Origin of the sequence: Tolypothrix sp. VBCCA 56010 (genome assembly GCF_050875635.1) — a bacterium.
GTDB lineage: Bacteria > Cyanobacteriota > Cyanobacteriia > Cyanobacteriales > Nostocaceae > Hassallia.
Genome location: NZ_JBPAOH010000009.1, coordinates 1 through 57,671, shown reverse-complemented (window position 1 = coordinate 57,671; position 57,671 = coordinate 1). Strand labels below are relative to the sequence as shown.

General features: G+C 42.2%; 54 protein-coding genes, 1 tRNA gene and 2 pseudogenes (1 of these 57 running past the window's edge). 28 read left to right on the top strand and 29 right to left on the bottom strand.

The window, feature by feature from the left end:
- Together AABK37_RS05035 and AABK37_RS05030 are read right to left on the bottom strand one after the other, a co-directional pair.
- On the bottom strand, positions 1–1,188 hold the 5' portion of the coding sequence (locus AABK37_RS05035) for a DHH family phosphoesterase (protein WP_432550501.1). It extends 87 nt beyond the left edge of the window; the window shows 1,188 of its 1,275 coding nt (coding positions 1–1,188); its start codon is at positions 1,186–1,188; its stop codon lies beyond the left edge, outside the window.
- Positions 1,189–1,905: 717 nt separating this feature from the next.
- Positions 1,906–2,403, bottom strand: a complete 498-nt coding sequence (locus AABK37_RS05030; protein ID WP_039742791.1) for an HNH endonuclease — start codon at positions 2,401–2,403, stop codon at positions 1,906–1,908.
- A 127-nt stretch (positions 2,404–2,530) separates the two neighbouring features.
- On the opposite strand from AABK37_RS05030, the gene AABK37_RS05025 reads away from it, so the two are divergent.
- Both AABK37_RS05025 and alr read left to right on the top strand, forming a co-directional pair.
- Positions 2,531–2,719 (top strand): hypothetical protein, encoded by a 189-nt coding sequence (locus AABK37_RS05025; protein ID WP_432550500.1) that lies wholly within the window; start codon positions 2,531–2,533, stop codon positions 2,717–2,719.
- Positions 2,720–2,799: 80 nt separating this feature from the next.
- Positions 2,800–3,987 carry an alanine racemase gene (alr, locus tag AABK37_RS05020; protein WP_432550499.1) on the top strand — a complete coding sequence of 396 codons (1,188 nt, stop codon included), beginning with the start codon at positions 2,800–2,802 and terminating at the stop codon, positions 3,985–3,987.
- On the opposite strand, the gene AABK37_RS05015 is transcribed toward alr, so the two are convergent.
- Positions 3,953–4,204 carry a hypothetical protein gene (locus AABK37_RS05015; protein ID WP_432550498.1) on the bottom strand — a complete coding sequence of 84 codons (252 nt, stop codon included), beginning with the start codon at positions 4,202–4,204 and terminating at the stop codon, positions 3,953–3,955. The two genes, alr and AABK37_RS05015, sit on opposite strands and share 35 nt — an antisense overlap.
- A gap of 46 nt (positions 4,205–4,250) precedes the next feature.
- Between AABK37_RS05015 and AABK37_RS05010 the strand changes: the two genes are divergently transcribed.
- The 7 genes from AABK37_RS05010 to AABK37_RS04980 all read left to right on the top strand — a co-directional run bounded on the left by AABK37_RS05010 (position 4,251) and on the right by AABK37_RS04980 (position 13,570).
- Positions 4,251–4,332 (top strand) — tRNA-Leu (locus AABK37_RS05010).
- Positions 4,333–5,031: 699 nt separating this feature from the next.
- On the top strand, positions 5,032–6,102 hold the full coding sequence (locus AABK37_RS05005) for a response regulator (protein ID WP_432550497.1): 1,071 nt from the start codon (positions 5,032–5,034) through the stop codon (positions 6,100–6,102).
- A gap of 76 nt (positions 6,103–6,178) precedes the next feature.
- Positions 6,179–6,556, top strand: a complete 378-nt coding sequence (locus AABK37_RS05000; RefSeq protein WP_039742853.1) for a response regulator — start codon at positions 6,179–6,181, stop codon at positions 6,554–6,556.
- A 4-nt stretch (positions 6,557–6,560) separates the two neighbouring features.
- Positions 6,561–7,058 (top strand): chemotaxis protein CheW, encoded by a 498-nt coding sequence (locus AABK37_RS04995; RefSeq protein ID WP_039742855.1) that lies wholly within the window; start codon positions 6,561–6,563, stop codon positions 7,056–7,058.
- 62 nt (positions 7,059–7,120) lie between these two features.
- The gene (locus AABK37_RS04990) at positions 7,121–9,958 is read left to right on the top strand and encodes a methyl-accepting chemotaxis protein (RefSeq protein WP_432550496.1); all 2,838 of its coding nucleotides are present in this window, start codon (positions 7,121–7,123) and stop codon (positions 9,956–9,958) included.
- A gap of 80 nt (positions 9,959–10,038) precedes the next feature.
- A complete protein-coding gene (locus tag AABK37_RS04985; RefSeq protein ID WP_432550495.1) occupies positions 10,039–13,428 on the top strand; it encodes a response regulator in 3,390 nt (1,129 codons plus the stop codon).
- Positions 13,429–13,444: 16 nt separating this feature from the next.
- Complete coding sequence (locus AABK37_RS04980; protein WP_432550494.1) at positions 13,445–13,570, top strand: histidine kinase; 126 nt, start codon at positions 13,445–13,447, stop codon at positions 13,568–13,570.
- On the opposite strand, the gene AABK37_RS04975 is transcribed toward AABK37_RS04980, so the two are convergent.
- The 3 genes from AABK37_RS04975 to AABK37_RS04965 form a co-directional block, all read right to left on the bottom strand.
- The gene (locus AABK37_RS04975) at positions 13,567–14,574 is read right to left on the bottom strand and encodes an ABC transporter ATP-binding protein (protein ID WP_432550493.1); all 1,008 of its coding nucleotides are present in this window, start codon (positions 14,572–14,574) and stop codon (positions 13,567–13,569) included. The genes AABK37_RS04980 and AABK37_RS04975 overlap by 4 nt on opposite strands.
- Before the next feature lie 246 nt (positions 14,575–14,820).
- Positions 14,821–16,467, bottom strand: coding sequence for an ABC1 kinase family protein (locus AABK37_RS04970; protein WP_432550492.1), 1,647 nt, complete (start codon positions 16,465–16,467; stop codon positions 14,821–14,823).
- Positions 16,468–16,858: 391 nt separating this feature from the next.
- On the bottom strand, positions 16,859–17,926 hold the full coding sequence (locus AABK37_RS04965) for a mannose-1-phosphate guanylyltransferase (RefSeq protein ID WP_432550491.1): 1,068 nt from the start codon (positions 17,924–17,926) through the stop codon (positions 16,859–16,861).
- Positions 17,927–18,042: 116 nt separating this feature from the next.
- Here AABK37_RS04965 and AABK37_RS04960 point away from each other — a divergent pair, with 116 nt between their 5' ends.
- The 3 genes from AABK37_RS04960 to murJ all read left to right on the top strand — a co-directional run bounded on the left by AABK37_RS04960 (position 18,043) and on the right by murJ (position 21,988).
- Positions 18,043–19,512, top strand: coding sequence for an LCP family protein (locus AABK37_RS04960; RefSeq protein ID WP_432550490.1), 1,470 nt, complete (start codon positions 18,043–18,045; stop codon positions 19,510–19,512).
- Between the two features lie 150 nt (positions 19,513–19,662).
- Positions 19,663–20,169 (top strand): pentapeptide repeat-containing protein, encoded by a 507-nt coding sequence (locus AABK37_RS04955; RefSeq protein WP_432550489.1) that lies wholly within the window; start codon positions 19,663–19,665, stop codon positions 20,167–20,169.
- Positions 20,170–20,371: 202 nt separating this feature from the next.
- Positions 20,372–21,988, top strand: a complete 1,617-nt coding sequence (gene murJ / locus AABK37_RS04950) for a murein biosynthesis integral membrane protein MurJ (protein ID WP_432550488.1) — start codon at positions 20,372–20,374, stop codon at positions 21,986–21,988.
- A 98-nt stretch (positions 21,989–22,086) separates the two neighbouring features.
- On the opposite strand, the gene AABK37_RS04945 is transcribed toward murJ, so the two are convergent.
- Positions 22,087–22,920 (bottom strand): MBL fold metallo-hydrolase, encoded by an 834-nt coding sequence (locus AABK37_RS04945; protein WP_432550487.1) that lies wholly within the window; start codon positions 22,918–22,920, stop codon positions 22,087–22,089.
- Between the two features lie 428 nt (positions 22,921–23,348).
- On the opposite strand from AABK37_RS04945, the gene AABK37_RS04940 reads away from it, so the two are divergent.
- Positions 23,349–23,879 (top strand): hypothetical protein, encoded by a 531-nt coding sequence (locus AABK37_RS04940; RefSeq protein WP_432550486.1) that lies wholly within the window; start codon positions 23,349–23,351, stop codon positions 23,877–23,879.
- Between the two features lie 193 nt (positions 23,880–24,072).
- Here the strand turns inward: AABK37_RS04940 and AABK37_RS04935 are convergent, their stop codons facing one another.
- From AABK37_RS04935 to AABK37_RS04925, 3 genes are all read right to left on the bottom strand, one after another.
- The gene (locus AABK37_RS04935; RefSeq protein ID WP_432550485.1) at positions 24,073–24,432 is read right to left on the bottom strand and encodes a transposase; all 360 of its coding nucleotides are present in this window, start codon (positions 24,430–24,432) and stop codon (positions 24,073–24,075) included.
- A 4-nt stretch (positions 24,433–24,436) separates the two neighbouring features.
- Positions 24,437–25,252, bottom strand: a complete 816-nt coding sequence (locus tag AABK37_RS04930; protein WP_432550484.1) for a class I SAM-dependent methyltransferase — start codon at positions 25,250–25,252, stop codon at positions 24,437–24,439.
- A gap of 196 nt (positions 25,253–25,448) precedes the next feature.
- Positions 25,449–25,850, bottom strand: coding sequence for a DUF4112 domain-containing protein (locus tag AABK37_RS04925; protein ID WP_432550483.1), 402 nt, complete (start codon positions 25,848–25,850; stop codon positions 25,449–25,451).
- Between the two features lie 281 nt (positions 25,851–26,131).
- On the opposite strand from AABK37_RS04925, the gene AABK37_RS04920 reads away from it, so the two are divergent.
- The 3 genes and pseudogenes from AABK37_RS04920 to AABK37_RS04910 all read left to right on the top strand — a co-directional run.
- Positions 26,132–27,352, top strand: coding sequence for a damage-control phosphatase ARMT1 family protein (locus tag AABK37_RS04920; protein ID WP_432550482.1), 1,221 nt, complete (start codon positions 26,132–26,134; stop codon positions 27,350–27,352).
- Between the two features lie 42 nt (positions 27,353–27,394).
- Positions 27,395–27,958: pseudogene (locus tag AABK37_RS04915) on the top strand (Uma2 family endonuclease); the annotation flags it as partial.
- Between the two features lie 159 nt (positions 27,959–28,117).
- Positions 28,118–28,312: pseudogene (locus AABK37_RS04910) on the top strand (Uma2 family endonuclease); the annotation flags it as partial.
- A 73-nt stretch (positions 28,313–28,385) separates the two neighbouring features.
- Here AABK37_RS04910 and AABK37_RS04905 read toward each other — a convergent pair.
- On the bottom strand, positions 28,386–28,964 hold the full coding sequence (locus AABK37_RS04905) for a Uma2 family endonuclease (protein WP_432550481.1): 579 nt from the start codon (positions 28,962–28,964) through the stop codon (positions 28,386–28,388).
- A 260-nt stretch (positions 28,965–29,224) separates the two neighbouring features.
- Here AABK37_RS04905 and AABK37_RS04900 point away from each other — a divergent pair, with 260 nt between their 5' ends.
- From AABK37_RS04900 to AABK37_RS04885, 4 genes are all read left to right on the top strand, one after another.
- The gene (locus AABK37_RS04900) at positions 29,225–30,583 is read left to right on the top strand and encodes an NAD(P)/FAD-dependent oxidoreductase (RefSeq protein WP_432550480.1); all 1,359 of its coding nucleotides are present in this window, start codon (positions 29,225–29,227) and stop codon (positions 30,581–30,583) included.
- 182 nt (positions 30,584–30,765) lie between these two features.
- Entirely contained in the window at positions 30,766–32,049 is a 1,284-nt protein-coding gene (locus AABK37_RS04895) for an FAD-binding oxidoreductase (RefSeq protein ID WP_432550479.1), read from the top strand.
- Between the two features lie 53 nt (positions 32,050–32,102).
- Positions 32,103–33,467 carry a (Fe-S)-binding protein gene (locus AABK37_RS04890; RefSeq protein WP_432550478.1) on the top strand — a complete coding sequence of 455 codons (1,365 nt, stop codon included), beginning with the start codon at positions 32,103–32,105 and terminating at the stop codon, positions 33,465–33,467.
- A gap of 169 nt (positions 33,468–33,636) precedes the next feature.
- On the top strand, positions 33,637–33,867 hold the full coding sequence (locus tag AABK37_RS04885) for a type II toxin-antitoxin system PemK/MazF family toxin (protein ID WP_432550547.1): 231 nt from the start codon (positions 33,637–33,639) through the stop codon (positions 33,865–33,867).
- A gap of 62 nt (positions 33,868–33,929) precedes the next feature.
- On the opposite strand, the gene AABK37_RS04880 is transcribed toward AABK37_RS04885, so the two are convergent.
- A complete protein-coding gene (locus tag AABK37_RS04880) occupies positions 33,930–34,061 on the bottom strand; it encodes a hypothetical protein (RefSeq protein WP_432550477.1) in 132 nt (43 codons plus the stop codon).
- Positions 34,062–34,283: 222 nt separating this feature from the next.
- Here AABK37_RS04880 and AABK37_RS04875 point away from each other — a divergent pair, with 222 nt between their 5' ends.
- Complete coding sequence (locus AABK37_RS04875) at positions 34,284–35,582, top strand: cation:proton antiporter (protein ID WP_432550476.1); 1,299 nt, start codon at positions 34,284–34,286, stop codon at positions 35,580–35,582.
- A gap of 156 nt (positions 35,583–35,738) precedes the next feature.
- On the opposite strand, the gene AABK37_RS04870 is transcribed toward AABK37_RS04875, so the two are convergent.
- From AABK37_RS04870 to AABK37_RS04810, 13 genes are all read right to left on the bottom strand, one after another.
- Positions 35,739–36,104, bottom strand: a complete 366-nt coding sequence (locus AABK37_RS04870; protein ID WP_432550475.1) for a hypothetical protein — start codon at positions 36,102–36,104, stop codon at positions 35,739–35,741.
- 141 nt (positions 36,105–36,245) lie between these two features.
- Complete coding sequence (locus AABK37_RS04865) at positions 36,246–37,337, bottom strand: saccharopine dehydrogenase family protein (RefSeq protein ID WP_432550474.1); 1,092 nt, start codon at positions 37,335–37,337, stop codon at positions 36,246–36,248.
- Between the two features lie 166 nt (positions 37,338–37,503).
- Positions 37,504–39,198, bottom strand: a complete 1,695-nt coding sequence (gene crtO, locus AABK37_RS04860) for a beta-carotene ketolase CrtO (RefSeq protein ID WP_432550473.1) — start codon at positions 39,196–39,198, stop codon at positions 37,504–37,506.
- A 120-nt stretch (positions 39,199–39,318) separates the two neighbouring features.
- Positions 39,319–39,744, bottom strand: coding sequence for an HNH endonuclease (locus tag AABK37_RS04855; protein WP_432550472.1), 426 nt, complete (start codon positions 39,742–39,744; stop codon positions 39,319–39,321).
- Between the two features lie 6 nt (positions 39,745–39,750).
- The gene (locus tag AABK37_RS04850; protein WP_432550471.1) at positions 39,751–40,152 is read right to left on the bottom strand and encodes a hypothetical protein; all 402 of its coding nucleotides are present in this window, start codon (positions 40,150–40,152) and stop codon (positions 39,751–39,753) included.
- A 275-nt stretch (positions 40,153–40,427) separates the two neighbouring features.
- Positions 40,428–42,359: an Hsp70 family protein gene (locus AABK37_RS04845; protein ID WP_432550470.1), complete on the bottom strand. Its 1,932-nt coding sequence runs from the start codon at positions 42,357–42,359 to the stop codon at positions 40,428–40,430.
- A 7-nt stretch (positions 42,360–42,366) separates the two neighbouring features.
- Positions 42,367–43,278, bottom strand: coding sequence for a hypothetical protein (locus tag AABK37_RS04840; protein WP_432550469.1), 912 nt, complete (start codon positions 43,276–43,278; stop codon positions 42,367–42,369).
- A 393-nt stretch (positions 43,279–43,671) separates the two neighbouring features.
- Positions 43,672–43,890 (bottom strand): element excision factor XisH family protein, encoded by a 219-nt coding sequence (locus tag AABK37_RS04835; RefSeq protein WP_432550468.1) that lies wholly within the window; start codon positions 43,888–43,890, stop codon positions 43,672–43,674.
- Between the two features lie 51 nt (positions 43,891–43,941).
- Complete coding sequence (locus AABK37_RS04830; RefSeq protein ID WP_432550467.1) at positions 43,942–44,139, bottom strand: hypothetical protein; 198 nt, start codon at positions 44,137–44,139, stop codon at positions 43,942–43,944.
- Positions 44,140–44,294: 155 nt separating this feature from the next.
- On the bottom strand, positions 44,295–45,209 hold the full coding sequence (locus tag AABK37_RS04825) for a DMT family transporter (RefSeq protein WP_432550466.1): 915 nt from the start codon (positions 45,207–45,209) through the stop codon (positions 44,295–44,297).
- Between the two features lie 246 nt (positions 45,210–45,455).
- Positions 45,456–45,587: a hypothetical protein gene (locus tag AABK37_RS04820; protein ID WP_432550465.1), complete on the bottom strand. Its 132-nt coding sequence runs from the start codon at positions 45,585–45,587 to the stop codon at positions 45,456–45,458.
- Positions 45,588–45,661: 74 nt separating this feature from the next.
- The gene (locus AABK37_RS04815) at positions 45,662–45,997 is read right to left on the bottom strand and encodes a XisI protein (RefSeq protein ID WP_432550464.1); all 336 of its coding nucleotides are present in this window, start codon (positions 45,995–45,997) and stop codon (positions 45,662–45,664) included.
- Between the two features lie 161 nt (positions 45,998–46,158).
- Entirely contained in the window at positions 46,159–46,275 is a 117-nt protein-coding gene (locus tag AABK37_RS04810) for an element excision factor XisH family protein (protein ID WP_432550463.1), read from the bottom strand.
- A 399-nt stretch (positions 46,276–46,674) separates the two neighbouring features.
- On the opposite strand from AABK37_RS04810, the gene AABK37_RS04805 reads away from it, so the two are divergent.
- Positions 46,675–46,869, top strand: coding sequence for a plasmid partition protein ParG (locus AABK37_RS04805; RefSeq protein WP_432550462.1), 195 nt, complete (start codon positions 46,675–46,677; stop codon positions 46,867–46,869).
- Between the two features lie 201 nt (positions 46,870–47,070).
- Here the strand turns inward: AABK37_RS04805 and crtO (AABK37_RS04800) are convergent, their stop codons facing one another.
- From crtO (AABK37_RS04800) to AABK37_RS04785, 4 genes are all read right to left on the bottom strand, one after another.
- Complete coding sequence (crtO, locus tag AABK37_RS04800) at positions 47,071–48,750, bottom strand: beta-carotene ketolase CrtO (RefSeq protein ID WP_432550461.1); 1,680 nt, start codon at positions 48,748–48,750, stop codon at positions 47,071–47,073.
- 193 nt (positions 48,751–48,943) lie between these two features.
- Positions 48,944–49,837, bottom strand: coding sequence for an LmeA family phospholipid-binding protein (locus tag AABK37_RS04795; RefSeq protein WP_432550460.1), 894 nt, complete (start codon positions 49,835–49,837; stop codon positions 48,944–48,946).
- Between the two features lie 66 nt (positions 49,838–49,903).
- Positions 49,904–51,217 carry a cytochrome P450 gene (locus AABK37_RS04790; RefSeq protein ID WP_432550459.1) on the bottom strand — a complete coding sequence of 438 codons (1,314 nt, stop codon included), beginning with the start codon at positions 51,215–51,217 and terminating at the stop codon, positions 49,904–49,906.
- Between the two features lie 320 nt (positions 51,218–51,537).
- Positions 51,538–52,911, bottom strand: a complete 1,374-nt coding sequence (locus AABK37_RS04785; protein ID WP_432550458.1) for a cytochrome P450 — start codon at positions 52,909–52,911, stop codon at positions 51,538–51,540.
- A gap of 197 nt (positions 52,912–53,108) precedes the next feature.
- On the opposite strand from AABK37_RS04785, the gene AABK37_RS04780 reads away from it, so the two are divergent.
- The 6 genes from AABK37_RS04780 to AABK37_RS04755 form a co-directional block, all read left to right on the top strand.
- Positions 53,109–55,334: a phosphoketolase gene (locus tag AABK37_RS04780; RefSeq protein ID WP_432550457.1), complete on the top strand. Its 2,226-nt coding sequence runs from the start codon at positions 53,109–53,111 to the stop codon at positions 55,332–55,334.
- A gap of 97 nt (positions 55,335–55,431) precedes the next feature.
- On the top strand, positions 55,432–55,827 hold the full coding sequence (locus AABK37_RS04775; protein ID WP_432550456.1) for a hypothetical protein: 396 nt from the start codon (positions 55,432–55,434) through the stop codon (positions 55,825–55,827).
- Positions 55,828–56,325: 498 nt separating this feature from the next.
- On the top strand, positions 56,326–56,634 hold the full coding sequence (locus AABK37_RS04770; protein ID WP_432550546.1) for a PIN domain-containing protein: 309 nt from the start codon (positions 56,326–56,328) through the stop codon (positions 56,632–56,634).
- A 101-nt stretch (positions 56,635–56,735) separates the two neighbouring features.
- Entirely contained in the window at positions 56,736–56,954 is a 219-nt protein-coding gene (locus tag AABK37_RS04765) for a type II toxin-antitoxin system HicB family antitoxin (RefSeq protein WP_432550455.1), read from the top strand.
- Complete coding sequence (locus AABK37_RS04760) at positions 56,955–57,173, top strand: type II toxin-antitoxin system HicA family toxin (protein WP_432550454.1); 219 nt, start codon at positions 56,955–56,957, stop codon at positions 57,171–57,173.
- Between the two features lie 42 nt (positions 57,174–57,215).
- A partial coding sequence (locus AABK37_RS04755) for a Uma2 family endonuclease (protein WP_432550453.1) occupies positions 57,216–57,671 on the top strand: 456 nt, incomplete at its 3' end.

Here is a 57,671-nt window from a genome sequence, read left to right as displayed (position 1 = left end):
CCTCGCATAGGCAGAATTTTCGTTGCCTCCAGATAAGAAACCCATCGGAATCTCAAAACCCCCTGCGCTGGTTCTCCCACCACCAAAAAAGCGTCCTGAGCTATCTTGCCCAAAAGCTTCTTTGATAAACTCGTCGGGGTCTAGAGTAAGTTTGGTAGTTCTCAAAGAACCGACAACTACTTCGAGTTCGTCATCTTCATCGTGAACAATGCCGTAAACTACGGCGGTATGAACGTTTTCTTCTGTCACCAAAAAATCTGCCGCTTGGGGGATGGCATCGCGGTCATCGTAGCGTAGATACCCCACACCCGCAATGGAAAAGTTATTTTGGACGATGCGATTTTTAAGCGATCGCTCAATCACATCCATCACAGGTTTGGAACGATTTGCCTGAAGTACCGCGTTCAGCAATTGTACGTCACAAAATCGACTCAGATACGCAGCTGCCATAAAGTCCTCTTCTTGCGCTTGCATCAGACGATTTGTATCAGATCGCAAGCCATGCATCAAGGCAGTAGCGCATTTTATATGCTGATTTGTGCCATTATCTAAGTTCAGTAACCCTGCTTGTAAGTACTGCGTAAAAATTGTTGCCGTCGCTCGCACAAAAGGACGGATATCAACAAATTCTGACTTCAGTTCTCCTTGTGAACTATGATGATCGATGACCGCTACTAGTGGCATTCCTGCCTGCTGCACTACTGGCAATAGTTGACTGGTCGTTCCTTGGTTATCGATTAATACGAAACCTTGATAATATGACAAATCCTTGCTTCTCAAGGTTTGCACTGACCAACGCTGTGCCGGTAAACCTGTCAGCTTGACTAAGGCAATGTTTTCTTGATGCGAGAGTGTGCCAGCGTAAATGATTTCACATTTTATATCGTATTGCTGGGCAATTAACTGATAAGCCCAAGCAGAAGAAAGAGCATCCGGGTCAGGAAAATCTTGTAGAATTATCAGCTGGCGATCGTGTCGGTGTGCTGTAAGCGTATGACGCAATTGTTCGGACTTCTGATTTCCCTCGCTATTACGTCCAGCAAAAGAATTATTTCCGTCACTTGTCACAAACGACGGCTTTGTGGTTGGAAGCTCAATCGCTTCTTGGGTTATTTCCAAATCATCAGGGTTGACTTCCGAAGTCAATGACAAGCTTTTCAATTGAGTACGGTGAGAATTTAATTGCATAAACAACTTTTTTTGTGAGTGTGAGGCTGGATTTAAATTTATTTGTTAATAAATACAACTGCTCATTTATTGGTTTCGCCACACCAAGTACGATCTTCGCAAAATCTTTGCAGCCTAGCACTGTGTCTGCAAGTTGATTTTTTTCCCAAGGCTAATCGTAAAGATTAATCTTTACAATTAGGCAAAAACTATAACTTATGAGGTTTGAAACTTTTTCCTATCTATGTTGCTATTACTAGTACACTGGATGAAAATGAGCCATAAGCTCAGAATACAGGTTTTTTAATTTGGCGTAAAGTTCTCGCAAAAAAGCCTCAACTGAGAACCTTTCAATCTTCTTGCGCGACTTTTTAATTTTTATATATGTCTACTAGTCTCTACTTCCCGCTAAAAGCGAAATCAACAATTAACAATTATTTCGAGCGCAAAAACGGGCTGTTAATGTTTGCGTCTAAATATTCCGCTTTTGCCAGAGCGTACCTTAGTTACTTGGTAGCACTTTGATGTATAATTAAAAGCCACGTTAGTTCGCACGCTTATTTTCGCTGACAGCTTCGGCAGATGATGTGGCAAAATTTTCACACATAAAGCTAGAATGCGGCGTTATCTCTAGAACAGTTCATAACCTCCAAAGGAAAGTTAAAATGTCTGTCCTGGGAATATGCGACAAAAACGCTTACTTTCTTCCAACTGCTGTGTAGAAAGGAAAAATAATTATCAAAGTCCTATAACATATTTTTGCCACTCTTGGTGTAGTCCACTTTTAAGATGTTTGCTGACCTCAAAGTAGAGGCTGCTATAAGGCTGTCTGGGCGGATGACGCAAAGGCATGTTAGCTTCGTGAGGCGTGCGGTTGCCTTTTTTAACATTGCAGCGGACACAAGCTGTAACAATGTTATCCCAGGTATCGCCACCACGACGCGATCGCGGTAAAACGTGGTCTAGCGTCAACTCGTCTCCTGTGTAACCGCAGTATTGACAAGTGTGACCGTCACGATGCAATATATTTCGGCGAGTAAGAGGTATTTCCTTGTAGGGAACGCGCACGTAATGGCGCAAGCGGATCACAGTTGGTAGCGGAAATTCCGAATACAAAAATTTCCCGTTGTGTTCCACCCGCTCTGCCTTGCCTTTGATCAACAAAACCACCGCGCGACGCCAGCTTGTGATGTTGAGCGGTTCGTAAGAGGCGTTAAGGACTAAAACCTTCCCCATTGATTAACGCTCAATGTATTAGTTTTACATATATTAACACAATTATACTCGGCTTGGAAGATGAGAATAAATTATACTTCCGGCAGAATTTAGATATTTTTGATAAGTCTTTTTGGGGGAGTGGGGAGTGGAGAGTGGGGAGTGGGGAGTGGGGGAGTGGGGGAGTGGGGGAGTGGGGGACAACTTGGGGACAAGGGGGACGACTTGGGGACAAGGGGGACAAGGGAAAGTGAAAAATGATACTTTAGTGAATTTTGGCAGCATCAAATTATCAGCTTGTGCTAATAAAGTGACGAAAGGTAAACTTTCTGATTAAATCTGATGAGTGCTTCTAGCGGTGGAATAACTAGATAGTCACAGATATCTATCAAAATGGTGTGATAGGAGAAAGTCAAAATGTTAAGTCGCAAGCAAACTCATAGTGTGGCGCAAAATCAGCAGTGCGACACCTATGCGTGGTTCTCGCAACGCGCTTGGGTGGAAATTGATTTAGGTGCTTTATCTTTTAATGTACATCAGTTGCGAAGTTTGTTATCGCCACGTACTGAGTTAATGGCAGTGGTGAAAGCTGATGCTTATGGACATGGATCTGTAACAGTCGCTCAGACAGTGTTACAATCCGGGGCAAGTTGGTTAGGAGTCGCTACGGTTCCAGAGGGTATTCAATTACGCGAAGCAGGAATTAAAGCTCCGATTTTGATTTTAGGAGCAACTCATACATTAGAGCAAATTCACGCGATCGCTCACTGGAAACTTCAGCCTACACTGTGCAGCCCAAAGCAAGCACTAATATTTTCCGACACTTTAGAAGCGATTAAATTTACTGACTCCATCCCCGTACACATCAAACTAGACACGGGAATGTCTAGATTAGGTACAAATTGGCAGCAAGCAGGTGAGTTTGTCCAGTTAGTACATTCTTTGCCTCATTTAGAAATAAAAAGCATTTATTCTCACTTGGCAACCGCAGATAGTCCCGATCCGCAAGTGATGATACAACAGCATCAACGATTTGATGAGGCGATCGCCCAAGTTAAAGCTTTGGGAATACAACCAGCAAGTTTACATTTGGCAAATTCAGCCGCTACTCTTGCAGATCCGGCTTTACATTATGATATGGTGCGTGTCGGGCTAGCTATATACGGGCTTTCGCCAGCTGTTCACTTGCGATCGCGTCTCGACTTAAAGCCAGTTTTACAATTAAAAGCGCGAGTCACCCACATCAAAACCATCGCTGCCGGCACTGGTGTCAGCTACGGTCATCAATTTATTGCCCCACACGAAATGCGCCTTGCCGTCGTCGGTATTGGTTACGCTGATGGAGTTCCTCGCAATCTCTCCGGCAAAATGCAAGTATTAATTCAAGGCAGACGAGTCCCACAGATTGGCGCAATTACGATGGATCAATTAATGCTCGATGTCAGCACTTTACCAAATATACAAGAAGGCGAAATAGTCACCTTACTTGGGGAAGAGGGAAAAGAAAAAATCTCCGCCGACGATTGGGCAGAACAATTAAACACTATTTCTTGGGAAATTCTCTGCGGATTCAAACATCGTCTGCCTCGTGTTGGTGTGATTTGATTGAAAATTGGGCATAGGGCATTGGGCAATGGGCATTGGGGAGGCAGTGCGTTGCGCGGGTTCCCCGCGTTGTAGCACCTGCCGTCATTGGGCATTGGGGAGGCAGTGCGTTGCGCGGGTTCCCCGCGTTGTAGCACCTGCCGTCATTGGGCATTGCTAATTTTAACTCCCCCTGCCCCCATGCCCCATGCCCCATGCCCCATGCCCAATTCCCCATTCCCTATTGCCACAGATGATTTGTTATGCTAATATAGAAAACTGATGCGGATATGGCGGAATTGGCAGACGCGCTAGATTTAGGTTCTAGTTCCGAGAGGAGTGAAGGTTCAAGTCCTTTTATCCGCACTATGAAAAATTTGTAGTTTACTGACCACAATTTATACTTAAATAATCGTTTCAGCGGCGACTGTCAGCTTCTACTGCATCTTGTTTAGGCAAGAATGCAGTTTAAAGGTTGATTCATTCCTAAGTGTGAAAGCTGGAGGCAGCAGTTCTCCTATATCACATTCTCAGGCAAAGCGCTTGAAAACGAGTCAAACAGCGTGAAAATATACTTTGTCGAAAAAATATATTACATATATTACGAGCGATCGCATTTTAAATCTCAAGTAACGGTGAGAACATCATTCTTGTTAACAATAAGTAAAGTTACTTTTTATTAATTTTACTTTATATTTTCTGATAGCAAAAAAATCTTTAAGTATTAATACTACAAGTTACCTGTTGGAACTTGTGACCGAAGACATTATTATTGCGGTTAGGACTATAGGACATTTACCTATAGGTGACTGCCTTTATTTAGTCTTTACATTTTTTGTGATTATTCTCAAAGAATGTTTGTTAATCTCAGGTAAGTAAATTAACACTCTTACTAAAATTTAATAGATAGAAAACCTTCCTACCATTAAGCTTTGCCACAAAATAGCGCTAGAATGTTTGTCTTTTAAGCTACAGCAGTTATGATATCAATATTTGATTAAAATTGTCAAAACCTCTGTACAATTTTAGATTAAATGTATCGAAATTATCCCTAGTAAAAGTAAAATGAGCACAACTCCTATAGGTAGCTACAAGTTTTCCCAGAAACTACACCCGCTATCTCTGTTAGCACAACTAACCAGTCGCCGTGCTACAGGTTGCTTACGGATATTTACCGGGAGTGTTTCTTGGTCAATCTATCTAGAGGACGGTAAACTTACTTACGCCTCTTATTCAGATAAGTTATTTGAGCGGCTGGATAACCATTTACAACAGTTGAGTCAGCAAATTCCCGCTCTCAACAGTGCGACTCGCGTGCAGATGCGGCTGATGTTTGAACCGAAGGGAGAAAATCAGCGGACATCAGATGCAGATTATCAAGCTATTTGCTGGTTAGTTAATCAAGATCGTATCACTTCTTCGCAAGCAGGAACGCTGATAGAGAACTTGGCTAAAGAAGTACTCGAGTTATTTCTTACCTTAAAAGAAGGAAGCTATGAGTTTATTGCTGAGAATAGCTTAAATCAACTGCCAAAATTCTCTAGCTTGGATTTGCGGTTGTTAGTCGAACACTGTCAAAAGCGATTAAGAAGTCAGCAAAATAGCCAGTCACCACTTCCTTCCCCTGGACAAACAAGTGGGGAAAAAGCAACCAACCTGCCGCAATCTCAACCCCAACTAATGCAGCTTGGGCAACCATTGCCAAAGCAAAGCAATTTTGATAATCAAGATAGTAACAATAATAAAATGCCAGCGCAAACTGCTAGCAAAAAACTGTATACAGTTGCCTGCATTGATGATAGCCAAACAGTCTTAAATTCCATCAAGAACTTTTTGGAGGAGAACACATTTTCAGTTGTCATGATTAACGATCCGGTGAAAGCGTTGATGCAAATTCTTCGCAGCAAGCCCGATCTGATCTTATTAGACGTGGAAATGCCGAATTTAGACGGCTACGAGTTATGTTCTTTGTTGCGGAGGCATTCAGCGTTCAAAAATACACCTATCATTATGGTAACGGGCAGAACAGGATTTATAGATAGAGCCAAGGCAAAGATGGTTAGGGCATCAGGCTATTTAACTAAGCCTTTCACTCAACCCGAATTGCTGAAAATGGTGTTTAAACACATTGGTTAACTGATAACTTATAAGGAGTAAAAATTATAAAAAGTAACTTTAATAGTCCAAAATTACTTTTTTAGGAGATTTAGGAGTGAGTCTAACTTTGCTTGGCACAATTCTGATTGTTGAAGATTCCCCCAGTGAATTGGAACTAATGAGCCATTATCTGAACGAGAGTGGTTACAACGTGATAAAAGCAAGCGGTGCAAAAGAAGCTTTAGAAAAAGCTGTGTCAGAACAGCCAGACGTAATTGTTACCGACGTAGTAATGCCGGGAATGAGCGGGTTTGAGTTGTGTCGTTCTCTCAAAAGAAATCCCATTACTCAAAAAGTACCGATAGTGATTTGCAGTTCTAAAAATCAGGAAATTGATCGATTGTGGGCAATGAGACAAGGTGCTGATGCCTATGTAACTAAGCCGTATACTCGCGAACAACTTCTGCGGGCAATTAAATCAGTAGCGATTTGAATAAATGAATAGTTCAAAGACTATACTCTCTGGCAAAGAAGCTCAAAATAACTTAGGAGATGGCTATCTTAGGTTTCAATTAAATCGCCAGACGGCTGCTGTATTATCAATGAAGCACACGCAAGAAGCGATTGTTGTTTCTGTTGAGTCTGTAGCTGCAATTCCCAGTATGCCAGCTTGCGTACTGGGATTGATGAATTGGCGCAGTCGGATAGTTTGGGCAGTTGATCTGTCAAAAATGCTGAATCTAGAAAGCCTAGATTATAGACAGCGGCAATACAATGTGATAATTATTCGAGTGGAATCAGTGCTTTTGGGTTTAGTGGTGCAAGAAATCACAGGTACTACCAAGTTTACGCCGGATGAAATCCACTCTCCTATAGGACAAGTTGCATCTAGTTTAGTTCCCTATTTACGTGGATGCTTTGTGCAACACAAAGAAATCTTGCTGGTATTAGATGCACAGGCAATTGTCCAGTCTTCGATTCTTCGTAATGATTAGGGTGTACTACTAAAAGAACGGATTTTTGGTTTTTAGATAAACCTATTCAAGCAAATTACTTTATGTTTAATAAAACTGATTCGGCTAAGAGTAGTGATGCTGATAAAAACGCATCGTTTATTTCGTCTGAAGTATCATCGGAAATCACGGATAGTAATATACCACGATTGAGAAGCAATGCGCGATCGCCAAAAAATGCCAATTCTCCCTTGAATCGTGCCTTAACTGCTTTCAAACGCCTCAATTTGCGTAGCAAAGCTACAGTTTTGGCGATCGCTATCAGCACGCTGCCTGTATTAGGTATTGGTAGTTTAGCTTATCACATTGCAAGCCTTTCGATTAGTAACAAAATTTCCGAGCTACAACAAGCTGAAGCCGAAGGCTTGGCAGACAAAGTAAACCGTTTCATGATTGAACGGTATAACGATATTCAAGTGCTGGCTAATCTGCCAATTTTGACAAATTCCAGCGTCAAGACAGTTACAACTCAACAAGATAAACAAGCACTACTAAACAAGATTAGAGAAAGTTATAAAGTCTATGACAGCATTGCTGTGTTTGACTTAAATGGTGAGCCGATTTTGCAATCCCAAGGAGAACCACTCACCAACCATAGCGATCGCGATTACTTTCAAGCAGCGCTAAAAAGCGATCGCCCATTAATTAGCCAACCACAAGTATCTAAAACGACAAATAAAAGTAGTATTTTCACTGTTGCACCAGTTAAGGATGTCGTCACCGGGCAAACCATCGCCATAGTCAGAGCGCAGATGTCGGTAAAAAATTTAGAAGAGGTAATTAAAAATTACGCTCTTGCGGGGCAAAAATATCATTTGATTGATGCTTCCGGGAAATTTTTTATGTCTTCGGAATCGAAGCAAATAGGTAGAGAAGCAAGAAGAAATTTTCCTGGCTTGACGAACCTACAAGCCACAAAAAAAGAAGCCACATTCAAAACAATTAACCAAATTGACAATAAAGAACAGCTCGTTAGCTACGCAGGCGAAAAGCTCAACGGTTTGCCAGATTTAAAATGGCAAGTAATTTTGGCTACAGATACAGCAACGGCATTTGCGCCGCAAAGAGACTTACTTCTGGCTATATTAGGTGGGACGGCATTAACAACATTGTTGGTGTCTGTGCTTGCAGCTTGGTTAGCTAAACGTGCCACACAACCAATTTTGAATGCGACTCAGACAGTAGCAAGGCTGGGACAAGGTGAACTGACTGCGCGTTTAGATATAGACTCAGAAGACGAATTCGGCGAATTGGGTGAAAATATTAATTTGATGGCAGAGCAATTACAGTTGTTGTTAAAAGAACAAGAACTGGATGCAGAACGAGCAAAAATAATCACAGAAATTACTTTGCGGATTCGCCGAAATCTCAAAAGCGAAGATATTTTTAAAACAGCGGTGAGAGAAGTTCGCTCTTGCTTGAGAAGCGATCGCGTAGTTATCTATAACTTCGATCGTAGCACTTGGGATGGAATGGTCGTTGCCGAATCAGTTGCGCCCGGTTATGCGAAAATGATCGGAGTGCAAATCGACGATCCATGTTTTCGAGAACGCCATGTAGAAACTTATAAAGATGGAAGAGTGCGAGCGATCGCCAACATTTATCAAGAGCCAAGCTTGCGAAATGCAAATTGTTACATTAAAATGTTGGAAAAATTTTCCGTCAAGGCAAATTTAATCGCACCGATGATTACAGACGGGCAATTGGTGGGTTTAATGATTACCCATCAATGCGATAGCCCCCGTTTTTGGCAACAAGCAGAAATTGATTTATTTAAGCAGGTAGCCACTCAAGTTGGCTATGCCCTAGAACAAGCTAAACTTTTAGAAGAAGTAGAACAAGGTAGACACAAGGCAGAACAAGGTTCTGAAGATGAACGCCAACAAAAAGAAGCTTTGCAAATGCAACTTCTTGAACTACTAGGGGAAGTAGAAGGTGCAGCCAGCGGAGATTTGACAGTGCGGGCTGATGTCACCACCGGGGAAATTGGCACCGTCGCCGACTTTTTCAACTCCATCGTGGAAAATTTGCGGTTGATTGTTACCCAAGTAAAACTTGCGGCTTATCAAGTAAACTATGCGATCGGTTCTAACCAAGGAGCGATGCGCGAACTGGCAGAAGATGCTATCACCCAAGCCTCAGAAATCAACCGCACCTTAGATGCTGTTGATCAAATGACCTATTCTATACAATATGTAGCCGAAAACGCCCAACAAGCTGCGAAGGTTGCTCAAAATGCTTCGCACACCGCCAAAAAGAGCGGCAAAGCAATGGATATGACAGTACAAAATATCCTGCATTTGCGGGAAACAGTAGGCGAAACAGCGAAAAAAGTCAAGCGTTTGGGAGAATCTACCCAACAAATTTCCCGCGTGGTATCTTTGATTAATCAAATCGCCATGCAAACCAACTTACTCGCCATCAACGCCGGCATAGAAGCAGCGCGTGCGGGGGAAGAAGGTCAAGGTTTTGCTGTAGTTGCGGAAGAAGTAGGTGAATTAGCTGCCCGAAGTGCAGCGGCAACAAAAGAAATTGAACAAATTGTCGAGAACATTCAAAGAGAAACTAGCGAAGTTGTGCAAGCGATGGAAGTGGGAACCGCTCAAGTTGTAGAAGGAACCCGAATTGTTGAAGATGCTAAACACAGCTTGAGTCAAATTTTGGATGTTTCCCGCCAAATTGATTCTTTAGTACAGTCGATTTCCACCGCTACCACATCGCAGGTAGAAACCTCGCAAACTGTCAGCCACTTGATGAGAGAAATTGCTAAGGTATCAGAGCGCACCAGCTATTCTTCGCGGCAAGTTTCTGAATCTTTGCAACAAACTGCGGTGATTTCCCAAGAGTTACAGGAAACTGTTGAAACTTTCAAGGTGGATTAGTCATCAGTCATTAGTCAAAGGGCGATCGCACTTTTGACTCTTGACTGTTGACTGTTTACTGTTGACTATGGACAAAAACTATGTCAAAGGATAAAGAACTTGAAATCCAGATGCAGTTTCTGGAGGAAGCAACAGATTATCTCAATACTTTAGAAGAAGTATTGCTAGAAATCAACGCAACCAACCGCATCGAATTAGATAAAATTAATGCGGCACTGAGAGCTGCTCATTCTATCAAAGGTGGCGCGGGGATGATGGGGTTTCGTGCCCTAAGCGATTTGGCTCACCGTTTAGAAGATTCTTTTAAAGTCTTAAAGACGCGAAAAAACTCTTTAGAAATTGACACGCAATTACAAAGCTTGCTGTTATCTGGCGTAGATTGGCTGCGTCAGATAGTGGAATTGCTGTCAGAAGGTAATGTGGTTGAAGATGATTGGTTAGCAACTTTTTGTTATCCAGTTTTTGATGAACTGCACGATCGCCTGGGCGATCCTACCCCAGAAGATGCCTCAACCATACTTTCCGCAGATGAAGGGCAAGATATTATACCTCTGCTTTTTGAAACAGAAGTAGAAGGATGTTTGCAACGTCTAGAATCTGTATTTGCAGATAGTCAACAACCTTGCTTGCGAGAAGAAGTTGCGATTATGGCAGCTGAATTGGGCGGTTTGGGAGAAATGTTGCAATTACCAGCTTTTACCCAGCTTTGTCAGTCGATCGCGCATCACATAGCAGCTAGCGTTACGGATACACAAGTTGAAGAAATTGCTCGGTTAGCATTGCAAGCGTGGCGGCGATCGCAAGCTTTGGTGCTGACAAATCAACGAGATAGTTTACCTACAGATATCGAAGTTGAGACGATCGCACCTTTGAGTTATGCGAATATGGATCTGCTATCCACAGAAGATGCGATCGCAGAGTTTCTCGCAAGCGATGAGGTAGAATCTCACAATCGAGATGTACAAGAAGCCCTAGCAGAGTTTCTCGCAAGCGATGCGGTAGAATCTCACGATCAAGATGTACAAGAGGCTCTAGCTGAGTTTCTCGCAAGCGATGCGGTAGAATCTCACGATCAAGAGGTACAAGAGGCTCTAGCTGAGTTTCTTGCAAGCGATGCGGTAGAATCTCACGATCAAGATGTACAAGAGGCTCTAGCTGAGTTTCTCGCAAGCAGTGCGGTAGAATCTCACGATCAAGAAGTACAAGAGGCTCTAGCTGAGTTTCTTGCAAGCGATGCGGTAGAATCTCATAATAAAGATGCAGAAATAGTAGAACCACTACTTTTAGAAACAGAAGACAGCGAAGAAGCTTGGCTAAATCCAGAAATAATTGCCGCAAGTTTTGAATCAAAGGAAGTAGAAATTGTCGAGGACAACGCTACTATTGACGAGCCACCAAACGTAGTCGTTTCTAGAGAATTTTCCCCCATAGATTACAAATTTGTTGAACGCAAACCAGAGCCAATTGCAGTTGGCAAAGACCGCGAACATGAAAATACAGTTAGAGTTCCCAGCAAACAACTTGAGCAAATTAACGATTTATTTGGGGAACTAATTATTCAGCGTAATGGACTGAACTTGCAAATGGAAAGATTACGCAAACTCATACGTAATCTTAGCCAGCGAGTGCATGTTTTAGAGCGCGAAAATCAGGAACTACGCACAGCATACGACAAAATTACTACTCATGCTGGAGTGCCATCGAATTCACCATCGTTAACATATCCAGGTAATGGCAATTCAGACAACTTTGCATTTGACGATAGCGACTATTCACCCCAGCTAGAAAGGGGATTTGATACCTTAGAAATGGATCGCTATAACGAATTAAGCCTCTTGTCGCAAGAGGTAATGGAAACCATTGTTCAAGTACAAGAAGTCACAACTGATATTCAACTGAGTGTTGACGATACAGATCAATTTGCCAGAAAGTTAAACAAAACATCAAAGCATTTACAAACAAAGCTTACACAAATACGGATGCGTCCGTTATCAGATTTACTCGATCGCTTTCCCAGAGCTTTGCGCGACATGAATGTAGAATATGGCAAAAATGTTCAGTTGAAAGTTGAAGGTGGCAACACTTTAATTGAACGCAGCATTTTAGAAGCATTAAACGATCCTTTAATGCATCTATTAAGAAATGCTTTCGATCACGGCATCGAAGATCCAGCTACCCGTCGTGCTGCCGGTAAACCAGAACAAGCATTGATTGAAATTAAAGCCACTCACCGCAGTAATCGTACAATCATTACTATGCGTGATGATGGACGTGGCATGGACTTGGATAAAATTCGCGATCGTGCCGCAGCTATGGGTTTAGATGCAACTCTTCTGGCACAAGCAAGTGATGAAGAATTGTTATCGCTCATTTTTGAGCCGGGATTTAGCACCTCCGACCAAGTTACAACATTATCCGGTCGCGGTGTCGGTATGGATGTGGTTCGCAACAACCTCAAACAAATCCGGGGAGATGTCAAAGTTGATACAGTCCTCGGAGTTGGAACCACTATTACCATGTCAGTGCCGTTTACACTTTCTGTAGCACGAGTACTGCTGGTAGAAAGTAATCGAATGCTATTGGCATTTCCCACAGATGTAGTTTTGGAAATATTCTTACTCCAAAACGAGCAAGTTTTGCCAATGGGTGGTAGCGAAGTTATCAATTGGCAAGGAACTATGCTGCCTTTGATTCGCTTAGGACAGCACTTAGAATTTAATTGCCCCCGTTATAATAGCCCAGATTTAGAAACTGCCCCGGCGATTAATGCTGCGAATGTCTTAATCATCAAAGGTAACAACCAGCCAGTAGCAGTGCAAATAGACCGTTGTTGGGGTGAACAAGAAGTTGCCATCCGCCAAGTTGAGGGAAATATACCTTTGCCTAATGGTTTTAGCAACTGTACAATTCTTGGTGATGGTCGAGTAGTGGCTTTAGTTAACGCTAACGAGTTATTGTATTGGATTGCCACTAATCAGCGCACACCTAAAACCAGTAAATTGCCATCAACAAAATTAAAAACTGCCTTCCTCGTACCTAATGATGATAAAGCAATTTTGCCGCAGCCTGATAACCAAAAAGGCACTATTTTGATCGTAGATGACTCAATAAATGTCCGGCGCTTTTTGGCTTTGACTCTCGAAAAAGGAGGATACCAAGTAGAACAAGCGAAAGATGGTCAAGATGCTTTGGATAAACTTAATAGTGGCTTGCAAGTTCAAGCGGTGATTTGTGATATCGAAATGCCGCGCATTGATGGTTACGGCTTTTTAGGTCGTGTTAAATCAAACAATGATATGAAAAATATCCCGATTGCCATGTTAACATCTCGCAGTAGTGATAAACATCGGCAACTCGCATTGCAATTAGGTGCGCGAGCTTACTTTTCTAAACCTTACAATGAGCAAGAATTGTTGCGAACTTTAGAGCAAATCATCTTTCGTATGGCAGAGGCAGCATCATCTAATTAAACTTGGGAATGGGGCAATGGGGAATGGAGACAAGGAGACAAGGAGACAAGGAGACAAGGAGACAAGGAGGAATTACCAATGCCCATTGCCCTATGCCCCATGCGAGCGTGCCCATTGCCCTATGCCCCATGCCCATTATTAAACAACCCCTGCTTGAAACACTCGCCCAATCACTTCTTCCACAGGTGGTTCTGTTACAGTTAAATCAACTACTGCCAAATCCGCCAAAATTCGCGACACAGTACGGGTGAGAGCCTCTTGCGACACCACAAAACACACCGATGTCAGATTTTCATCGGTTTGTTGTGTATGCCCTTCTAAAAGCTTCACATCACCGTAGGACATCAGTTTTTCTGTGGGTAGCGGATGAGCTAACTCTACATGAACTTGTCGGTAAGGAGCGAAACGTTCTAACAGTCCATCCAAGCTACCGTCATACATCAACTTTCCTTGGTGAATTAATAGCACCCGTTGACACAAAGCTGTAATATCAGCCATGTAATGGCTAGTCAATAACACCGTCGCTTGATAGCGCTGATTGTACTCGCGTAAAAAATCCCGCACCCCAACTTGAGCATTCACATCTAGTCCTAGCGTCGGTTCATCGAGAAACAGCACAGAGGGACGGTGCAAAAGTGCGGCTAAAAGTTCCGCTTTCATCCGCTCACCTAAAGATAGCTTCCGCACAGCTTGAGTAAGCTTTCCTTCCAACGATAGCATTTCTGTTAATTCTCCCACGCGCCGCCGGAACTCTTTATCTGAGATATTGTAAACAGCGGCATTAATCTTTAAAGAATCCAGCGCTGGTAAATCCCAAATCAACTGCTGCTTTTGTCCCATCACCAAAGTAATTTTTTGCAAAAAAGCCTCTTGACGCCGAAAGGGAATTTGTCCAGATACTCTGACATTTCCGCTAGAGGGATGAATCAGCCCTGTGAGCATTTTGAGTGTAGTGGTTTTACCAGCACCATTGGGTCCCAAAAACCCGACAACTTCACCGGGAGCGATTTCAAAGGAAACATCTTGAACTGCTTTAATTTGTCGGTAGGTGCGGCGGAAAAAGTGGGTAATTGTCCCTTTTATACCTGGCTCTTTAACTGCCACCGGATAAACTTTGCTCAGGTTTTCAGCAACGATGATTGACATAGATTTTCTTTTAGGTGATGCACGCGATGCGGAAGCCGCCGCCAAGGGCGATCGCTCGAAATTATCTGATGATTAAGAGCGATTTTCAGATAAATAAAAAATCATCAGCCAGGATTAATGATATCTACTAATATCAGGATTTTCGGAAATTGGTATAATGCATGCGCTTTTGGTACAGACGTTCCAATGGAACGTCTCTACTGCGCTTTTGGTACAGACGTTCCAATGGAACGTCTCTACTGCGCCTTAACGTAAACGACCCGATCGCAAGATACTAATAATTAACCACAAACCTAACAAACTCGCAGCGGCAAACAGTACGTTGTTCAAAAACGATAACTGATCCGATCGCGGGTTGCTAGAAATAATTGCGGCTCCCATAATTAGCGAACCAACCAAAATGCTAAAAGAAAGTCGGTTGGCGACATCATCAAGAGTGCGACGCAAACCATCTAAACCGCGTAGCGATAAATTCCACTGTAAGGTTTCTGATGTCACTCGGTCTAGTAGCAACTCAATTTGCCGGGGAGATTGTAACGAAAGACTTTTGAGATCCAGCGCTGTTCTTAAAAGCGATCGCACCGGACTATCACCAAACAACTGCCGTCTAAACAAGTCTGTCAGTAATGGCTTAATTTCATCAATAAAATTAAGTTCTGGGTTGAATCCCCGCGCTACACCCTCTAAATTCGCTAGAGTTTTCGCATATAAACCCATATTGCTCGGCAAACGGATTTTATTGTTGCGGGCAACTTGCAGAACTTCATAAATTATTTTACTGAAGTTGATTTCTGACAAGTTCATGTTGTGATATTTCCGCAACATGCGATCGTAGTCATTTTCCAGACGCGCTAAAATCACTGGTTGACGTGAATCCGCTAGCTGCAAAGTTAACTGAGCGCACCTTTGAGCATCTAAATCAACGATCGCCAACAACATTTCTGTTAATATTTGCTGAGTGCGGGGATCGAGTCTTCCCACCATCCCACAGTCTAAAAGGGCAACCCGACCATCTCGCAAATAAAATAAATTTCCTGGATGCGGATCGGCGTGAAAAAATCCATCTATATATAGTTGTTGAAAGAAAACGCGAAATAACAAAGTTGTAATTGCTTGGCGTTCTGCGGCAAGTTCTTCAGCATTTTCCAGTTTGTTAAATTTCGATGACAGAAGCGGTACTCCGTCGAGCCACTCCATCACCATCAATTTTTCTGTAGTTAAATCCCAGTAAATTTTTGCAACTACTATTTTAGTGGGATCGTACCAACGACTCTGGGATAAATTGCGCCGTAGCTGGTCGGTGTAACCGGCTTCGCGTGTAAAATCTAACTCGGCTTCTAAAGCTTTGGTAAATTCTTCGGCGATCGCTTTAATTTCATAGTTTTGCCCAAATTCAGTTCGAGCAACTAAATCGGCAATTCCTTGAATTAAAGCGATATCTTGAGCAACCGTTAAATCTATTCCCGGACGTTGCACTTTTAGCGCTACTTCTCGACCATCTGCTAGTGTTGCTCGATGGGTTTGAGCAATTGATCCTGCTGCCACCGGTACAGGATTAATGATGGCGAAAGTTTCTTCTAAAGGACGTTTCAATTGCTTGCGAATCAGTACTTCAATATCTGCCCAAGGAACTGCTGGGACTTCATCTTGTAGGGTTGATAATTCATCAATATAGGCTCCGCTAAGTAAGTCTGGACGGGTAGAAAGTAGCTGACCTAGTTTGACATAAACTGGTCCCAAATCCACCAGGATGTTTTTCAATACTGCCGGTGGGGGTAGCTGGGGATCGTCGGCTTTCGCACCGGTGAGTACCCTTCGCATGTAGTCCCAGCCGTTGCGGAATAGGACTTCGATGATATCTCTTTGACGAGGAACTGTTTGAGTGAGGAACATGATTTTAACGAACCGCGAAGACACGAAGGACGCGAAGAAAGAATAAAGTAGAAGTTAAAGAGGTAAGTAGCAGGGGATAATAATGCACCTGAAGTTATTGCTACCCGAGTAAGCTTTGTACATATGATTTTAGAGTTTTTGTCTAAGTTTGATTGATGAGCATTCTTTTGACTTAATCTGAGCAGGAATCCCCACCGTGTAATAGACGATGGGGATGAAAAAATCCTTTGTGAGGATAAGTATAATTTTTGTTAGCAATAATTGAGTTTATTGCTATTGTTTGGGCTAGAGGTTCAAGGCTATAGACTTGCATAACTGTTAGAAAAAATAACAGATATTCAAGTTATAATGGAGATGCTAGCTTTTGCGCCTCTGCCAAGGGTTTTAACTTTTACAAGAGTTCGGTAAATCGGGAATCGCTCTGTAAGGTTTTGAGGATTTGCTTGATTTCTTGGGTACGGTCTTTTTTGACAATGAGGGTGACATTGCGATCGCGCACAATCACTACATCCTCTAAACCGATAGTCACAATTACATCTTCTGGATCGGTAGCGTAAATAACTGCACCTTGGGTATCTAGCCCTACATGGGTAGCTAGTTCCACATTGGGATTCTCTTCTTTTTTAAGTAAACGTTCGATCGCATTCCAATCACCTAAATCATCCCAACCAAATTCAACCGGCAATACATAGGCTATACTTGTTTTTTCCATTAGGGCATAGTCTATACTCTTTTTAGGCAACTGCGGATAAACATCTTCCTCACCCTGTTGTTCTAGCGGCTGAATAATTTCCGGAGCGTGGGTATGCAGTTCTTTGAGAACAACTCCTGCTCGAAAAATAAACATACCGCTATTCCAGCTAAAGCGTTTCGTAGCAAGAAACTTTTCTGCCGTTTCTCGGTCTGGTTTTTCAGTAAAGCGATTAACGTGAAAGAAAGGCAACTCATCAAAGCTACCAATCTTTTCGCCTTCTTCAATGTAGCCGTAGCCAGTTGATGGAAAAGTAGGCTTGATCCCCAGTGTGACGATCGCTTCTGAACTTGCCGCAAGTTGAGTTGCAGCACTTAAAGTAGCTGCAAACGCTTCTAGGTCAGCAATCCAGTGGTCAGCGGGGAAAAAGCCGATAATCGCCTCTTCTCCGTAACGCTTTTTAATTGACAAACTTGCCCAAGCGACAGCTGCGGCAGTGTCCCTTCCCTGTGACTCGACAAGTAAATTTTCAGATGGCAGTAATGGTAGTTGTTCGACGACTCCTTGAGCTAACTGACTAGAAGTTATTACCCATAAATTCTGCCAACCGTCGGCAATTTGTAACAGGCGATCGGCAGTTGCCTGTAGGAGACTTCTAGAGCTACCATCGAGACTTAAAAATTGCTTTGGTCGCAAAACGCGACTCAAAGGCCAAAAACGTTCACCTTTACCACCTGCAAGAATTACGGGGAAAAATGGAGTATTCATTATGTCATACAAATCTAAGCAACGAACATTACAAGTGTACTGTGACGATTTCCACTGGCAAGTTTTGTAGCTTGGATTAACATACGTTTAGGGAGTGGTTGAGTGGGGAGATAATCGTGATAAAACAAGTACAATTTTCAGAAAATCAAGTAACGCCGCATCAAGTAGAACTGCCGGAAAATCAGGTAGAACTGCCAGAAAATCAGCTTAGACCTGATGTACAGGATGAAATCGAGCTAAAACAGCCTTTATCGAACCGTAGCGTTGTCGAATCGGTAAGTTCCATTCCCAACGAGCTTTACGATCGCTTGGGTTTAAGTATGCCTCGCTGGTTGTTGTGGATACTCACAGCAGTTTTAGGCATCGTCTTATCTGGTTTGCTCGTTTCCACATTGGCGCTGTGGACTCCACTATGGAGCGATTTGGATCGAACCGATGAAGAACTTCTCGCCGGTAAAGATCCGCAAAAAATGCCAATGCCGGGAGAGTTGGCAGACAGACTCTCTCAATATCAGCTTTCACGCCCGATGAATATTTTAATCATGGGCATTGAACCAACTCAAGGCACTGTTGATGGTTCACCAGAAAGCTTTGCAGGCAAAAGCGATACGATGCTGCTGGTACGCTTAAACCCCAGCGACAAATCGATTCGGGTACTTTCAATTCCCAGAGATACGATGATCTCAATTCCGGAAAAGGGATTGACCAAAGTATCCGATGCTAACGCTCAAGGTGGTCCAGTCTTGGCAGCACGGGTAGTCAGTCGTACCTTGAATAATGCGCCTATCGATCGCTATATTCGCATCTCCACCAGCGGCTTACGCCAGTTGGTAGATCAATTGGGTGGTGTCGAGGTCTACGTGCCTAGTTCGATGGAATACCAAGACTCCTCTGGACAAACATCTTTAGTTAGAGGCTGGCAAACCCTCAACGGCGAACAAGCAGAGGAATTTGCCCGATACCGCGATCCAGGGATGGGAGATTTGCCGAGAGTGCAGCGTCAGCAAGCATTGTTATCAGGATTAGTCAATCGTCTGAATAACCCCACTGTTGTACCCAGGTTGCCGCAATTAACCCGGATGATGCGGAAATATTTTGATACCAACCTGAAGATGGAAGAAATGATGGCGCTGGTCAACTTCTCTGTCAATGTGGAGCGAGATAATTTCCAAATGACGATGTTGCCAGGTATTTTCAGCCGTTTAAGCCAAGATCCAGATAGCTATTGGCTGGATATGACCGGACAACAAAGGTTATTGAATGATTACGTTGGCGTGAATCTGACTGGTGTTAAGCCAGATGTCCGACCAGTCCAGAACCTCAAAATTACTATTCAAAATGCTTCCAATCAACCTCAGCTAACTGAAAAAGTTATCAAATATCTCAAACAAAAGGGCTTTACAAAAATTAACACAACAGCTGATTGGCCCGATACCCAACGCCAAACTCAGATTGTTGTCCAAAAAGGAAACCACCAAGCAGGAGTTGACCTACAAAATATTTTAGGCTTAGGTAATATCGAAGTCTCCTCTACCGGCGACCTCGAATCTGACCTAACAATTCGTATTGGTAAGGATTGGAAGTAGTCAAGCGCTACGCACGGGGAGTGGTGACGAGCCACCAGCGCCGTGGACGGGTCTCCCGGCTTGAGGCGACTGGCGTTGGGGAGTAGTGAGTGGGGTTTCTTACTCCCTACTCCCTACTCCCTATTCCCCACTCCCTTTTTTAGTAAATTTATGAAAAAGATTTTGCTTCGCTTTTTGAGTTTGATTGTAACTTTGCTACTGGCTGCTTTGTGGATAATACTTAATCCGCATCCGGCTTTTGCTCAAGTAAATACAATCAACTACAGCAATATGAGTTTAGAAAACCGTGATTTTTCTAACCTTGATTTGACTGGTGTAACTTTTGTGGCAGCGGAAATGCGCGGGGCAAATTTCCAAGGGAGCAATTTAACTAATGCAATTCTCACCAAGGGAGTTTTACTAAGAGCGAATTTAGAAGGTGCAAATCTTTCAGATGCTTTAGTTGACCGCGTAACTATGGATGGGGCAAATCTGAAAAATGCGATTTTTACACAAGCGACCTTGACAAGTAGCCGCTTTTATGATGCGGATATAACGGGTGCTGATTTTACCGATGCTTTGATTGACCGCTATCAAGTGTCATTATTGTGCGATCGCGCATCGGGCGTCAATCCAGTTACAGGTGTTTCCACGCGAGAAAGTTTGGGGTGTCGGTAGAGACTGGGGAACGGGGCAGGGGGCAGGGGGAGCAGGGGGAGCTTTCTTGAGCAGGGAGAGCAAGGAAAGTTAAAATTGCCAATGCCCAATGCCCCATGCCCAATGCCCTGTCTTCATTTTCAAAATTTGCCTGACAGACTATCGAATTTGGGGTTAAATATTCAAGAGATACCGCTATCGCTTGAATTGTCAATAATAATTCGTGGCACAACAAAAAACTTCTCGTTCTCTGGTTGGAATAGCTGGCATTGTCGCAGCTGCAACGTTAATTAGTAAAGTCTTTGGTTTAGTACGTCAGCAAGCGATCGCTGCGGCTTTTGGTTTGGGACCGGCTGCTGATGCTTTTAACTACGCTTATACGATTCCTGGGTTTCTGTTGATATTGTTAGGGGGGATTAACGGACCATTTTATAGTGCGGTTGTCAGCGTTTTATCCAAGCGCAGGAAAGAAGAAGCGGCGCCTTTAGTGGAAACGATTACGACGCTGATCGGTGGTATGCTGCTATTGGTGGCGATTTTTGTGGTGATTTTTGCCCCGCAGATGATTGATGCGTTTGCACCTGGTTTGAGACTGGGACACAAAGATTTAGTGAGAGCGATCGCTATCTTACAACTCCAGATAATGGCACCAATCGCAGTCTTAGCCGGACTAATTGGTATTGGCTTTGGAGTTCTTAACGCTGGAAATCAATTCTGGCTGCCTTCTATCAGTCCTTTATTTTCCAGCATTACAGTTATTGTTGGTCTGGGTGTTCTTTATCTAGAACTAGGCGAAAAAATTAGCAGTCTTGAATATGCTAAGTTAGGCGGAATTGTTTTGGCAGGAGGAGTTTTAGCCGGAGCAGTTTTGCAATGGTTGGTGCAGGTAATCGTGCAAGCAAAGTCTGGTTTAGGTACATTGCGGTTGCGATTTGATTTTAATCAGCCTGGGGTAAGAGATGTTCTGAAAATCATGGGACCTGCTACCTTTTCCTCTGGGATGCTGCAAATCAACCTCTACACAGATTTGTTTTTCGCATCTTTGATTCCCACTATCGGGGTTGCTGCTGCTTTAAATAATGCATCTTTACTGGTGCAAACTCCTTTAGGAATCATTTCTAACATGATTTTGGTTCCTTTATTACCGATGTTTGCCCGACTTGCCGATCCGAATAATTGGGATGAGTTAAAATCACGCATTCGGCAAGGTTTACTGCTTTCAGCTTTCACCATGCTGCCTTTGGGTGCATTGATGATAACGCTTTCTGTGCCAATTGTCCGCATAGTATACGAACACGGTGCTTTTGAGGAAAGAGACTCAGCGCTGGTGTCTTCGCTGCTAATTGCCAACGGATTTGGCATGTTTGTTTATTTGGGACGTGATGTTTTGGTGCGGGTGTTTTATGCCTTAGGCGATGGCGATACACCTTTTCGCGTCAGTATGATTAATATCTTCTTTAACGCTGTATTTGATTACCTTTTAATTAAACCTTTTGGCGCTTCCGGCTTGGTATTGGCAACTGTGACTGTAAATTGCAGTTCAGTATTAATGCTGTTATTTTTACTTCATCGTAGGTTAAATGGTTTACCTTGGCGCGAGTGGAGTTTACCGTTTTTAGGTTTAATTGCTGCTAGCATCGCAGGTGGGATAGCCAGCTTTGCGACTCTGGAACTTTCTCAGCACTATTTAGGTAAAGAAGGTTTGCTGATTCTGCTGCTTGAGTTATCTATATCTGGTGTAGTGGGGATTGCCATTTTTGGTGTCATTGCCTCATGGATCAGATTACCAGAGGTGAATGTTTTTGTCTCTCGTCTGGGTCAGCGGTTTTTGAAGAGGTAGTAGAGACGCGATTAATCGCGTCTGTACAAAAGGAGTTAGTAGGGTGCGTTACGGCTTCGCCTAACGCACCCTACAAAAGTTTCATGGTCGTGAAAATGTTAAGAATTATTAGGGAGTGCGATCGCTTTAAACTCGATGGCATCATGGCTGCAAAAAAGCCGCACTTCATTACTTTGGTCTAGGGATAACGCACGCAACCGTTGTTGATTATAAAGTCGAGTTTTGCGGTCTACCTCCATCAACCATTGATAGGCACGCAGACCTGGTGTGCAACGCGGTTTGGTGGTTCCCATTTCCTCCCGATAAAAGTAGGCATCGCCGGCATGTAACAACCAACCTTCTGATGTCTGGATGGCGATGCCAGCATGACCCCGCGTGTGACCTGCAAGCGGGATGAGGAGAATTTCTGGTGGCAGTCCGTCGAGGTCGCGCACTGCCTCGAAGCCGAACCAAGGTTCACCAGAGGGCGAATAGTACTTCCAGTATTTTACTTCATCCCATTGACCTGGACGATAGCGTTCAGCTGCGATGAAGCCGCGCCTACTTTTTGCTGCTTCTATCTCAGTCTGCATTACATGCACGGTTGCGTCGGGAAAATCCTCTAAGCCCCCTGCATGATCGAAATCAAGGTGAGTAAGCACGATATGCCGCACATCGCGTGGGTTCAAGCCAAGCTGCTTGATTTGAGCGATCGCCGTGTATTTTTCTTCAAACTGTATGCGATTCAAATTCATGAAGAACGGGCTGAGTCTTGATAATGGCGCTTTGATATCGCGATCGCCAAAGCCCGTATCGATGAGAACCAGTCCCTGATTTGTCTCAACCAGCAGGCAGTGGCAGACGAGACTGGCTGTTAGCCCGCGACTAAAACCGTCGAAGAGTGCCCCGCCAATCGGACACATGCAACCGCAATTAAGATGATGAATACGCATAAATGATTCCCCATCGCATCAATCTCTCTTAAAGACGAAAAAGTATGGACAATCAACATACTTAGGGCTGAAAAAATTGGCGTTGCACCAATCAACATACAGCAGATTGCAACGGGCGTGAGATACAGATTATTGTAAGGGCACAACAATGTTGTGCCCCTACCTGTGTACCTCATTTACCTGAAAAACGCTGTATGAAAAGCTCACGCAAAGACGAGGCAGTGGTTCACCAACAACCAACAACCAACAACTAACAACCAACAACTAATAACTAACAATCAACAACCGACACCTTCGTGTTCACCCAGTCGGGTGAAACATTTTAACCCACTCAGGTTATCCAAAAGTGCGAGGTTACATTTTGTAAAAAAAGAGATTCTAGTAATAGAGAAGATTGATTGAACTTAATTTCTAGTCAGGAAGAATCTATGAAACTCGCAAAATTCGCAACCTCTGCACTCGCTGTTGCTTCTGTTATCTTTAGTGCTGGAATTGCTAGCGCTCAAACACCTCAAACCGCTGAAACACTTGGTCTAAAGGGTAGCTACATCGGTGCTGGTGTTTCTGCTGGTGTCACCAATGGTGGAAGACAAAATGATGCCGCTTTGTTAGGTGGAAATATTCAAGGACGCGCTGCTATTCCTAATGCACCTGTTTCAGTTCGGGGCGCTGTTTTGTTCGGTGGTGATGCTACCGCAGCTATGCCTTTATTAACTTACGATGCACCTATTGCTAAAAATACTAACGTTTACGTTGGTGGTGGTTACTCGTTTGTCACCGATGAAGGTAAAGCCACTCAATTAGGAAACAAGAATACACCTGTAGTAACCCTTGGTGCTGAATCAGAAATTGCGAAAAACACCGTTTTGTATGGTGATGCAAAATGGGGTATTGACGCTTACAAAGACAGCGATGCTGGTGCTTTAAGCTTGCAAACTGGTGTTGGTTTCCGCTTCTAATTTTTATGACTGATACTAAAATGCAGTCATTTCACTTGGCGGAAATAGTTATTAAAGGACGCGGAACACGGATAAACTTATCCGCCTCACCGCGTCCTTTATAATGTGCGTAGTAGATGATATTGTCTAAAAACTATAATTAAATGTATATGAGATAGCTAGTGGTGCTTTATAACAAAGTTTAACGCACCATTCATAAAGTGAGAATTAAAGCGCCATCTCGACCAGTACCAAGTTGAATCAATTTGTCTTTAATAGAATAGTCATAAGTAAACACCTTTAATACTTTAATAGATGCTTTGGCTTTTAATTGAGTAATAAAGTCAACATTTTGATTAATAAGTTGCTCAAAAAATTGGAAATGATAAAAGCCTCTGTCCAATAAAATTAGGGTTTTAGTAGGAAGTAAATTCAGAAGCACTGTCTCAAAATTAGTATCGCTTGTGCATGGGTTTGTATGAAACCAAATTTCGATGGGTAGACCAGTCACCAGACGAAGAGACTTTGCACGTCCGCTCCAACCAAGTTGTTCTGCCGCGTTATCCGACCTCAACAGTTTAGCTGTCTTTGCGGGCAACATGAACAGCAGAAAGAAACGAGAGTTGTACGCTATCTCCAAATTTTTCTAGCTTCTCTCGCAATCCTGCAAATAGTAACTCTTTCGCTTGTGGCTCTAGTCTCCGCAAGGTACTCAAAAGCTTGAGGTAGTCATCAATGCTATAGGTGACTTCACACGCAGTTTGCTCGACAACCAACTGTTTAAAACAATTGGAGTCTAAAATCTCTTGTCCAAACCCCCTCAAAATCTCCGCTTGAATCTGGGCACCTTCATATCGAACAAGGGAGGGCGTATAAGCTTGATACACTTCCTCGATCGCTTGGTAAACTTCGTATTTCGGTTCTGGGGTCAGATTCCATAGCAGGATAAGAAAACCGTTATCGCACATTGCTGCTGCTGCCTTGGTATATCTAATCTCTGGCGGTATCCAGTGAAAAGCATTGGCTCCTAGAACGGCATTGAACTGTTTTGCTTCTAGTTCCCACTCCTCAAATGATGTATTGCAAATTGTAACTTTTGGATATCGATCGCAGTTGTGTTGTGCCAAATGACAAAAATCCTGGTTTGGCTCAAGACACGTCATTGAAAAACCAAATTGAGCAAAAGCCACCGTCGCATTTCCTGGACCACAACCAACCTCAAGAATCGATGCATCTGAGTCAAGTTGGGCTAAAGAGACAGACCGATCAATTAGTTCCTTTGGATAGTGCGGTCTTGCGTTGTAATAAACATCAGCAACGGGAGAATACCAAGTCCTTCGCTGTTCCAAATCCATAGAAGCTCTAGCATTTATTTCTTGTCTAAAGTCTTGCATAAGCTAGTTTTGTCAGCGATGAAGTCCAATTTAATTTTAGAACCAGGAAGGAATCTATCAAAGTTTTTATTAAGGTTATTTTGTGTATTTTAACTGATTGACAAAAGGCACTTTATCTTAACCTTTCACGAATGCTCTACGACGGTTGCGATGTTTTTATTAGTGTTAATTTTTTGACATAATATTATATATTCAGCTAATTAGATGAAGCTAAATTGCCTTCTTCAAAAGCAACTTTAGAGAATTCTGGTTCGACTGCTGTTAGATGCTTTTCCAAAATTGCTAAATTGCGGATATTAGATTTATAAACAGCATCAAATAAGTCACCTATTAAAGGCACTGTACCCACAACAGCTTCCAAACCAACGTTGAAAATCATTTGCCTTAAATCTTGATTTGGAATACCGACGCGGGTTGCTAAATATATTATATAAGCCGAAAATGCTGTACTGACTAAATCACCAGCACCAGGAACAAGACCAAGAATTGGGTCTAACCCAAAACGAAAGCGCGTCCCAGGAATACCGATAGATGTATCCATCAGACGGCTGAGTTTACGAATGCGATTGAGAGTAGCTAGGCGTTCAGTAGTGTCCATAATTTACAATATTTGCACTTTTGTTTGATTTTTGTCTTATACCGTAAGAAAGAGTTTGGTAGAGACGTTCCGCCGGAACGTCTGTACAATAGTTAGGAGTTGTAAATGAGCAATATCTTGATAGTGATTAGTGCGTAGGAGCATTTTTTGACAACTAACAATTAACAGAGTATAGCTTAATAACTTTTTAACTTAATGGTAGATTTTATAATTTTCCGGGGCTAATTCTCAAAACAAGGATAGAATAACTAAAAATTAAGAGGGAAAGAGAACTTGTGGTGATGACACCCGACATTCCCAAATTACCCCTACCATCTCCACTTTTGGGGTCTGAAGTTGGTACTTTTACTGAGTATACAGTAACTCAACGAATGCCTGCGATCGCACGCCGAGTCATCACTGAAAATAATTACCCAGAAAACATTAATGATTGCCTAAAACAACTAGCCAGTGAGTTACCCTCAGAATCTTTGTCACCTCTTTTACATGACACTGGTGTTGATTTTTCAGATTGGATGAAATATCTACAACCATTCAAAGGTCAGCGTTGGATTGATGTTCCCTGGTTCTTAGCAGAAACTTATTTTTATCGTCTAATTCTGGAAATTACTAATTACTTTCGCAAAAGTCAATTCCAAGGTGTCGATCCATTTCAATTAGAGAAAAATAAAGATTTAGAAACATCTCTTGACTCGACAAGAGCTTTATGCATTCAACTTAATCAATGGTTGGCTGATGCACAAAAAGAGGAATTAAATCAAACAGCTTTGATTGCTTTGTTATATTTTGCGCTGTGGGGAAATCGTGTAGACTTAAGTTTGTGGTCAGCATTGGAAAGCGAACGCAGTCATTTTGATATTCAAAGCCAACAATCTCACATTTTAGTCGATGATGCTGCCAAAGTGACGGAATTGTTAGCCAGTAAGGGTAAACGCATTGACTTTGTGATAGATAATGCTGGTTTTGAACTGGTTTGCGACTTATGTTTGCTAGATTTTCTTCTAGGTAGTGGTGTAGCAAGTCAAGTAAAGCTGCATTTAAAGCCTCACCCGACTTTTGTCTCTGATGCCATGATTAAAGATGTGCTGCATACAATCGAGTTTTTAGCAGCTGACAATCATGAAGATGTTACATCATTTGCCAAGCGGTTGCAAGAAAATATTGCCTCAAATCGCTTAGTTTTATCTGAAGATTACTTTTGGACATCACCTTTAGCTTTTTGGGAAATACCCGACACACTCAAAAGTGATTTATCAGCCGCGAATTTGATCGTAATTAAAGGTGATGCGAATTATCGGCGATTGTTGGGCGATCGCCATTGGGATTTTACCACAAACTTCGCAGATATCGTATCTTACTTCAGCGTCCCCATCGTTGCTTTACGCACTCTCAAGTCGGAAGTCGTCGCTGGGTTAAAACCAGAAGTTATTCAGCAAGTAGCAAAATCTGACTCTGATTGGCTCACTAATGGACAATGGGGTGTGATTCAATTGGTAGACTAGACTTACCTGAGGTGAAATAATAATCTTTGGTGAGAAAAAGCGATGACTATTGAACCTGTCAGCCTTGTTTTACCAGACCATACGCAGCTACCAGAATCAGACGGGACTTTTGTGTTCGCAAAGCGTGCCGGAGGCAAAAATTTTCAGGAGCATCCCCAGAGTATCCTGCTGACAGACTCAATTCAACCGCGTTTGCAACAAATTCACGCAGATGGGCAATACTGCATTGGGCAAGATTGCGGTATATACTGGCGGATGACTACTCCTCCAGAACGAGGCGCCGAAGCACCAGATTGGTTTTATGTTGCGAATGTCCCCCCAACTCTTAACGGTGAATTGCGACGTTCTTATGTATTATGGCAGGAACTGATCGCACCGTTGATTGTTTTGGAATTTGTCTCTGGTAACGGAGAACAAGAGTGAGATAATACAGCTTTTGAAGGCAAATTTTGGATTTACGAACAAGTTATTCGTCCTGCTTTCTACGGTATTTATGAAGTGAAAAAGGCAGCAGTAGAAGTTTATCAAATGGTTGCGGGTAACTACCAGTTGATGGCTGCTAATGAAAGAGGACATTATGCGATCGCTCCTTTGAAAGTAGAATTACTCACATCTTGCGCCTACACCCTAGAAGGGTGAGGCTATACAAACAAAGCCTGCCTACGCAGGCTATAAATCCTTGTTTATTCGTGCGCTCAGTCTAGAAAAAATGTTTTTATTATAACTACCTCAAGCAGTATTAACACGTTGGTGCAAGATATGAAATTAGGTATATGGCTTGGTGAGTATCTCAATGCCAATTTACCCTGGTTGCGTTGGTGGGATGACCAAGGAAATCTTTTGCTGACTGGTGATGAACGCGCTGAACAAGAACATCAACGCGCTGAATAAGCTGAAGCCGAAAATGCACGTTTACGCGAACAATTACGCGCTTTAGGTGTAAATCCTGATTCCTTGTAATGAAATAGTTACTAAAGAGCCAGTCCACCAATATATGTTGACAAAAACGCTCCTGTGATGTAAATGTTGAACTTTAAGCCTGCCCAGCCGACAATACTTGGGCTGCGGTCAAATCCAGCATTGGAAAAGTTGCTGACTTAATAACCTCTGTTCCTTCAAACACAGTTTCTTCATACAGTCCCTCTACCAGAGTCAGCAGGGTAATTCTAGCTCTATCGGCATCAACAATCCAGTATTCAGGGATACCCCGTGCTGCGTACTCAGAACGCTTATAGCGGTAGTCTCTATCCTCATTTACCTTTCCTGGCGAGACAACCTCAACCACCATTGCTGGGGAAGGCATATCTGGAACGATGGTAGCCCGTCCTCCTGCGATCGCTTCTAATAACTCCTGCGTCAAGATCATCAAGTCAGGCAGTCGCACACGAGTCCGGTTGCCTATGACCACGAGTTCTGTATCTTTATGGCGGATGAGTTGAATCGGGACAAACTTGAGAAACTGTGACAGTAAATAGAGAGAAATTAAGTTATTTCTATCACTTTCCGGTGGCATTTCAACCAACTCTCCATCCACAAGTTCGTACCGAGCATCTGTGCCATCATCATAGGCAAGATACTCGTTCAGAGTGAGTTTCTTGAATGCTGTGGTCATAAGCTTTTTGACCTAATCATCACTCTAAACCTATATTTTACCTTTATTCTGCGATGTTGATATTTTAATAGCTTAATTGGGAACAATAAATCGTCGTCTCTACAAAAGGCATGATTTGCTGGACACGCTCTTAAATGTAGCTTTGATTACCTTTATCAGAAATTCATCTGTGCAAGCCAAACAGCAACAAATGTGACAAACTTGATACAACGAAATTTGTTAAGAATAGTAACAACAGTTTGAAAAAGGAAAGATTTCTTATGATATCACTTGACAATCAGCCACCCCATCAGGTAGTAATCGTTGGTGGTGGTTTTGGTGGACTTTATGCCGCGAAAGCCTTAGCCAAAGCTTCAGTAAACGTTACACTGATTGATAAACGGAACTTTCATCTATTTCAACCGCTGTTGTATCAAGTTGCGACAGGTGCGTTATCTCCGGCTGATATTTCTTCGCCATTGCGATCGGTGTTGAGTAAAAGCAAAAATACCAAAGTACTGTTAGGTGAAGTGAATGATATCGATCCAGAAGCGCAAAAAGTGATTTTGGGTGATGAAGTAGTACCTTACGATACGTTAATTGTCGCTACAGGTGCAAAACATTCTTACTTTGGTAAAGACGACTGGGAAGAATTCGCACCCGGTTTGAAAACTGTGGAAGATGCGTTGTTAATGCGTCGTCGCATCTTTACGGCATTTGAAGCTGCTGAAAAGGAAATTGATCCAGAAGTGCGGCGTGCTTGGTTAACATTTGTAATAGTTGGTGGTGGTCCAACCGGTGTAGAATTAGCGGGGGCGATCGCCGAATTAGCATACCACACCCTGAAAGAAGATTTTCGCAACATTGACACCAGAGAAGCGCAAGTTTTGCTTCTCGAAGGTATGGATCGTATTCTCCCACCCTTCGCACCGGAATTGTCAGTTGAAGCGGAAGCATCTTTAACGCGGATGGGTGTCACCGTACAGACAAAAGCATTGGTAACGAATATAGAAGATGATGTCGTTACTATCAAACAAAACGATGGAGTTAGAGAGATTGCCGCAAAAACAGTATTATGGGCAGCAGGTGTCAAAGCGTCGGCAATGGGAAAAGTTTTGACAGAACGCACTTTTGCGGAATGCGATCGCGCTGGACGAGTTATTGTTGAACCCGACTTAAGTATCAAAGGATATTCTAATATTTTTGTAGTTGGTGATTTAGCGAATTTTTCCTATCAAAATGGTAAACCTTTACCCGGTGTCGCACCCGTAGCCAAACAACAAGGAGAATACGTAGCTTCGCTGATTCAACAAAAACTTCAAGGTAAAACTTTATCACCGTTTCACTACATCGATCGCGGTAGTTTAGCGATGATTGGGCAAAATTTAGCCGTTGTGGATTTAGGTTTTATTAAACTTACAGGTTTCTTAGCTTGGCTATTTTGGCTATTAATTCACATCTACTTCTTAATTGAGTTTGACAACAAATTAGTAGTGATGATTCAGTGGGGCTGGAACTATTTTACTCGCAATCGCGGCGCAAGATTGATTACAGGTAAAGAAATGCTTCAGGAAATAGAAGTTGAAGACAATAACGGTTATTACAAATCACTGAAAAAGAAACAGGCAGTTAACGTTTAGAGAACAATAAAGTTTTTTGTCAGAATCCCGGTTTCTTCAAGAAACCGGGATTCTCTTTTCTTGAAGCCGGGATTCTCTTTGCTATATTTTAGACCAGATATGCCCAATGCTGTCTTTTAAGATATTACTTATTTATTTGGTGAAAACCAGTACATTAGATTTAGGGATTCAAAAATAAACTAATGAAAGCAAACGCCTCTAGTTTTGCATCTATCGTGGGGGAAGATAATGTCTGCATATGGGAAGATATCGAACTTAGTCGCCAAGAGCGTATTCTACAGGCGATAATGCCAGGAAGCGTTCCTAGTTGCATTGTTTATCCCCACACTACCGAAGAATTAGCACAAGCGATCGCCCACGCTCACCAAAATAACTGGCGCGTTTTAAGTTGCGGTAATTGTAGTAAAATCAGTTGGGGCGGTTTAGCAACTTGCGTTGATGTCGTCATCAGTACCGAACGCATTAACCAACTAATTGAACATGCAGTTGGGGATTTGACTGTCACCGTAGAAGCGGGAATGAAATTCTCAAAGCTTCAGGCAATTTTAGCAGATCGTCTGCAATTTCTCGCCCTCGATCCTACCACACCAGAGTCAGCAACTATTGGTGGAATTATCGCCACAGCTGATACAAATTCTTTGCGGCAGCGTTACGGCAGTGTGCGCGATCAACTTTTGGGTATTACCTTTGTCCGTGCTGATGGACAAATTGCCAAAGCTGGGGGACGTGTGGTGAAAAATGTTGCCGGTTACGATTTGATGAAGTTGTTTGCTGGCTCTTATAGCACACTTGGGATTATAAGTCAAGCAACTTTTCGAGTTTATCCGTTGCCGGAGATATCGGGGACGGTGGTGCTAACTGGTAGGGCTGAGGCTATATCTCAAGCTGCGGAAACTCTGCGAGGTTCGGCACTGACACCAACTGAGGCTGATTTGCTTTCAAGTCAAGTTGTGTCTAATTTAGGTTTGGGTAAGGGTTTGGGTTTAATTGCTCGCTTTCAAAGTATAGTTGAGAGTGTGAAGGAACAGTCAAACCGACTTTTGGAAGTAGGGGAAAAGTTGGGTTTAGAAGGGACGATTTATTCTGCGGCAGATGAAGCTGATTTATGGCAGAAATTACGAGAGCAAATACATTCTGACGTTACAGGGTCGGTAATTATTTGCAAAATAGGAGTGTTACCTACTGCTGCGGTGGAAGTTTTGACTTCGGTGGAGGTGGGGTTGGTTCATGTTGGTAGTGGTTTAGGGGTGTTGCGGTTTGAGGGTGAAGGTGAGGTTGTCAAGATGCGATCGCTCTGTGAAGGTAATAGTGGTTTCCTCACTATTTTGTCTGCACCGATTGCTGTAAAACAAAAAGTAGATGTGTGGGGATATACGGGTAATGCTTTGCAGTTTATGCGGGGTATTAAGGAACAGTTTGATGGGAAGAATGTTTTAAGTCCTGGTCGTTTTGTGGCGGGGATTTGAGAAGAGAAACGAACCGCGAAGGCGCAAAGGGCGCGAAGAAAGAGGGGAGAAGTATGCAGGTTTCAGATAATACAGATAGTAATTTCAATAATACGGCTAGTTTGAAGAATTTGGCAGGGTTTGATGCGAATCATCCGCCTGAGCCGAAGTTGATTGATAGTTGTGTGCATTGTGGGTTCTGTTTATCAACTTGTCCTAGTTATCGGGTGATTGGTAAGGAGATGGATTCTCCACGAGGAAGAGTCTATTTGATGGATGCAATTAATGAGGGGGAAGTTGCGCTGAATGAGGCGACGGCATCACATTTTGATTCGTGTTTGGGATGTCTTGCTTGTGTGACTACTTGTCCTTCTGGTGTGCAGTATGACAAGTTAATTTCGGCTACTCGTCCGCAAGTTGAAAGGAATTATCCGCGCAGTTTGCCTGATAGGTTATTTCGCCAATTGATATTTTCTCTGTTTCCTTATCCGAACCGATTAAGGTTTTTATTGGTTCCATTGTTGGTTTATCAAAAGTTGGGTTTGAATAAATTTGTGCGTTTTACTGGTTTATTACCGCGCATTTCTCCCCGCTTGGCTGCAATGGAATCAATTTTGCCGGAAGTTACTTTAAAATCTTTTCAAGATAATTTGCCTACTGTTATTAAGGCAAAAGGTGAAAAACGTTATCGTGTTGGTGTGATTTTGGGCTGTGTACAACGGTTGTTTTTCTCGCCGGTGAATGAAGCAACTGTGCGAGTTTTAACGGCGAATGGCTGTGAGGTTGTGATTCCTAAATCTCAAGGTTGTTGTGCTGCGCTTCCGGAACATCAAGGACAAACTGAACAAGCGAAGGCTTTGGCGAGACAGATGATTGATAGTTTTGCTGACACTAATGTGGATGCGGTGATTATCAATGCTGCTGGTTGCGGTCATACTTTAAAAGAATACGGTCATATTTTAGAAGATGACCCAGAATATCGCGAAAAGGCGAAGGAATTTGCTAGTAAGGTAAAGGATGCACAAGAGTTTTTGGCAACAATTGGTTTAACGGCGAAGCTGTCACCAATTGCTGAGAAACCGTTGAATTTGGTTTATCAAGATGCTTGTCATTTATTGCACGGACAAAAGATTAGCGTGCAACCGCGTCAGTTATTGCGGCAAATTCCAGGGGTGAAGTTAAGGGAACCAATAGACGCGGCTTTGTGTTGTGGTAGTGCGGGAGTTTATAATATGCTGCAACCGGATGTTGCTGATGAATTGGGTAGGCAAAAGGTGCAGAATTTGTTGAATACTAATGCTGATTTAATTACTTCTGCTAATCCTGGTTGTACGTTGCAAATTACTAAACATTTAAAGTTGCAGGGTAAGGAGATTTCAGTGATACATCCGATGGAATTGTTGGATTATGCGATTAGGGGTGAGAAGTTGGAGGTTTAATATTAAAAGCCCGCAGGCTAGAAGCCTGGGGCTATACAAACAAAGCCCGCCTACGCGGGCTTCCTTTTTACGAGTTTAGTCAATTTCGATCCAACTATCGGTGCAGAGATTAAAAAAACCCGTCCAGCTTTAATGCAAGCAAAATGATGTTTCTAATCAATACAGTCCGATCGCTGTTGTAGCTGCTATTACCTCTCAATTTGAAGAACCATTTTATCCTACCGAAGTGTTGATTAAAGCGCCAGAAGGCGGTTTGGCGGTTGATTCGGTTGCACTCCTCAATCAGATTCGTTCAATTGACAAACAGACGCTAATTAAACGTTTAGGAAATCTGAAATCAGAAACTATGGAACAAGTAGATAAAGCAATTCAAATCAGTCTTGGTTTAGTGAAGTTTTAAAGCGATCGCTTATTTGAAATCAAACATGACCGCGATCGCCTGTTACAACTACAGTTTTACCCTCATAAAGTGCGATGGGCAAAGCCCCGCCTTGTCCTGTCGGACACGCTAGCCTGCGGCAACGATCCTGGGCGAACGCGAACGGCGATCGCACCACGACGCACTAATTTGAGGAGTTGATTATCGACGTTCAACAGAGGATATCTGCACTCTAATATATTTCGGTTATCTCTGCGTTATGTAAATCTCAATGCAGAGGAAATTATCCTTATGATTTCACGCACCCAAATTTAATGTTCTACCAGAGGTAAAAATAAGATTTATATACTTGTCATAAATCTACCACAAGGTATTTATAACCAAAAGCGATCGCCTCTAAACTTACAAGGCAAAGCTTATTTTTTATACAAATCGTTATGGTAGATGTTTATATTCTCAATCTACTTTTCATTGGTCTACTCTTACTATTGGTGACGCTAGGTTCAGGCTTCATTTCACGCTTACCTCTTTCCTTTGCCCTCATCTATCTAGTGGTAGGTATTTTGGTAGGACCTTATGGCTTAGGGCTGATTAAATTGCGTCAAGAGGGAACATTCAACGCCGAGATACTAGAAAAAATAACCGAATTTGTGGTGATTGTTTCAGTATTCGGTTGCGGCTTAAAAATCGTTCGTCCGCTACGTTTAAAAGCTTGGGATATAACGACGCGATTGATTGTATTTTTGATGCCAATTTCCATTTTTGCGCTAGCTGTAGTAGGCAAATTGTTTTTAGGAATGAATTGGGGAGAGGCAATTTTATTAGGAGCAATTTTAGCACCAACTGACCCAGTTTTAGCATCAGAAGTACAACTGACAGATACAAACGACCAAGATGAGTTGCGCTTTGGTTTAACTTCTGAAGGTGGTTTAAATGATGCTTTGGCTTTTCCCTTTGTTTATTTTGGCATTCATTCGTTAAAAGATGATAATTGGAACAACTGGTTGAAACAATGGGTTGCAGTTGATTTAATTTGGGCGATCGCTGCTGGTATCGTCATGGGAATTATCGTTGCCAAAGCAGTAGTTTGGTTCGATAAAAAAGTTCAAAAACGCCGCCAGGTTGATGAGACGATGGAAGATTTTGTAGCCATCAGCACGATTTTGCTAACTTATTCATTGACAGAAATTGTTAATGGCTATGGATTTTTGGCAGTATTTGTTGCTGGATTAGTTGTAGAGCGAAGTTATAGAAATCCAGATAAACCATTACAAGAATTAAAATTTGTAGAGCGAATTGAAAAGCTATCGGAAGTCTGCACAATTTTAATATTGGGGTCGATATTATTATTTAAGCCGATGCTTGATTATGCTGGTCAATCTTTGTTAGTGATAGTAGTTTTGTTCTTTGTGATTCGACCTGTGGGAGCTTGGATTAGTACAATGGGTAAGCGATCGCCAAAGTCGCGTCACCAGAAAATGGACTCGCGAACTCGCTGGCTATTTGGTTGGTTTGGTATTCGCGGTGTTGGCTCTTTATATTATCTGGCTTATGCATTTAGTAATGGTTTAAAAGGCGAACTTGGTGAACAAATTGCCTGGATTACTTACACAACTATTGTTGTTTCAGTAATTGTACATGGAATTAGTTCAACTCCATTAATGAATTGGTACGAGCGCAGAATTGCCGACCACGAAAATGCAACTCCCCCCGCTACAGTTGATGAATTCGAGTGAAAAAGAGGAGAGGGGGAGAGGGGGATGGGGGGATGGGGAGACAAGGAGACAACGAAGAAAATTCACCTCATCCCCCTTTTCTCCCTTGTCCCCCTGTCCCCTTGTCCCCCTGTCCCCCTGTCCCCCTCGTCCCCTACTTCCCTGTCACCTTTTTAATCACTCTTTAGCTTTTTCACCGAAACTTTCTGGGGGATTTTGTGCTTTTTCAGCTTTTACATTTCTTTCGTAAGCCTTCTGCATCGTATTCAGGCTTTTACCATCTTTTAGTGCTTGTTCGTAAGCTTCTTCTCGCTGTTCTTCGCGAAAACCTGCGGCTTCGTTACGTTCGTAAGCGCGGTCAATCTTTTCTTGTGGCGTTGGTTTATACTCTGGAGGTATCAGCTTCAATTCTTCAAGTGTGGTTGCATAACTAGGCTGCTGAACCACCATGAATAAACCCGACAGACTAATAAAAATCATCAAACCAAAAACTAAAATGCTTGAAAGTAGTGCTTGCTTTAAAGTTAATAAAAATCTTGGCATGGAAAAACCCTCCTAATTTTCTGTTTTCAGCCTTTGTTTTGCGTAAATAAAGACAATTACTTACACCATTTACAAGGGTCACAGGCATCCTAAGTGTTTCATGACAATTCTTCTTCTATCGGAGGATACATTAATTTTTTGCTATAACCAATTGTGATATATCTTAATTCCTCGGCTTTGCACTATATATTCAAATAAATCTGTTGGTAGTGCTTCTTCTACAGGAAAAACGCCTGGTTTATTAAGTTTGCCCTCTAATAATAATTGAGCAATACTACCAGTGCCACAACCCGAAGCCATTGCCGTATTTTGATGCAATAAGTCTGAGCAAAAAATACTTGTCTCACCGTTTTTTTGCCCTGTAACTTCTGCGCGAACTGCTACCCCAATACCAGTAAAGTTATTAGTCACATCCGTCAGAAAATGACTTACATGAGCCAAAAATTCGATAGTTCCACGCTTGTGCATCAACCATTTTGGAAACACATGAGCAGTAATCCAAGTCATGTGATTGTAAAAATCGGGAACTGATCCAAACTTAGTAATTACGGTTTTGATTGATGGGAAAGCGTGGGGTAATGTGAAAGTTTCTGGCATATCAAACCAGTAAACTCCAGTGCGTCCGTAGGGGGGGAGAAAGTTAACAGCTTCCCGTTGGCTATAAGGCTTAACTGTTTGCCATTTGCCGTCTATCCAAGCATCAAAAGGATGTTGCAACCCTAGAAATGTTGTCCGCATGACGGTGACACCAGCACCACCAGAACCAGATACCAAATAACTTAAATGTATCTTTTCGGCTGTATCGAATTGCTCGACACCTTGACGTACCATGCTGTTAGAAATACCGGGAAAAATACCAGTATTAACAATTGCCGTAACACCAGCGGCGGCGGCTTGTTCATGATATTTTAAAGCTTTGCTGGTATATGAACGGTGATCGCTAACATCTACATAGTTAACGCCTTGTTCAATGCAAATTTTCAGAACATTGGCATCGCGGTAATGAAAAGGACCGGCACAGTGGACGACTAAATCGGCAGAGGCGATCGCCTGCTGCAATTTGTCAACCTCCGCCAAGTCTAAAACCAGAAATTTCCATCGCGGATTGCTAATTCCAATCTCAGGCGATCGCCCGGTGATGGTAATTTCCGCCTGCGTGTGCGTGGCTAGATCCTGGGCAACACTACTGCCGATCCGCCCTCTTCCTCCAAGAATCAAAACCCGATTTGTCATTGCTCCAGTATTGGCAACAGTAGCTTTATTACATCAATTTTCCCTTATCTTTGTCATCGATAACAAGTATGGACATCGCCTACTCAAGAAGGAAGATATTTAAATTTCACACCAAGACACAAAAATACTAAATCTTTTTTTGCGTCTTGGCGTGAGATTTCAAAGATTATCCCCGCCCCAAGACAGATGCAACAGTAGACTTGAGAGAATCTCCTGCATCTTTGAGTGTCTGTGACACAGGTTGGCGATCGTGCAAAAACATCCGCGCACAGTTGCGTCCCGGCAACCCAGAAATCGAACCCCCCGGATGAGTTCCCGCGCCAGTCAGATATAAATTATTAATCGGCGTTTTATAATTAGCTATTTCCGGCAGCGGACGGAAGCACAGCATCTGTTCTAAAGTCATGTCGATGTGGTAATAGTTACCCCCGTAAGTCCCCAGACGTTGCGCCAATTCAGCGGGGCTTTCCACATGACGGGCAATGATTGAATGTTTCAAATTGGGCGAATACTGTGCCAGTTTATCCAACACTTTGTCTGCAACTTTGTTTTTCAATTCATCCGTCCAACCGGTACCCTTTAACCCCGTCCCTTCTGCACCGGCGATTTGATAAGGGGCAAAAAACTCAATCCACAGCGTATGTTTGCCTTCAGGTGCCATTGAAGGGTCGAGTCCTGTAGGCATCACCACATACATTGATGGATCTTCATCAGGAATTTTACCCAAAGTAATCTCGCTGTGTGCCTGTTCCACATGGTTCATGGAATCTGCAATCAAAATCGAACCAATGAGGTATTCATCTTTGTGTTGGTGATGTTCAAAGTGCAGCGGTTCAGATAAAGCACAATCAATTTTCAGGATGGTTTCATTGTTGTTGACGATGCGTCGGTCTAATCTTTCTCGCAGATTCGCATCCGCAGTATCCACATCGCTTGGATCGATGTGTTGTAAAAATAACCGCTTGGCATCAAGACTGGAAATTACACCTTTGTTAGCGCGATATTCTTTACCACTAGCAACCCTTACACCAACAGCTTTCCCGTTATCTACTAAAACTTTTTCCACCTTCTGGTCGGTAAGAATAACGCCACCTTTACTAGTGACGCATTTTACCAAAGCTTTCGTGAGTGCGCCCGTACCGCCGCGAGGACGTGCCATACCTGGGTTATGACGCAACGCCATCATCATCGCCCCAAAGGACATGGCTTTTTGCGAGGGAGGGGAACTTAGTTCTGCGGATAGTCGGGCAAGAGGTGCTTTGACAAACTCAGAATCAAAGTATTCGTTAATATTATCTATCGGACTGCCGAGAAGCGTGCGAATTAAATCTAGGGTGGTGTTAGTACCGCCAAGAATTGAAAACAAATCTGGCAAATTTTTCAAACCATAGCTACCAACAATGTCTACAATTGATTTGGGTGCTGCATTAAAAAAGGGTGTCACCGCTTTGACAAATCTTTGCCAAAATTCAGTGTATTCTGCATATTTTTGAGCATCTCTCTCGCTATAACGAGCAATTTCCGCACAAGTCTTTTCTACAGATTTATGTGCTAAGAAATACTTGCCGTCAGGATGCGGACAAAATGCCACCGGATCGCATTCCAAATATTCCAATCCGTACTTGTGCAATTCTAATTCTTGAATTACCGAACCTAGGAAAATAAATAGGTGATTAATCGCGCAGGGGTTAAATTTAAAACCAGGCGCTTCTTCAGGCATAAGCTCTTCAGTTGTCGCACCACCACCGGGAATTGAACGAGATTCCAGTAGCAAAACGCTGTATCCTTCTTGAAGTAGATATGCGGCGCAAACTAAACCGTTATGTCCGGCACCAATAATAATGACATCATACGCTTCCATAATTGCAACTTGGGAATAAAGTATATTCCCCGATATTAGAAAGCGGTTAAGAATTCTTAATCTTTCGTGGGTTATATAATCAAAACTCAGGCATTTGTTTAATTAAACTTTTGTCCGCAATCAATCGCTAGGAGGATGCCAACCGCAGATTACCCAGCGGCTGCGAGCAACAATGATAACTGCGTTATTCATTCGCATTCCGCAAATTGTAGCCCTACCAATAGCAGTTAGACCTTCAACTCTTGTACCATCAGCACTCCAGGCAAAATGCTCAGACCATTTCTGTGTGCGGGGATTGAATAGAAACATAGTTTCTCCTGTCAAAGGGTCTATTGCTTCAGTTGCGTCACCTTTAAATTCATTGCATGAACGACAAGCTAAACAAACGTTCTCAAAAGTTGTTTCGCCACCTTTAGAGACGGGCTGAATATGCTCGTGCGTCATGGTAATCCCGCTATTTGCTTCAGTTGTCAAGCAATAGCAACAACGCCCTTTGTCACTATTTGCAATTTTATTTCGTAAGCTTTCAGGAATATATGTAGACACGATAATTTAAGGAGTTGGCACACTGTATCCCCGCCAGCGGAGTAATACTGCTGCTTGAGCTTTACGCAACATAAAAAGGTCAGCTTCATGCCGCAGTGCCATTAGTTCTAAACGTTCCGCTTCAGTAAGTGTACCGTTAGAATTACCTTCAAGCAGTATATTGTATCGTTCCATGTTGGCTGCTGTTTTGCAACTGTGGACAATTTGCCAGAGGGTATTGTCATCTAGTTTGTCTAATGCCGCAAGGTCAGCTTGAAACTCTTCGGGAACATCATCCCATACCGGGGGGCTACCTACTTGTAAAGCATGGAGAATTATTTCTTCTAGAGGACGCTGAGTAGCACGCGCAGTATTGACTAAGCGTTGATAGAGGATTTCTGGAATTTGAAGTGTAATTTCAGCTAACATATTTAGTTATTACCTTACTCAGCCTCCTATAATTTATCAAGTTTGGACTGCAAAGAGCGGAAGATGCCAGACAACCGCATCACCAAGCCCCGTTGGGGCGGGTGTGGGGTGTGGGGTGTGGGGTGTAGGGAAAGAGCCAGCCCCAACAACCGCTATCGTCACTTATCCCCGCCCTATAAGAGGGCGCTTGCGTTGGTCTATCTTCAGAAGCCCCAGCATGTGCCGTCTCTTCCCCTACACCCCACACCCTACCCCCTACACCCTGTTGTTCACCGCTATTGAATCAGAATTATTGCCTCTTCAACTTTCGTAGAAAGAGCTTTTTGCAGTCCTTGCCCAACTTTCTCAATCAGTTGCTCAAAAGCCTCTTGATTCGCTGTCAGTTGTTCTCGAAAAATCTTCTCTAACTCAGGCTTTATTGAAACGCACATATCGTCAATTTTCCTGTCGCTCAAAAAAGTAGAACGCATCCAACTGGGGACATCAATATTTGTCTTAATTGCCTCTTTGACACTTTTGCGATTTAGCTCCATTCCTGCTGCCATTACTGAAGCTCCATACACTAGTGCAATAGGCAAAGTCAAGTGTCCGGTTAGTATTAGAGTGATGATGCTAGCGAGAGTGCCTCCACCAATTACTACATTGACGATAAACGCCACTGTGTCGGCAAGGATAGCATCTCCAATTCGTAATTCTGGGTTGACAAAAGTTGGATCGATGCTATCTTCAAATCTTAAACTGCTTCTGGGTATCTGATACTTTCGACATATTGGGTCGGTTTCTGCGGCTAAGTCGGGTTGGATTTTATTGTTAAACCAACTGATACATTGATTGTTAATTATTTGCTGAACAGAATCGCTTATTAACCACTGCTCTGCCCGACTCTTCATAGATGTTTCTAAATCGGCTAAAGTCCGTATTTTGTTTTTCTGCCAGTCTTTCAAATTTTGTTTAACTGCCTTTTCAATCAAATCATCTGCTAACGGCTTAGTTAACGATTGAATTAACTCTGGAATATGTTTCTCAATCAGATTTTTGAGTAAGTTTTCGTCAAACAATTTGTTGACTTCTTGTTTGAAAGCAGTGGCACGCAGATCCCATCGTCCTACTCGCGCTAAACCCAGCGCAATACACCGTTCTGGTTCCGGATCGGGTCGAAGAAGCGTTTCTGGTTCGCTAAACATTTCTTGACAAATTTGGTGCGTAAACTTCATGCGAGATGCACCCCCGGTCATCAACACAAGTTTCGGCACGATGTCTTGTTTATCCAGCTTTTCTTTTGCCTCGCTGACAGCTTCTTTGAACGATTGAATCCAACTTTTTTGTTTTAATTGGGGTAAAGGTTGGTTCAATATTTCCTCCATAATCAATTTATTAACTTGGGGAATAAAATAAATTTGTTCGTTAATAGACTCGAAGCCACGCGCAAATGATTCAGAATCGCTGTATAGTTGTTCATTAGAAAAGTAATCTTCCTTAGCTTTGCGACAGGCAAGTTCACAACGAGCTTGATGATGTGGATATTGGGCAAATACTTTTTCAAGTAAGGATGATTGCTCGTGTTTGGCAACAGTGTGGGCAAAAATAGCCTTGTCAATTAAAGATGCTCCCAAAGCGTTACTCCCGAAATCTATCGGGACTTCGTGTAAGCTTTTAACCAGGGTAAAATCTGTAGTCGAAGAACCAATATCGACAATTAGCACTGATGATTTGAGTTTGTCATACTCCAGCTTACCGGCTTCCTTGGCTTGCATGAAAGCAGCCCGCGATTCCGGTACAACATTCAGCTGGGGAATGCCAGCTGATTGAAGTAGCTTTTGGTATTCTTCTCGTTCGCTAACAGACCATCCAGAAGGGCAACCAACGTAAAAATAGTCACTTTCTCCACCTTCAATTTGTTTGCTTTCTTTCAAAAGGTGGTAGTAGGTTGCTAGAAAAGTGGTAATTGTTTCTCGATATTTTGGATCGTTGTTTGGTTTTTCCTTGAAAGAAATTTTCAAGCTTGTAACACCAGCTTGAATTAACGCTTGTTCTCCGACAAGATAACCAAGTTTGGGATGCCAACCAAGAGCCGTAATTTGGTTCTTCTTATTATTAATTTCAAGCATCTCTGGGGGTTCGATGCTCTCCACTATAGCTTTAGCTACAGCTGTTTCACCGTGTCCCAAATCAAAACCGATTGTTTCTAATGTTTTTAAAATAGACATACTCTTATTATTTGTTATTCTCGGTTATTGGGGTGGATGCTGGCTCAATTACCCGTCCGCGTCTCAGCAAGCGATCGCCTTTCAACAACGCAGGAGTTATAGTCACGTAATCTTTGGTGTCAGGGTCGATACTTGGCTCGAAGTCAAAATACTGGCGATCGCTATCGGCATCGTTTGGTCGGTAAATCTGAGCAAAAATTCCCTGCTCCATTAAAACCTGTGGTAGAAGTTTTGTTAGTGCGATCGTCATTTCTGGTTTATTAAGTTTTGATGCGCCCATTAGCCTTTGAATAAAATTCAATAACTCTGGCAGTTCTTCTATGCTGCGATCGTCTTCATTTTTGTTTTCTTCTTTTACTCTAGCGACTGCTAGGTCAATCGTGTTGAGAGCATCGGCAAGGTTATCTAAAAGCACTTTGCTATCAACCCGTAAAATAGGTTGGGGTAATTTTAATATCTCAGTTGAATTATTTTCGTACTTGTCTTTTTCGAGTTGAAGCACAACTTCCAACCCTAGAAGCACAGAGGTTAGCAAGATAGCCATCCATGCAAAAGGGCTAGTTTTAGTCAAGGAAAATAACGAACTTAAGATACCTATATAAATTAGTCCCTTTAGCAGTTTTAGGATTAACCTGTTAGGGGAAAACTTACTAGCTTGGTTAATAATTTGCTTTTGCTCTGTTGGAGCGATTTGAGCAAAGTTAGCCGCAGCAAGAGTGGCAATGGACTGCCGCAGCGTATCCAAAAAAAAGGAAGCCAAACGTACTTGAGCTACATTTAACTCGCTGATGTAAATTCTTTCAAAGTTATCGAGTCGGTTCTGAACCAGCTTAACTACCTGCTCGACGCTGATTATTTTGTCAATATCTGTCTCAAGTTGGTTGCGTTCTTCGCTAAAAAGTTTTAAAAGTGTTTTCATCGCATCAAGACTTTAAAGTTACTAATAAGTAGAATAATTTAAAGCATCCGCACTTAAAATGATTCTGTAATATCAAGTCAGGTTAATCACTTATAGGACTTACGCACGAGTCACGAATAACGTAGACGCGCAAGCGGCTTGCCGAAGGCTACCGCAGAGAACGCAGAGAAGCCAGTGCGTTGCGGAGCCAGTTGCGTGCGGAGGTTCCCTCCGTTGAGCAATCTGGCGTTGGGGTTCCCCCCGTTGTAGCACCTGGCGCGACACGGAGGAATGAGAGGAACGAGAGGTCTAACAGCGTAAGTCCTGATTTATAAAACATTATTGCTTACACAACGAGCGTAGAGCGATCGCATGTTGCAAGCGTTGCGCGGCAATCTCCGAAGTTGATATAATTTATTCCAAGTCGTCAATATTAAAACGATCAACCAAACTTTTAATTTCTACTGCTATTTTGGGTTCTGCATTTTCAGCAGCTATAAGTTGCTCTGCTTGCAGGTCAACATATAAATTTTTTTTGCCTAACTCAAGTTTAAATGGGTCGTGGGTAATCGTACATCTATCCTTGAGTAGGACATTTTTAAAAGTATTGTGGTAGATGTCGCGTGAAGGCATTTAAATTTCTCTTATTGACTTAATTTTATGGCAGGCGATCGCTTCTCCAACTTAAGTATCCTCTGTTACATCAAACACGACTTTTAACTGTACATCGGGCATGGTGCGACGAAGAAACAGAAGATGTCCGTCTGCATTGTTTGTAGTGAGCCAGCGCGGTCTTCTCCCAAAGGGAGAGGCTAGCGCCAAGGGGAGGCAGTGCGTTGGGCGGGTTTCCCGACTTGAAGCACCTGCCGTGGTCTCCCCCATGAGCGACTGGCGAGGAGCGTTCGCGCAGCGTCTCGAAGAGAAGGGTGAGCGGTTTACCGCTCAAACCTTTGTTCATCATTCAGTTTCTCGCGCAGTGTGGCTAATTTTGGTTTTACTGGGTTTTAATTCAAGTCCGATTTGTTTTAACCAATCCTCTACTTACTTTTCGATATAAATACTAGACCACCTAGCACAAGTAAGCCACCAGGAACAAGTAGAGGTGATGGAACTTCTTTTAAGATTAGATAGGCAAAAACGACAGCAAATATAGGTTCCACCAGTAACACTGTGGTAGTAAGAATTGGTGGTAGACGACGTGATGCTATTGCATAACCTAATGTTGGAATAGCAGTACAAATGATTCCTAGTCCGGCAAATGCAACTAAAACTTGCTGGTCTAACACAATTGTTTTAATAGCGTTAGGAACGACGGCTGTTACTGCCCATAAAACTATGCTACCTAAGGCAAGAGTTAGAAGTGTAACTATTTTCTCGTCAGGTGCTTGCCCGCGTTGGTTGAGCAGCCTAAATCTGAAAGCGTAATAAGCCATCAATAATGCAACAAGAAGTGCCAGTCCATTACCTAAGAGACGGTGCAAGGTAGCTGTTTCGGTAGTAGAGAATTCCGGAACCAGGATGAAAGTAATGCCTAGAAGCGCAAACAAAATCCCTAACGATTCATTTTTCTGAATCTTCTCTCGATTCAAAAGCTTATAGACAACTACGAACAACGGCGCAGTACTCATCAGGAGAGTTACTTCTCCTACTGGTGCCATTTGGAAAGCAGTAGTGCCTAGAGTGCAACAACCAACAACAATAACACTCATATGCCAATACTCGGCATACTGTAGCGAACGAATAAAAGTTATACGGTCTTTTTGAAGAAGCCATAACAAGGGCATCATAACAACAAGAGCTACTGTAAACCTTCCTGCAACAATACAATAAGCAGAAATATCAGGTAATAAACGTATAAATATTCCTGCAAGACTCCAGCCACTAGCAGTTAGTAAAGCTGCTGCTACGCCAATACTATCGAATGTGTTTGAGTGCTTTGAGTTGATTTTCATTTGATGGCAGTATTATTGTTGCGATTTTTTTGGATTCTCGTGCAATTTTGGTGATGGGTTTTAAGGCAGAAGGTAGAGAGCATCTATGCTGAAGTAAAAAGCACGAAGAAGTAAAAAAGAAAATTTTAATCAAGGCATATGGCGTTGACTGCATAACTAACGTTTAGATGTCAAGCCTAAGCTTAGTTTATACGGTTATGTGAGGACATCCCTAACTATTTAAGCTAATCGCAGCGTAGACGGCTTTCACCGCTTCAGCCGCTTTTTCTCTATCAATTCTCTCAGTTGAAAATGCAATTTTTCGCCACTTTCCCGATAAACTGGAATTAAAGCTTCTTGCTCAGGTGTCAGTTTGGTAATAATTTCATTCAGGGACATAAGGTGTTATTTTAGTAAACAAAAAGGCAGTAGCCCTGTTTAAAAGTATTCCCATATCAAGATCGAAAGTACCCTTATGCCACAGCGTATCCTGTATACTGCCTAAGTTCAGGTTCTCTAAAACCTAATACAATGTGGTCTTTAGGAATTCCAGCTTTTGTCAAGTCATCGGCTATACCATGTTCAGTTCCGTCGCGCTGAATCCAGATTTTGCCATTAATGATGTCGATATGAACTATACAACCATGAACCCTGCGTTCTCCATCCCATCCCACATTTAGCAGTAAATAACGGTTATTTGTACTATCAAAAACAACTTCGCTTTTAATGTCACCGTATGCATAGGGAATAGCAGCATACTCGGAAAGAATCTTCAGGGTAATTTGCCGATAACTTTCTAGGGTATCCATTTGAGAATAAGCTCTGTGTGAGGGTCAAATACAATTAACTTGACACGACCTTTATTTAATAATAGTTTACCAAGTAGTGAGGGCTAAAGTCTTTAAAACTCTTTGTTTGAGCGCTTCAGCGCTCACTACGAAGTAAGAATAAATTTTATATTTAATTTCGCTTACGTACTTAAATCTTTTTTACCCCACTCAAGTCTGAGAGGATCGTGAGTAATCGTCCATCCATCTTTGAGTAGGGCATTTTTGACAGTGTTGTGGTAAATATCGCGTGAAGGCATTTAAATTTCTCTTATTGACTTAATTTTATGCCATGCGATCGCTTCTCCACCCTAAGCATCCTCTGTTACATCAAACACGACTTTTAACTGTACATCAGGCATGGTGCGACGAAGAAACAGAAGATGTCCATCTGCGTTACTACCTAATACGGAATCTGGCAATGATAACCCATTGATTACTGTCCAATAGACGAGCGATCGCCCAGTTGTTCAAGCGGTTTCTGTAAGACATAATTAGATTTGCTCTCTTTTGTGGGAGTAAAGCCAGTCCAGTGCTTACCAGGCTTCGGGACTGGCTTTTTATTATTTTAGTATTATAGTACTAAAGTATTTTAGTATAAAAATCTGAGATAGTGCTTCTATGCTTTATGGTTTTGTCAGGTAGTAACAATGCTTCTAATGCCACGAGACCAATTCAAAGCTTATGTAGAGCGACAACTACAGCGACGTTTTAAGGCGATCGTTGCCTATCAAGGTAAAGATATAAGTCAAGTGATATCAGAACTGATAGAGGAATGGGTTAAGCAGAACGAACCTCAAATGCTAGAGGAGTTACAACCAAAGCAAGAGCGATCAAAAGACAACCAACCTTGATTAGACCTTTTGCACTCATTCCTAAATTTCCTCTCTTTCTCTGCGCCTCTGCGACAAGTGCGTGAGGCAAAATAATATTTATGCAAGAGGTCTATTCAATAGCCGAAGCAGAAAATAAAATCCCCCCAGCGCCAAAAAAAGCTGAGGGGAAGTAACATACGTAGACAATGGTGCGTTACTTTGTTAACGCACCCTACTTAACTAATTAATCTTAAACGTTGACAGAATCGAGTCTCGCGCATCCTTCAAAGTCTGAGTAATTGGATGCTTATTCTGCAAGAAAACTCGCGCACAATTGCGTCCCGGCATCCCAGAAATTGAACCACCTGGATGAGTTCCCGCACCAGTTAAAAAGAGATTATCAATTGGCGTTTTGTAATTCGCTATTTCTGGCAAGGGACGGAAAAATATCATTTGATCTAGGGTCATATCAATGTGGTAATAATTACCTTTATATGCTCCCAATCTTTCACCTAATTCGGCTGGACTTTCGACGCGACGAGCTATAGTGGCGTTTTTCACATTAGGTGAATACTGCGCCAATTTATCAACTACCCTGTCAGCAACTTTGTTTTTCAATTCATCAGTCCAACCCGTACCTTTTAAACCTGTACCTTCTGCGCCGGCGATTTGATAGGGTGCAAAAAACTCAATCCAGACTGTATGTTTGCCTGGTGGTGCTAATGATGGATCTAACGCGCTTGGCATCACCACATACATAGATGGGTCAGAATCGGGAATCTCTCCCAAAGTACATTTACTATGTGCTTGTTCAACGTGAGTGACGGAATCTGCAATTAAGATAGAACCAATCAAATACTCATCTTTGTGTTCGTGGTGTTCAAAACGTAGCGGTTCATCTAAAGCTAAATCTATCTTTAGGATAGTTTCGTTGTTGTTAACGATGCGGCGTTCTAATCTTTCCCATAAATCTGGATCGACTGCATCAATATCGTTTTTATCGGTCATTTGTAAAAATAACCGTTTGGCATCGATATTAGAAATTACGCCGTGTTTAGCGCGATATTCTTTACCACCAGCAACCCGCACACCAACGGCTTTATTATCGTCAATTATCACTTTGTCAACGTGCTGATCTGTGAGGATAACACCGCCTTTGCTGGTAACTAAATTTACTAATGCTTGCACTAGTGCGCCAGTACCACCGCGAGGTCTAGCCATACCTGGGTCGTGACGCATTGCCATCATAATTGCACCAATGGCGATCGTTTTTTGTGAAGGTGGGGCACCGAGTTCAGCTGCAAGTCTTGCTAGGGGTGCTTTGAGAAATTCTGAATCAAACCACTCGTTAAGGATATCCTCAGCGCTGGTTAGCATGGTGCGAACAAAGTCCAGCGTTTTCGATGGGGAACCAATGACAGAAAATAAATCTTTTATCTTTGCGATGTCATAGTTGCCCAAAATATCTAAAACTGACTTTGGTGGTGCATTGAACATGGGAATCATTGCCCCTAGCGCGTGCTGCCAGTATTTTGTATATTCTGCATATTTTTTGGCATCGCGATCGCTATAACGAGCAATTTCTGCACAAGTCTTTTCTAAAGACTTATGTCCTAAGAAATATTTGCCATCAGGATGGGGACAAAATGTAACTGGATCGCATTCTAAATATTCCAATCCATATTTTTCTAATTCTAATTCTTGAATAACTGGTCCTAGGTGAATAAATTCGTGGTCGATCGCGCAGAGATTAAATTTAAAACCCGGTGCTTCTGGTATACATTCTTCAGTTGTCGCTGCACCACCGGGAACAGAACGCTTTTCTAGTAGCAATACGCTATAACCAGCTTTCAACAGATAAGCTGCACAAACCAGCCCATTATGTCCTGCACCGATAATAACTACATCATAGGTTTCCATAATTGCAATATTGAATTAAGTAACTCTTTTAATATTACAAAAGGTTAATAATAAATTACATCAATCGGCAGTTATATAAATCACATTTTATTGTAAACAAAAACAAAGTATCAATATAAAAGCACAAAGTAACGCAGAAGTAAATGTCTAATACATTCCTCTGCGTTCAGTCGATGCGGATTAAGTCTTCATTTCACATTGTAGGTATTTGCTTGATATAAGTTTCTACCAAAGTTTTTATGCTTTCCTTTTGCACTTCCATATTTTTGATTTGGAACGCCATACCCTCAAATTGAATGTATGGTAAATTCACAAGTTCTTTTACCTTCTGCATTAATGCCGTAACTATTTCAAATGAAATGCCATCTCCTTCAGTGCAAGTGAAACTTTCCAGCATTATTGGTTGCGTCTGCGTGCGTGGGCGAAGCAATGCCGTGAAACTTAACTGGTTAGTATTACCTTTTTCGTGTATTGATACCGTTCCATTAAATTTCATTTTGCCGTCGCCAGGTAAAAACATTTGTATTTCTTGCGGCTTCAAACTGACAATTTCACCATCTACATTCAAATCAAAAGTTGGCATTTGGCTGCGAATGTAGTTTGATGTCAAGGCACGGTTAATATCTGCTTCTTTTAATACAACGCGAGCTATACTTTTTACTGGTTGGTTCAGTTCAACTTCGCCAAAAATAGCACTGAAGAGATTGATATCAACTTTATCCGTTTGCAGTACTAATTCTTCTAGACGGACATCTTTTTGCACCACAAGTCCCTTACCTGAAAAAGAAACTCCATCCGCTTGTCCTTGAAGTAGTTTCCACAGATCGCTTTGCACATCTACTTCTATTTTATCTGCTTGATCCAATTGGCTAGACATCTGCATTTCTGCTGCTTTGCTAACCGCTTGTTCTTCCAAGCGTTGCTCGTCGTGCATGGCTTGCCAATCTCCTTGTATGCTGTTACTCGTTAATCTAGACGTTGGCGAGCTAAAAGCGTATCTGCAATAGGGAATATGCAACTTGGGAGAGTGGGGGAGGGGGAGAGTGGGGGAGGGGGAGAGGGGGGGACAAGGGGGACAATTAACCACTAACTACTAACTACTAACTCATCACTCCTAACTCCTCGTACAGACGTTCCAATGGAACGTCTGTACCTAACTCCTAACTTGCATCCGCACACCACCACTAGGGACTATGGTAATACCTCGGCGTGTTGGATGTACCGGACGATTATTAGTAAGTGCTAGCTGAAAATTTGACAATATTGTGGCTACTATTAACTTCATTTCATACATGGAAAATGCTGCACCTATGCAACCTCGATAACCACCGCCAAAAGGTAGATATTCATAAGCGGAAAATTTAGAGTTGAGAAATCTTTCTGGTTGAAATTTCTCTGGTTCTGGATAAGTTTCGCTGCGGCGATGTGCTAAATAAATGCAGGGTACTAAAATTGTGCCAGATGTATATTTTTTCCCGGCAATTTCCACTTTATCTTTTACCATTCGCGGTGTACATATTAAGGCAATGGGAAAAATTCGCAGTGTTTCTTGACAAACAGCAGTCAGGTAAGGAAGTTGCGCTAAAACTTCAGGGTTTGATGTATCAGTTACATCTAATTCCTGCATTAACTTATCTTTTACTTCTGGATGCGCGTGAATTAAATAAAATACCCACGCCAACACCGCTGCTGTAGTTTCATAACCTAATAGCAATAGCGAAACTAATTGATCGCGTAATTCTTCATCTGTCATTTGCTGTCCGTTTTCGTCACGCGCTGACATTAGCAAACTGAGAATATCTGTACGCGTTGCATCATTTTCTAAACGTCTTTCCGAAATTTCTGCATATATAAGCTTGTCTATTTCTTCTCGCCTTTTGAGATAATTTCCCCAAGGACTCCACGCGCCTAAATTCTTTTGCAAGGGGGGAAAGAAAAATAAGCTGGAATACAAAGGTTTAGTGACATCTTCTAATAAAGAAGTCAATTGTTCCTTTAATTGTTGGTAACGCGCACCCGGACTAATACCGAATACTACTTGTAAGATAATTTGTAAAGTAATATCTGGCATAACTTTCTGCATAGATATTACTGTACCGACTTGCCAACTTTTAATTACATCTTCAGTAATTTGACAAATTAATTCACCGTAAGATTTTAAGCGATCGCCATGAAAAGGCGGCATCAATAACTGTCTTTGACGATTGTGCGATCGCGTCTCCTGCAAAACAATCGACTTCTCCCCAAACAGCGGCTTAAATACATGAGTTGCCTTCTGAAAATCCAACTCCTTCGCCGGCACCGCAAAACATTCATAAATTGCATCCGGATGACTAAAAAACACCACCGGCGGCGAATTTATCCCCAAAACCCTAACACTAAAAACATCCCCATACTTAACAGCACACCCATCCAAAAACCGCGTCGGATTAGCAATCAATTGCAACGTTTGTAACAAAGACGTCATAATAAAACTTTATTCACTCTCTCTTCTCTTACCTCTGTGCCTTTGGCGCCTCTGCGGTTCGTTTTCTAGAAATTCCCCTTCGTGTCCTTTGCGTCTAGCCTTCTCCTTCGGAGACGCTACGCGAACGGCAACGCCAAGGGCGAACGTGGTTAAATAATATATTTAAACCGCGTTCACCCTTGGTGTCTCCGAAGGAGAAGACACGAAGAGCGCAAAGAAAGAAAAACCTTATTTTACGCTGTTAGTTTAACAGGGCTATGCAGGCACGGCACACCCTAACAAAGCCTTAAAAATATATCAAAATCCCCTCAATTAAAAACTCAACCAGAGATAGATGACAAAGCCGGATATTTAACCTCACGCTTACCCTTAACAACCATTTGAATCGGGCGATCCGGACCACTCACCAAACCACGGCGCTTAGGTCGCACATCACGATTATCCACTAACGCCAAATCCAAATTAGAAAGAATCTTCGCCAATACCACCTTCATTTCAAACTGGGCAAACGCCATACCAATACAGCGCCTAGCACCTCCCCCAAAAGGCAGATATTCATACGCCGAAAATTGTCTTTCTAAAAAGCGCTCAGGCTTAAACCGTTTCGGTTCTGGATATAAATCCTCCCGCTGGTGCGTCAAATAAATCGAGCCAATAACCACCGTATCCGGTTCAAGTTGATGACCGCACAGCGATAAAGGTGTTTTCACAACGCGGGGAAAGTTCAGCATCCCCACAGGATAAATTCGCAAAGTTTCGCTGTAAACGGCGTTAAGATAAGGCAATTTGAAAATCATACTCGAATCTGGATTTTCGCCCAAACTATCTAGTTCTTGCAACAGCTTTTCTTTAACTGCTGGTAGCTTGTGAATCCAGTACAATGCCCAAGTTAGCGCAGTAGCTGTAGTTTCGTGACCTGCAAACAACATTGTGATCAATTCATCACGCAACTCTTCATTTGTCATCGGTTCACCAGCTTCATCTCGCGCTGCCATCAACAAACTGAGGATATCTGTACGCGATGAATCTGCTTGAAGACGACGTTCTTCAATTTCCTCGTTTATGAGTTGGTGAAGTCGCTGACGACGACGGAGAAATTTTCCCCAAGAACTAGAAGGACCCCAATCTTTTTGTATAGCGGGAAAATAAAGCTCAACAGCTCTCCAAACAGAACCTCCATCCTCTAGCATCAGACACAAAATTTTCTCTAGTTCTTGAGCGCGAGGACTGTCATACAGTCCAAATACGACTTGCATAATTGTCCGCATGGTAATGGTTTGCATTGCCAACCGAACAGTGAAAGGTTTGTCTGTTTGCCACTGACTGATGATTTGCTCTGTAATATTACTAATTGCTTGACCATAGGTTCGCATCCTGTCACCATGAAAAGGAGGCATTAATAATTGGCGCTGACGCCGATGCACTTCACCGCTGACGGTGATGACAGAATGCTTTCCTAGCAGAGGTTCAAAAACCGTGTTCCAGTCACTAGGAGCTGCAAATTCCTTTGTATCGCTAGTTAACATCTGCTGTAGCGCTTGAGGGTTACTAACAAATACCGCAGGAACATTCAAATTCAAGGTAAAGATGTCACCATAGCGCTTGGCACAGGTTTCCATAAATGACATGGGAGTGAAAACCCATTGAAGCATCTGTACCAGCGCTGGGGTTTGCGGACCATTTGGTAATTTCATAAGCTCCAGTTTGTGGGGTTTATTCTTTTTTGCCACTGAAACAAAGGTAAAATAATTAAGTTTTGTTGCGTTTAGATTTAAGCTAATTATCTTTACGTTGTGAAAGAGTCATAAATTGTTACAACATGAAAGTTGTAAAATTCTTGTTAACTTGTTGAGCATTTACAGCATCTCCTTTTATTTACAAGGTACTGAGCATGACTGCAATCACACCAAAAGCAACTTCAGCGTCTCCGGATTTTTGCGAGGGAATTCAATATTTTGGGTCAGCGTTGCCAGATTTTGAAACTTATGGGGGAACACCTGCGATCGCCGAAGATAAAATAGCGATCGCCAATCCTGAAGATGCAGCAGCAGTATATCAGACTTTGCTTGCAGCTGATGCCTTACGTTATTTAACGTTACAAATTACTGGTTCTAAAGCTTCCGGACACCCAGGTGGATTTGCTTCGCAAGCGGAAGCTTATGCAGCGTTGGTCATGCTGGGTCATAAGAACATTATCACGGAAGTGGGACACCACGCCCCTGGATTTTATAGTGCGATGTTCTTGGATCGTTCGCTAGAGGACATGGGGATATATACAGTGCAGGAATTGCGCGATCGCTTCCGCGAAAAGCACGGACTTTTAGGACACCTTTCCGGCTACATTCCCGGTATTCTCGCACCCGCAGGACCTTTGGGACAAGGGCAACACTTTGCCATGTCAGCAGCAAAGCTGCATCAAGATAAGCTGTTTCCCTTCACTGTTGGGGATGGTGGATTGGGTGAACCCTACATCATTAGTTCGATGGCACACTTCAATACAGCTTTTCCCAGCGTCACCAACTTCTTGCCAGTGTTGGTGTGGAACGGTTACAGCCAGGAGCATCATAGCATGGTTTCCCTGAAAACCAACGAACAGATGATCGCATACTGGCAAGGTAACGGTTTTGCCGAAGTTGTATTAGTCGATGCCAAAGACTTTGATGACCAAAATCAAACAGGCGATTATGTTGATAGTACCGCCTTTTCGTTTGAACAAAGATTAGCTTTTATCAAAGCCGTATTAACTGGTATAGATAAAGCTGCTAAATCTGCACTTGGCGGTAAACTTACCGTGTTTATTATTAAACAATTGAAAGGTGCAGGAGTTCACGCCAGAGGAGCAAAATCACACAATTTATATCCTAAAGATACGCTAGACGCTCCTCATATTATAAGTGCATTGCAAGGGCGTGCATTGTCAGCAGAAGCTTGGCAATTAGTGCGAACAAATGCGGAACGCGCTGGTGGTGGACCCGCTGCGAAAACAGTTGTTACAGAATTTGAATTAGAATTGCCAGAATTAGGCGAATTGCCTTTAGAAGAATATGCTGTGGGTGGCGAATCAAAAATTTCCACAACCGCGATGGGGAGATTAGTAGGAATAGTTGGACAGAAAGATAAAAATTTCCTCGTCACCAACGCTGATGGAAATGAAGCATCAGGAATTGCCAACATAAATCAAGCATTAAAGATTATCCACCCGACAACAGATGACTTATACAACCAAGCACCAAACGGACAAGTTTATGAACCTTTAAGTGAAGATGCTTGTGCAGGTTTAGCAGTTGGTTTGTCGTTAATGGGTGCGAGAACTTTATGGTGTTCTTATGAATCTTTTGCCATTAACGGTTTACCAATTTGGCAAACTGTAATCCAAGCAATGGCAGAATTGCGTCGTCCCACTCCCTCGACAATCACTTTATTTACTGCTGGTGCTTTAGAGCAAGGACGCAACGGATGGACTCACCAACGTCCAGAAATTGAAGCTTACTTTGCTTCGATGATGCGAAATGGCAATGTATTCCCACTTTTTCCACCTGATGCTAACAGTATCCAAGTTTGTTATGACTGGGCATTGAAAACCAAAAATAAGGGAATTGTAATTACTGCAAGTAAGTCACCTTTGCCAATTAGAACAACTTTTGAACAAACTCATAAAGGGTTACGCGATGGTGCTGTGTTGTTGCATGAAGTCGAATCTAATCAAGGTGGAAGTAAGAAAGTTGTCTTTGCTGTCATTGGTGATATGACATTAATGCCAGTATTTGAAGCCGCAGCTTTCTTAGAAACTGAAGGTCTTGGTGTGAAGATAATTTCTGTTATTAATCCCCGTCGTTTATATCGTCCTGATGATACAGCTTGGGATACTTGTTCTGAACCCGATGGTGACTTTTTGAATGATGAAGAATTTGCGGAATTATTTGCAGGTGATGCGTTGATTGGTGTGACTGGTGGTGCGAGTGCGATGCTGGAACCAATAATGTTAAGAAGTACTTGCAAGCGCGATACTTTCGCGTGGAAGCGTGGGGAAACTACAGCGAGTGCTGGTGAGTTGATGGCGTTTAATGGTTTGACAGCGCAAGCTTTAGCGAAGCGGGGAATTGAGTTAGTGCATTAAGAGTTATTACCCCTGCTTGGATATTACTAGGTGGGGGTAAATTTTTCAGCAACTTAGGTGTAAAATTTAGTGACTATAAACAATTTAGGTACAGTATATGAAGCGCACGAATGATACAGGCGTATCCAAGCTTTATACATTTGATGAATTGCGTGAAAAAGTTGAATTAGAGAGGTGTGAAAGACTTAAAAATGGAGTTGTAAATGATGATTTTCGTGTCTACTTTCAAAAAAGCAATCTTACTATTCAAATAGAAGAGAATGGAAAAAATTTTTATGAAATTGACCTTGAGCAATGCAATAATTCTGATGATTTACTTGATTGGATATTCCATATTCATAGTAAAACTTGGGGGCAATCAGGTGGCTTATTAGCTGCTATTTTACTCGTACTTAAAGATGCTTGTCAGGAAATACATCGAGAAAGTGCTAGAACCCTATTTACCCCTGGTCAAAAAATTGACTGGCGCAATCCAAAGCTTCTTAAGCGATAGAGTTTAACTATTTTACATAAAGTATGGTGGTGGATATTGACTACTTTTTTAAGCAATGTCCACTTTATTTTTTAGATTTAAAAATACTGTATAAAACTGTTAAAGCAAAAAAGCGAACACAATTCCCGGCTACACAAACAAATTTCGGCTTCGCCCCTCAGACTGGAAGTCTGGGGCTAGACGAACAAAGTCCGCGCAGGCGGACTTTAATGTTTTGAAACCTGCGATCGCCTGGTTTTGTTCGTATATCCGGGTGCGTCGTTAGGCACATAAATTACATGATTTAACAAAGCGCGATCGCATCAATTTATCACTCTTGCATGAGCAATTTCTCTACTACTAATAGGACGAACTTGTACTGCAAATAATGAAACAATTGCCACAGTTTCGCCATCCAATGTCACAAATTCAACTTCATACCTTCGCCACCTTGATGTACCAACATAACAGTACCCATATCACCTTTTTCTAAACCGTACGGAAGTAGGATCAAATCAAATTTCCATTTGTGTCATCACAGCAGCCGAGTTGTACTATGGTGCATACAATTCCAATCGAGTAACAGAAAATCTAACTCGTGCAGAACAATTTATTCAAAACTTACCTGTTGTACCTTTAAGCGATTCTGCTGTTAAGCGCTTTGGCGAATTAAAAGTGGAACTACGTAGAATAGGACAACCGATTGCTGAATTTAATTTATTAATTGCTAGTGTTGCACTTACAGAAAATTACATTTTAGTTACTAATAATACTCGTCACTACGTTCGCATTACCGAGCTGCAATTGGAAAACTGGACTTTTCCCTAAAAACATCAGGGATGCTTTTAAATAATAGGAAAAAGTAGCGCGATCGCCTTTTTTTCGCGTTAAATTTATTGTATGTACTCAATTATTAAAGATTGATTATTATGAAATTCCAAGTAATTTTCACATTTGATCCAGAATATCAAGGTTATGTTGCTGAAGTTCCTGAACTTCCCGGCTGTGTAAGCCAAGGTAAAACATTAGATGAGGCAATTGAAAATATTAAGGATGCCATTAGAGGTTATCTTCACGTTCAAGCCAAGCATGGCAAACCATATGTAGCTAAAGAATTACAAACCTTTATCGGGGAAGTTTTAGTATAAATGGGACGTTTATCAAATATTTCCGGTAAAGAAGCTGTTAAAATTTTTCAAAAATTTGGCTATGTATTGGATCATCAAACTGGAAGCCACATGATACTTTGGCACGAATCAAAACCAACCTTGTCAATTCCTAATCATCGGGAATTAGCACCTGGTTTACTAAGAAGTTTGATTCGACAAGCAGAAATTACAGTAGATGAATTCCTAGATAATAAATGAAAACCAAAAGAAAGTGCGTAGTTTACTGCCGCAGGCATCGCTATGACTCCACAACTCGCAGATAAAGTCACCACACTCAAAGAACAGCAATTTCTCCTACCTGGTTATTATACTTGGGAAGAATTTGAAAAAATAGAAGCTTTAACGGCATCGCCTGCTTTAAGGATAACTTATCTGGATGGATATATACAGTTTATGACTTTGGGTGAAGAACATGAAATGCTGAAAACCATTATTGGTTTTTTGCTAGAACTCTATTTGTGCGAAATGAGTATAAATTTTATCCCTGTAGGTAGCGCTACTCGTCGTTCTCAAGAAAAAGGTGCTTCATTTGAACCTGATGAATCTTATTATTTAAGAGAAAAGAAAGAAAATCCCGATTTAGCAATTGAAATTAATATAGCAATTCTCGGTTACGTGAGGTACACCCGTAGGGGCACGGCACTGCCGTGCCCCTACACGCGACGATATAATGTTGTACCGCATCTGAATGGGAAC

Coding starts and splice junctions, on each gene's coding strand:
- AABK37_RS05005 (WP_432550497.1), top strand. CDS start 5,032: ATGAGCACAACTCCTATAGGTAGCTACAAGTTTTCCCAGAAACTACAC.
- AABK37_RS04875 (WP_432550476.1), top strand. CDS start 34,284: ATGGTAGATGTTTATATTCTCAATCTACTTTTCATTGGTCTACTCTTA.
- AABK37_RS04970 (WP_432550492.1), bottom strand. CDS start 16,467: ATGTTCCTCACTCAAACAGTTCCTCGTCAAAGAGATATCATCGAAGTC.
- AABK37_RS04965 (WP_432550491.1), bottom strand. CDS start 17,926: ATGAATACTCCATTTTTCCCCGTAATTCTTGCAGGTGGTAAAGGTGAA.
- AABK37_RS04990 (WP_432550496.1), top strand. CDS start 7,121: ATGTTTAATAAAACTGATTCGGCTAAGAGTAGTGATGCTGATAAAAAC.
- AABK37_RS04785 (WP_432550458.1), bottom strand. CDS start 52,911: ATGAAATTACCAAATGGTCCGCAAACCCCAGCGCTGGTACAGATGCTT.
- AABK37_RS04830 (WP_432550467.1), bottom strand. CDS start 44,139: ATGGGGGAGACCACGGCAGGTGCTTCAAGTCGGGAAACCCGCCCAACG.
- AABK37_RS04870 (WP_432550475.1), bottom strand. CDS start 36,104: ATGCCAAGATTTTTATTAACTTTAAAGCAAGCACTACTTTCAAGCATT.
- AABK37_RS04790 (WP_432550459.1), bottom strand. CDS start 51,217: ATGACGTCTTTGTTACAAACGTTGCAATTGATTGCTAATCCGACGCGG.
- AABK37_RS04805 (WP_432550462.1), top strand. CDS start 46,675: ATGCCACGAGACCAATTCAAAGCTTATGTAGAGCGACAACTACAGCGA.
- AABK37_RS04920 (WP_432550482.1), top strand. CDS start 26,132: ATGACACCCGACATTCCCAAATTACCCCTACCATCTCCACTTTTGGGG.
- AABK37_RS05015 (WP_432550498.1), bottom strand. CDS start 4,204: ATGGGGAATTGGGCATGGGGCATGGGGCATGGGGCATGGGGGCAGGGG.
- AABK37_RS04955 (WP_432550489.1), top strand. CDS start 19,663: ATGAAAAAGATTTTGCTTCGCTTTTTGAGTTTGATTGTAACTTTGCTA.
- AABK37_RS04945 (WP_432550487.1), bottom strand. CDS start 22,920: ATGCGTATTCATCATCTTAATTGCGGTTGCATGTGTCCGATTGGCGGG.
- crtO (WP_432550473.1), bottom strand. CDS start 39,198: ATGGAAGCGTATGATGTCATTATTATTGGTGCCGGACATAACGGTTTA.
- AABK37_RS04925 (WP_432550483.1), bottom strand. CDS start 25,850: ATGGACACTACTGAACGCCTAGCTACTCTCAATCGCATTCGTAAACTC.
- AABK37_RS04765 (WP_432550455.1), top strand. CDS start 56,736: ATGAAATTCCAAGTAATTTTCACATTTGATCCAGAATATCAAGGTTAT.
- AABK37_RS04825 (WP_432550466.1), bottom strand. CDS start 45,209: ATGAAAATCAACTCAAAGCACTCAAACACATTCGATAGTATTGGCGTA.
- AABK37_RS04845 (WP_432550470.1), bottom strand. CDS start 42,359: ATGTCTATTTTAAAAACATTAGAAACAATCGGTTTTGATTTGGGACAC.
- AABK37_RS04850 (WP_432550471.1), bottom strand. CDS start 40,152: ATGTTAGCTGAAATTACACTTCAAATTCCAGAAATCCTCTATCAACGC.
- AABK37_RS04905 (WP_432550481.1), bottom strand. CDS start 28,964: ATGACCACAGCATTCAAGAAACTCACTCTGAACGAGTATCTTGCCTAT.
- alr (WP_432550499.1), top strand. CDS start 2,800: ATGTTAAGTCGCAAGCAAACTCATAGTGTGGCGCAAAATCAGCAGTGC.
- AABK37_RS04940 (WP_432550486.1), top strand. CDS start 23,349: ATGAAACTCGCAAAATTCGCAACCTCTGCACTCGCTGTTGCTTCTGTT.
- AABK37_RS04820 (WP_432550465.1), bottom strand. CDS start 45,587: ATGTCCCTGAATGAAATTATTACCAAACTGACACCTGAGCAAGAAGCT.
- AABK37_RS04840 (WP_432550469.1), bottom strand. CDS start 43,278: ATGAAAACACTTTTAAAACTTTTTAGCGAAGAACGCAACCAACTTGAG.
- AABK37_RS04865 (WP_432550474.1), bottom strand. CDS start 37,337: ATGACAAATCGGGTTTTGATTCTTGGAGGAAGAGGGCGGATCGGCAGT.
- AABK37_RS04890 (WP_432550478.1), top strand. CDS start 32,103: ATGCAGGTTTCAGATAATACAGATAGTAATTTCAATAATACGGCTAGT.
- AABK37_RS04930 (WP_432550484.1), bottom strand. CDS start 25,252: ATGCAAGACTTTAGACAAGAAATAAATGCTAGAGCTTCTATGGATTTG.
- AABK37_RS04815 (WP_432550464.1), bottom strand. CDS start 45,997: ATGGATACCCTAGAAAGTTATCGGCAAATTACCCTGAAGATTCTTTCC.
- AABK37_RS04775 (WP_432550456.1), top strand. CDS start 55,432: ATGAAGCGCACGAATGATACAGGCGTATCCAAGCTTTATACATTTGAT.
- AABK37_RS04980 (WP_432550494.1), top strand. CDS start 13,445: ATGGGGAATGGAGACAAGGAGACAAGGAGACAAGGAGACAAGGAGACA.
- AABK37_RS04760 (WP_432550454.1), top strand. CDS start 56,955: ATGGGACGTTTATCAAATATTTCCGGTAAAGAAGCTGTTAAAATTTTT.
- AABK37_RS04900 (WP_432550480.1), top strand. CDS start 29,225: ATGATATCACTTGACAATCAGCCACCCCATCAGGTAGTAATCGTTGGT.
- AABK37_RS04995 (WP_039742855.1), top strand. CDS start 6,561: ATGAATAGTTCAAAGACTATACTCTCTGGCAAAGAAGCTCAAAATAAC.
- AABK37_RS04780 (WP_432550457.1), top strand. CDS start 53,109: ATGACTGCAATCACACCAAAAGCAACTTCAGCGTCTCCGGATTTTTGC.
- AABK37_RS04975 (WP_432550493.1), bottom strand. CDS start 14,574: ATGTCAATCATCGTTGCTGAAAACCTGAGCAAAGTTTATCCGGTGGCA.
- AABK37_RS04810 (WP_432550463.1), bottom strand. CDS start 46,275: ATGCCTTCACGCGATATTTACCACAACACTGTCAAAAATGCCCTACTC.
- AABK37_RS05030 (WP_039742791.1), bottom strand. CDS start 2,403: ATGGGGAAGGTTTTAGTCCTTAACGCCTCTTACGAACCGCTCAACATC.
- AABK37_RS04835 (WP_432550468.1), bottom strand. CDS start 43,890: ATGCCTTCACGCGACATCTACCACAATACTTTTAAAAATGTCCTACTC.
- AABK37_RS04895 (WP_432550479.1), top strand. CDS start 30,766: ATGAAAGCAAACGCCTCTAGTTTTGCATCTATCGTGGGGGAAGATAAT.
- AABK37_RS04985 (WP_432550495.1), top strand. CDS start 10,039: ATGTCAAAGGATAAAGAACTTGAAATCCAGATGCAGTTTCTGGAGGAA.
- crtO (WP_432550461.1), bottom strand. CDS start 48,750: ATGGAAACCTATGATGTAGTTATTATCGGTGCAGGACATAATGGGCTG.